This is a genomic window from Microbacterium sp. MPR-TSA4 (genome assembly GCF_058792815.1).
Genome location: NZ_JBXAFF010000001.1, coordinates 114053 through 169238, shown reverse-complemented (window position 1 = coordinate 169238; position 55186 = coordinate 114053). Strand labels below are relative to the sequence as shown.

Annotated in this window: 59 protein-coding genes (2 of these 59 cut by a window edge); 35 read left to right on the top strand and 24 right to left on the bottom strand. The window is 70.9% G+C overall.

Translation table 11 applies throughout. The features are described 5' to 3' along the window. The 9 genes from uvrC to AC1Q49_RS00805 form a co-directional block, all read left to right on the top strand. A protein-coding gene (uvrC, locus tag AC1Q49_RS00845; protein WP_492490670.1) for an excinuclease ABC subunit UvrC crosses the window boundary here: on the top strand, positions 1–287 show its 3' portion. The gene continues 1633 nt to the left of window position 1, outside the view; the window shows 287 of its 1920 coding nt (coding positions 1634–1920); its start codon lies beyond the left edge, outside the window; its stop codon occupies positions 285–287. Between the two features lie 46 nt (positions 288–333). After that, positions 334–1209 carry an RNase adapter RapZ gene (gene rapZ, locus AC1Q49_RS00840; RefSeq protein ID WP_060958858.1) on the top strand — a complete coding sequence of 292 codons (876 nt, stop codon included), beginning with the start codon at positions 334–336 and terminating at the stop codon, positions 1207–1209. A gap of 39 nt (positions 1210–1248) precedes the next feature. Further along, positions 1249–2226: a DNA-binding protein WhiA gene (gene whiA, locus AC1Q49_RS00835; protein ID WP_060958709.1), complete on the top strand. Its 978-nt coding sequence runs from the start codon at positions 1249–1251 to the stop codon at positions 2224–2226. A gap of 144 nt (positions 2227–2370) precedes the next feature. Beyond that, positions 2371–3000 carry a superoxide dismutase gene (locus AC1Q49_RS00830; protein WP_492490669.1) on the top strand — a complete coding sequence of 210 codons (630 nt, stop codon included), beginning with the start codon at positions 2371–2373 and terminating at the stop codon, positions 2998–3000. Positions 3001–3139: 139 nt separating this feature from the next. Next, complete coding sequence (gap, locus tag AC1Q49_RS00825; protein ID WP_060958707.1) at positions 3140–4150, top strand: type I glyceraldehyde-3-phosphate dehydrogenase; 1011 nt, start codon at positions 3140–3142, stop codon at positions 4148–4150. A gap of 9 nt (positions 4151–4159) precedes the next feature. Then, on the top strand, positions 4160–5377 hold the full coding sequence (locus AC1Q49_RS00820) for a phosphoglycerate kinase (RefSeq protein WP_060958706.1): 1218 nt from the start codon (positions 4160–4162) through the stop codon (positions 5375–5377). Next, positions 5377–6159: a triose-phosphate isomerase gene (gene tpiA, locus AC1Q49_RS00815; RefSeq protein ID WP_223848940.1), complete on the top strand. Its 783-nt coding sequence runs from the start codon at positions 5377–5379 to the stop codon at positions 6157–6159. Before AC1Q49_RS00820 ends, tpiA begins: the two co-directional genes overlap by 1 nt. A 192-nt stretch (positions 6160–6351) precedes the next feature. Then, positions 6352–6600 (top strand): preprotein translocase subunit SecG, encoded by a 249-nt coding sequence (secG, locus tag AC1Q49_RS00810; RefSeq protein WP_060958704.1) that lies wholly within the window; start codon positions 6352–6354, stop codon positions 6598–6600. Next, on the top strand, positions 6600–6956 hold the full coding sequence (locus AC1Q49_RS00805) for an RNA polymerase-binding protein RbpA (RefSeq protein ID WP_060958703.1): 357 nt from the start codon (positions 6600–6602) through the stop codon (positions 6954–6956). The genes secG and AC1Q49_RS00805 overlap by 1 nt, the downstream gene beginning before the upstream one ends. A 46-nt stretch (positions 6957–7002) precedes the next feature. Here AC1Q49_RS00805 and pgl read toward each other — a convergent pair whose 3' ends face one another. Genes pgl through tkt form a run of 6 tightly spaced genes read right to left on the bottom strand, consistent with a single transcriptional unit; the run spans position 7003 to position 15128 of the window. Next, positions 7003–7782 carry a 6-phosphogluconolactonase gene (pgl, locus tag AC1Q49_RS00800; protein WP_492490668.1) on the bottom strand — a complete coding sequence of 260 codons (780 nt, stop codon included), beginning with the start codon at positions 7780–7782 and terminating at the stop codon, positions 7003–7005. Between the two features lie 8 nt (positions 7783–7790). Further along, positions 7791–8732 carry a glucose-6-phosphate dehydrogenase assembly protein OpcA gene (locus tag AC1Q49_RS00795; RefSeq protein ID WP_060958701.1) on the bottom strand — a complete coding sequence of 314 codons (942 nt, stop codon included), beginning with the start codon at positions 8730–8732 and terminating at the stop codon, positions 7791–7793. After that, the gene (zwf, locus tag AC1Q49_RS00790) at positions 8729–10279 is read right to left on the bottom strand and encodes a glucose-6-phosphate dehydrogenase (protein WP_060958700.1); all 1551 of its coding nucleotides are present in this window, start codon (positions 10277–10279) and stop codon (positions 8729–8731) included. Before zwf ends, AC1Q49_RS00795 begins: the two co-directional genes overlap by 4 nt. Positions 10280–10306: 27 nt before the next feature. Next, entirely contained in the window at positions 10307–11926 is a 1620-nt protein-coding gene (locus tag AC1Q49_RS00785) for a phosphoglucose isomerase-related protein (protein ID WP_492490667.1), read from the bottom strand. Beyond that, a complete protein-coding gene (tal, locus tag AC1Q49_RS00780) occupies positions 11923–13053 on the bottom strand; it encodes a transaldolase (RefSeq protein ID WP_492490666.1) in 1131 nt (376 codons plus the stop codon). The genes AC1Q49_RS00785 and tal overlap by 4 nt, the downstream gene beginning before the upstream one ends. Then, positions 13050–15128 carry a transketolase gene (gene tkt, locus AC1Q49_RS00775; RefSeq protein WP_061781721.1) on the bottom strand — a complete coding sequence of 693 codons (2079 nt, stop codon included), beginning with the start codon at positions 15126–15128 and terminating at the stop codon, positions 13050–13052. The genes tal and tkt overlap by 4 nt, the downstream gene beginning before the upstream one ends. A gap of 261 nt (positions 15129–15389) precedes the next feature. Here tkt and AC1Q49_RS00770 point away from each other — a divergent pair, with 261 nt between their 5' ends. Then, a complete protein-coding gene (locus AC1Q49_RS00770; protein ID WP_060958696.1) occupies positions 15390–16316 on the top strand; it encodes a heme o synthase in 927 nt (308 codons plus the stop codon). 103 nt (positions 16317–16419) lie between these two features. Here the strand turns inward: AC1Q49_RS00770 and AC1Q49_RS00765 are convergent, their stop codons facing one another. Both AC1Q49_RS00765 and AC1Q49_RS00760 read right to left on the bottom strand, forming a co-directional pair. Continuing rightward, positions 16420–16818 (bottom strand): dinucleotide-utilizing enzyme, encoded by a 399-nt coding sequence (locus AC1Q49_RS00765; RefSeq protein WP_492490665.1) that lies wholly within the window; start codon positions 16816–16818, stop codon positions 16420–16422. 84 nt (positions 16819–16902) lie between these two features. After that, positions 16903–17898: a COX15/CtaA family protein gene (locus tag AC1Q49_RS00760; RefSeq protein WP_492490664.1), complete on the bottom strand. Its 996-nt coding sequence runs from the start codon at positions 17896–17898 to the stop codon at positions 16903–16905. A 291-nt stretch (positions 17899–18189) separates the two neighbouring features. Here AC1Q49_RS00760 and sufB point away from each other — a divergent pair, with 291 nt between their 5' ends. The 11 genes from sufB to AC1Q49_RS00705 are packed head-to-tail and all read left to right on the top strand — an operon-like array spanning position 18190 to position 28393. Continuing rightward, entirely contained in the window at positions 18190–19608 is a 1419-nt protein-coding gene (sufB, locus tag AC1Q49_RS00755; protein ID WP_060958694.1) for a Fe-S cluster assembly protein SufB, read from the top strand. Then, positions 19608–20828 (top strand): Fe-S cluster assembly protein SufD, encoded by a 1221-nt coding sequence (gene sufD / locus AC1Q49_RS00750; protein WP_101306451.1) that lies wholly within the window; start codon positions 19608–19610, stop codon positions 20826–20828. Before sufB ends, sufD begins: the two co-directional genes overlap by 1 nt. Beyond that, positions 20825–21154 (top strand): non-heme iron oxygenase ferredoxin subunit, encoded by a 330-nt coding sequence (locus AC1Q49_RS00745; RefSeq protein ID WP_060958692.1) that lies wholly within the window; start codon positions 20825–20827, stop codon positions 21152–21154. Before sufD ends, AC1Q49_RS00745 begins: the two co-directional genes overlap by 4 nt. A gap of 14 nt (positions 21155–21168) precedes the next feature. After that, a complete protein-coding gene (gene sufC / locus AC1Q49_RS00740; RefSeq protein ID WP_101306450.1) occupies positions 21169–21939 on the top strand; it encodes a Fe-S cluster assembly ATPase SufC in 771 nt (256 codons plus the stop codon). A gap of 10 nt (positions 21940–21949) precedes the next feature. Further along, positions 21950–22279, top strand: a complete 330-nt coding sequence (locus AC1Q49_RS00735; protein ID WP_060958690.1) for a metal-sulfur cluster assembly factor — start codon at positions 21950–21952, stop codon at positions 22277–22279. Between the two features lie 58 nt (positions 22280–22337). Continuing rightward, entirely contained in the window at positions 22338–23498 is a 1161-nt protein-coding gene (locus tag AC1Q49_RS00730) for a MalY/PatB family protein (RefSeq protein WP_101306449.1), read from the top strand. Positions 23499–23544: 46 nt separating this feature from the next. Further along, positions 23545–24486 (top strand): siderophore-interacting protein, encoded by a 942-nt coding sequence (locus AC1Q49_RS00725; RefSeq protein ID WP_101306448.1) that lies wholly within the window; start codon positions 23545–23547, stop codon positions 24484–24486. Beyond that, entirely contained in the window at positions 24483–25496 is a 1014-nt protein-coding gene (locus tag AC1Q49_RS00720; protein WP_191008668.1) for a FecCD family ABC transporter permease, read from the top strand. The genes AC1Q49_RS00725 and AC1Q49_RS00720 overlap by 4 nt, the downstream gene beginning before the upstream one ends. Next, positions 25493–26509 carry a FecCD family ABC transporter permease gene (locus AC1Q49_RS00715; RefSeq protein WP_492490663.1) on the top strand — a complete coding sequence of 339 codons (1017 nt, stop codon included), beginning with the start codon at positions 25493–25495 and terminating at the stop codon, positions 26507–26509. Before AC1Q49_RS00720 ends, AC1Q49_RS00715 begins: the two co-directional genes overlap by 4 nt. Then, a complete protein-coding gene (locus AC1Q49_RS00710) occupies positions 26506–27351 on the top strand; it encodes an ABC transporter ATP-binding protein (RefSeq protein WP_101306446.1) in 846 nt (281 codons plus the stop codon). Before AC1Q49_RS00715 ends, AC1Q49_RS00710 begins: the two co-directional genes overlap by 4 nt. Positions 27352–27364: 13 nt before the next feature. Then, on the top strand, positions 27365–28393 hold the full coding sequence (locus tag AC1Q49_RS00705; RefSeq protein ID WP_492490662.1) for an ABC transporter substrate-binding protein: 1029 nt from the start codon (positions 27365–27367) through the stop codon (positions 28391–28393). 67 nt (positions 28394–28460) lie between these two features. Here AC1Q49_RS00705 and AC1Q49_RS00700 read toward each other — a convergent pair whose 3' ends face one another. Together AC1Q49_RS00700 and AC1Q49_RS00695 are read right to left on the bottom strand one after the other, a co-directional pair. Continuing rightward, positions 28461–29093 (bottom strand): biotin transporter BioY, encoded by a 633-nt coding sequence (locus tag AC1Q49_RS00700; protein ID WP_191009702.1) that lies wholly within the window; start codon positions 29091–29093, stop codon positions 28461–28463. Between the two features lie 128 nt (positions 29094–29221). Continuing rightward, the gene (locus AC1Q49_RS00695) at positions 29222–29710 is read right to left on the bottom strand and encodes a hypothetical protein (protein WP_492490661.1); all 489 of its coding nucleotides are present in this window, start codon (positions 29708–29710) and stop codon (positions 29222–29224) included. Positions 29711–29850: 140 nt separating this feature from the next. Here AC1Q49_RS00695 and AC1Q49_RS00690 point away from each other — a divergent pair, with 140 nt between their 5' ends. Next, the gene (locus AC1Q49_RS00690) at positions 29851–31449 is read left to right on the top strand and encodes an ABC-F family ATP-binding cassette domain-containing protein (RefSeq protein ID WP_060958682.1); all 1599 of its coding nucleotides are present in this window, start codon (positions 29851–29853) and stop codon (positions 31447–31449) included. A gap of 22 nt (positions 31450–31471) precedes the next feature. On the opposite strand, the gene AC1Q49_RS00685 is transcribed toward AC1Q49_RS00690, so the two are convergent. Genes AC1Q49_RS00685 through AC1Q49_RS00670 form a run of 4 tightly spaced genes read right to left on the bottom strand, consistent with a single transcriptional unit; the run spans position 31472 to position 33583 of the window. Beyond that, positions 31472–32431, bottom strand: coding sequence for an SURF1 family cytochrome oxidase biogenesis protein (locus tag AC1Q49_RS00685; RefSeq protein ID WP_492490660.1), 960 nt, complete (start codon positions 32429–32431; stop codon positions 31472–31474). Beyond that, the gene (locus AC1Q49_RS00680) at positions 32428–32631 is read right to left on the bottom strand and encodes a hypothetical protein (protein ID WP_492490659.1); all 204 of its coding nucleotides are present in this window, start codon (positions 32629–32631) and stop codon (positions 32428–32430) included. Before AC1Q49_RS00680 ends, AC1Q49_RS00685 begins: the two co-directional genes overlap by 4 nt. Next, positions 32628–32999, bottom strand: a complete 372-nt coding sequence (locus tag AC1Q49_RS00675) for a DUF3099 domain-containing protein (protein ID WP_101306441.1) — start codon at positions 32997–32999, stop codon at positions 32628–32630. Before AC1Q49_RS00675 ends, AC1Q49_RS00680 begins: the two co-directional genes overlap by 4 nt. A 41-nt stretch (positions 33000–33040) precedes the next feature. Next, positions 33041–33583: a DUF4190 domain-containing protein gene (locus tag AC1Q49_RS00670; RefSeq protein ID WP_492490658.1), complete on the bottom strand. Its 543-nt coding sequence runs from the start codon at positions 33581–33583 to the stop codon at positions 33041–33043. Positions 33584–33693: 110 nt separating this feature from the next. On the opposite strand from AC1Q49_RS00670, the gene fabG reads away from it, so the two are divergent. Beyond that, positions 33694–34404: a 3-oxoacyl-ACP reductase FabG gene (fabG, locus tag AC1Q49_RS00665; RefSeq protein ID WP_492490657.1), complete on the top strand. Its 711-nt coding sequence runs from the start codon at positions 33694–33696 to the stop codon at positions 34402–34404. A gap of 55 nt (positions 34405–34459) precedes the next feature. Here the strand turns inward: fabG and AC1Q49_RS00660 are convergent, their stop codons facing one another. From AC1Q49_RS00660 to glgC, 3 genes are read right to left on the bottom strand one after another with little or no spacing between them, the layout of a single operon-like run. Then, positions 34460–35155, bottom strand: a complete 696-nt coding sequence (locus AC1Q49_RS00660) for an alpha/beta fold hydrolase (protein ID WP_061781725.1) — start codon at positions 35153–35155, stop codon at positions 34460–34462. A 59-nt stretch (positions 35156–35214) separates the two neighbouring features. Then, complete coding sequence (serB, locus tag AC1Q49_RS00655; RefSeq protein WP_492490656.1) at positions 35215–35850, bottom strand: phosphoserine phosphatase SerB; 636 nt, start codon at positions 35848–35850, stop codon at positions 35215–35217. Positions 35851–35870: 20 nt separating this feature from the next. Further along, the gene (gene glgC / locus AC1Q49_RS00650; RefSeq protein ID WP_060958675.1) at positions 35871–37115 is read right to left on the bottom strand and encodes a glucose-1-phosphate adenylyltransferase; all 1245 of its coding nucleotides are present in this window, start codon (positions 37113–37115) and stop codon (positions 35871–35873) included. Between the two features lie 46 nt (positions 37116–37161). Between glgC and glgA the strand changes: the two genes are divergently transcribed. The 3 genes from glgA to AC1Q49_RS00635 all read left to right on the top strand — a co-directional run bounded on the left by glgA (position 37162) and on the right by AC1Q49_RS00635 (position 39574). Further along, positions 37162–38355: a glycogen synthase gene (glgA, locus tag AC1Q49_RS00645; RefSeq protein ID WP_060958674.1), complete on the top strand. Its 1194-nt coding sequence runs from the start codon at positions 37162–37164 to the stop codon at positions 38353–38355. 57 nt (positions 38356–38412) lie between these two features. Next, positions 38413–39204, top strand: coding sequence for an ABC transporter ATP-binding protein (locus tag AC1Q49_RS00640; protein ID WP_060958673.1), 792 nt, complete (start codon positions 38413–38415; stop codon positions 39202–39204). A gap of 112 nt (positions 39205–39316) precedes the next feature. Further along, positions 39317–39574: a type B 50S ribosomal protein L31 gene (locus tag AC1Q49_RS00635; RefSeq protein WP_060958672.1), complete on the top strand. Its 258-nt coding sequence runs from the start codon at positions 39317–39319 to the stop codon at positions 39572–39574. A gap of 69 nt (positions 39575–39643) precedes the next feature. Here AC1Q49_RS00635 and AC1Q49_RS00630 read toward each other — a convergent pair whose 3' ends face one another. Then, the gene (locus AC1Q49_RS00630; RefSeq protein WP_167626499.1) at positions 39644–40399 is read right to left on the bottom strand and encodes an exonuclease domain-containing protein; all 756 of its coding nucleotides are present in this window, start codon (positions 40397–40399) and stop codon (positions 39644–39646) included. A 99-nt stretch (positions 40400–40498) separates the two neighbouring features. Between AC1Q49_RS00630 and AC1Q49_RS00625 the strand changes: the two genes are divergently transcribed. Beyond that, positions 40499–41398 (top strand): alpha/beta fold hydrolase, encoded by a 900-nt coding sequence (locus AC1Q49_RS00625; protein WP_492490655.1) that lies wholly within the window; start codon positions 40499–40501, stop codon positions 41396–41398. Here the strand turns inward: AC1Q49_RS00625 and AC1Q49_RS00620 are convergent. Beyond that, positions 41358–41918, bottom strand: a complete 561-nt coding sequence (locus AC1Q49_RS00620; protein ID WP_060958669.1) for a CGNR zinc finger domain-containing protein — start codon at positions 41916–41918, stop codon at positions 41358–41360. The genes AC1Q49_RS00625 and AC1Q49_RS00620 overlap by 41 nt on opposite strands. A 90-nt stretch (positions 41919–42008) precedes the next feature. On the opposite strand from AC1Q49_RS00620, the gene AC1Q49_RS00615 reads away from it, so the two are divergent. Beyond that, the gene (locus AC1Q49_RS00615; RefSeq protein ID WP_492490654.1) at positions 42009–43115 is read left to right on the top strand and encodes a DMT family transporter; all 1107 of its coding nucleotides are present in this window, start codon (positions 42009–42011) and stop codon (positions 43113–43115) included. Here the strand turns inward: AC1Q49_RS00615 and AC1Q49_RS00610 are convergent. Then, entirely contained in the window at positions 43057–43536 is a 480-nt protein-coding gene (locus AC1Q49_RS00610) for an Lrp/AsnC family transcriptional regulator (protein ID WP_060958667.1), read from the bottom strand. The genes AC1Q49_RS00615 and AC1Q49_RS00610 overlap by 59 nt on opposite strands. Positions 43537–43713: 177 nt before the next feature. Between AC1Q49_RS00610 and pdhA the strand changes: the two genes are divergently transcribed. From pdhA to AC1Q49_RS00595, 3 genes are read left to right on the top strand one after another with little or no spacing between them, the layout of a single operon-like run. Further along, positions 43714–44838: a pyruvate dehydrogenase (acetyl-transferring) E1 component subunit alpha gene (gene pdhA / locus AC1Q49_RS00605; protein ID WP_082734086.1), complete on the top strand. Its 1125-nt coding sequence runs from the start codon at positions 43714–43716 to the stop codon at positions 44836–44838. Beyond that, positions 44835–45845 (top strand): alpha-ketoacid dehydrogenase subunit beta, encoded by a 1011-nt coding sequence (locus tag AC1Q49_RS00600; RefSeq protein WP_060958665.1) that lies wholly within the window; start codon positions 44835–44837, stop codon positions 45843–45845. The genes pdhA and AC1Q49_RS00600 overlap by 4 nt, the downstream gene beginning before the upstream one ends. Further along, positions 45842–47275 carry a dihydrolipoamide acetyltransferase family protein gene (locus tag AC1Q49_RS00595; protein WP_492490653.1) on the top strand — a complete coding sequence of 478 codons (1434 nt, stop codon included), beginning with the start codon at positions 45842–45844 and terminating at the stop codon, positions 47273–47275. Before AC1Q49_RS00600 ends, AC1Q49_RS00595 begins: the two co-directional genes overlap by 4 nt. Before the next feature lie 13 nt (positions 47276–47288). On the opposite strand, the gene AC1Q49_RS00590 is transcribed toward AC1Q49_RS00595, so the two are convergent. Next, complete coding sequence (locus AC1Q49_RS00590; protein ID WP_101306433.1) at positions 47289–47912, bottom strand: TetR/AcrR family transcriptional regulator; 624 nt, start codon at positions 47910–47912, stop codon at positions 47289–47291. A 117-nt stretch (positions 47913–48029) separates the two neighbouring features. Between AC1Q49_RS00590 and AC1Q49_RS00585 the strand changes: the two genes are divergently transcribed. Then, positions 48030–49229, top strand: coding sequence for an acyl-CoA dehydrogenase family protein (locus AC1Q49_RS00585; RefSeq protein ID WP_198553620.1), 1200 nt, complete (start codon positions 48030–48032; stop codon positions 49227–49229). A 4-nt stretch (positions 49230–49233) separates the two neighbouring features. Continuing rightward, complete coding sequence (locus tag AC1Q49_RS00580) at positions 49234–50046, top strand: HpcH/HpaI aldolase/citrate lyase family protein (RefSeq protein ID WP_492490652.1); 813 nt, start codon at positions 49234–49236, stop codon at positions 50044–50046. A gap of 15 nt (positions 50047–50061) precedes the next feature. On the opposite strand, the gene AC1Q49_RS00575 is transcribed toward AC1Q49_RS00580, so the two are convergent. Then, positions 50062–50670 (bottom strand): histidine phosphatase family protein, encoded by a 609-nt coding sequence (locus tag AC1Q49_RS00575; RefSeq protein ID WP_061781730.1) that lies wholly within the window; start codon positions 50668–50670, stop codon positions 50062–50064. A gap of 28 nt (positions 50671–50698) precedes the next feature. After that, positions 50699–51574 carry a Sir2 family NAD-dependent protein deacetylase gene (locus tag AC1Q49_RS00570; protein ID WP_191008655.1) on the bottom strand — a complete coding sequence of 292 codons (876 nt, stop codon included), beginning with the start codon at positions 51572–51574 and terminating at the stop codon, positions 50699–50701. 113 nt (positions 51575–51687) lie between these two features. Between AC1Q49_RS00570 and AC1Q49_RS00565 the strand changes: the two genes are divergently transcribed. Further along, positions 51688–52494 (top strand): TrmH family RNA methyltransferase, encoded by an 807-nt coding sequence (locus AC1Q49_RS00565; RefSeq protein WP_492490651.1) that lies wholly within the window; start codon positions 51688–51690, stop codon positions 52492–52494. A gap of 24 nt (positions 52495–52518) precedes the next feature. On the opposite strand, the gene AC1Q49_RS00560 is transcribed toward AC1Q49_RS00565, so the two are convergent. Beyond that, a complete protein-coding gene (locus tag AC1Q49_RS00560; RefSeq protein ID WP_061781732.1) occupies positions 52519–53391 on the bottom strand; it encodes an SGNH/GDSL hydrolase family protein in 873 nt (290 codons plus the stop codon). A 95-nt stretch (positions 53392–53486) separates the two neighbouring features. On the opposite strand from AC1Q49_RS00560, the gene AC1Q49_RS00555 reads away from it, so the two are divergent. After that, on the top strand, positions 53487–55186 hold the 5' portion of the coding sequence (locus AC1Q49_RS00555; RefSeq protein ID WP_492490650.1) for a DEAD/DEAH box helicase. The gene runs 142 nt beyond the window's last position; only the first 1700 of its 1842 coding nucleotides appear in the window; the start codon lies at positions 53487–53489; its stop codon lies beyond the right edge, outside the window.

Genomic DNA, 55186 nt, shown 5'->3' with positions numbered 1-55186 from the left:
ACCCCGTGATCCTGCCGCGCACCTCCGAGGCGCTCTACCTCCTGCAGCGCCTGCGAGACGAGGCCCATCGCTTCGCGATCACGCACCAGCGCAAGCGTCGCAAGCGCGACATCTCGACCGTGCTCGGTGAGGTGCCGGGACTCGGTGACGCGCGCATCAAGGCCCTGCTGCGTCACTTCGGCTCCGTCACCGCGCTGAGCGCCGCGACGGCCGACGAGATGACCGCCCTACCCGGCATCGGGCCGAAGCTCGCGGCGGCGATCGAGCAGCGCCTCGCGAATCGATAGGCTGTTCGTATCCGGATCGGCATGCGATCAGTCCTGGGGAGTGCACGTGGCAGATGACCAGCCCGCCGGCGAGGTGCTGATCGTCACGGGCATGTCCGGTGCCGGTCGCACGACCGCGGCCAACGCCCTCGAAGACCTCGACTGGTACGTCGTCGACAACCTCCCGCCCCAGATGCTGGGGCCGCTGCTCGAACTCACCGAGATGGCCGGCGGGGCGCTGCCGAAGCTCGCGGCGGTCGTCGATGTGCGCGGCCGCGACCTCTTCCAGGCGTTGCCGGCGGTCACCAGCGCCCTGCGCGCGGGTCGTCAGCTGCGCGTGCTGTTCCTCGACGCGGGCGACGACGTGCTCGTGCGCCGATTCGAGTCGGTCCGGCGCCCGCATCCGCTGCAGGGCGACGGCACGATCCTCGACGGCATCCAGCGCGAGCGCGAGCGGCTGGCGGTCATCCGCGAGAGCGCCGACGTCATCATCGACACGAGCGCGATGAACATCCACCAGCTGGCGAACCGCGTCGTCGACCTCTTCAGCGAGGAGGGCGCGGCGCGGCACACGATCACCGTCATGAGCTTCGGTTTCAAGTACGGCCTCCCCACCGACGTCGACCTCGTCGCCGACATGCGTTTTCTGCCGAACCCGTTCTGGATCCCGGAGCTGAAGGGGCACACCGGCGAGGAGGAGCCCGTGCGCGACTACGTGCTCGCGCAGGAGGGCGCGCGCGAGTTCATCGACGCGTACGCGACGGCCCTGCGCCCCGTCCTCGCGGGCTACCAGCGCGAGAACAAGCGCCACTCCGTTCTCGCCGTCGGGTGCACGGGCGGCAAGCACCGCTCGGTCGTGACGGCGATCGAGCTGGCCGACCGCCTGTCGCAGGTGCCGGGTGTGGCCGTACGGGTGAAGCATCGCGACCTCGGTCGCGAGTAGGCTGGATGTTTGTCCCCGCCCCCCGAACGAAGGATCGCCGTGTCGCCGACCGTTGACGTGAAGTCCGAGCTGGCCGCGGTCCGCGACCCTCGTCCCACGGCGCGGGTGGCCGAACTCACCGCGATCCTGCGCTTCTCCGGCGGCCTGCACTCGATCGCGGGACGCGTGGCCGTGGAGGCCGAGCTCGAGACGGATCCGCTCGCCCGTCGCGTCGCGCGCGACATCATGGAGCTGTACGGCGTGCGCCCCGAGCTGCACCGCGTGCAGGCCTCGGGCGGCCGCGCCGGCGGGCACTTCGCCGTGCGCGTCATCGAGGGCGGCGAGACCCTCGCCCGACAGACGGGACTGCTCGACGCGCGCCGTCGCCCGGTGCGCGGCCTGCCCAACAAGCTCACCACGGGGGCGCGCCACGACCTCGCGGCGGTCTGGCGCGGCGCGTTCCTGGCCAGCGGCACCCTCTCCGACCCCGGACGCTCGGCGGCGCTCGAGATCGCCTGCCCCTCGGGCGAGGCGGCCATGGCGCTCGTCGGCGCCGGCCATCGCATCGGGATCGCGGCGAAGGCCCGTGAGGTCCGCGGCGTTCCCCGGGTTGTCGTCCGCGACGGCGAGGCGATCCGTATCGCCCTGGCCGAGATGGGTGCCGTGCGCACCGCCCAGGCCTGGGAGGAGATGCGTCAGCGCCGCGAGGTGCGCGCCGGCGTCAACCGTCTGGTCAACTTCGACGATGCCAACCTGCGTCGGTCCGCGCAGGCGGCCGTCGCCGCCTGTGCCCGCGTCGAGCGCGCACTGGAGATCCTGGGAGACGACGTCCCCGAGCATCTGCGCGAGGCGGGGGAGTTGCGGCTGTCCCACCGCGACGCGAGCCTCGACGAGCTCGGCCACCACGCCGACCCCCCGCTGACGAAGGATGCCGTCGCCGGCCGGATCCGGCGTCTGCTCGCGATGGCCGACAAGAAGGCCGTGAGCACCGGCATCCCCGGTACGGACTCCGCCGTGCCCGAGGGCCTCGAGGACTGACCCCCGCGTCACGGGGCGCGTGCGCGGCGGTACACGTCGGTCGCGGTGGGAACAACCCCCTGCCGGCAGCGTTGCACCTCAATAGGATGGCAATGTCCCATCGCCGCAGCGCAGTTGCGGCGCCGACGACAGGAAGAAGAGAACATGGCGATCTACACGCTGCCCGACCTCCCCTACGACTTCGCAGCCCTCGAACCGCACATCAGCGGCAAGATCATGCAGCTCCACCACGACAAGCACCACCAGGCGTACGTCACGGGAGCCAACACGGCGCTCGAGCAGCTGGCGGAGGCCCGCGAGAGCGGCAACCTGGCCAACGTGAACAAGCTCGAGAAGGACCTCGCGTTCAACCTCGGAGGCCACGTCAACCACTCGATCTTCTGGACCAACCTGGCTCCCGCGAACGACGGCGGCGGCGGACAGCCGGAGGGCGAGCTGAAGGCCGCGATCGAGGAGTTCTTCGGCGGCTTAGAAAAGTTCCAGGCGCACTTCACGGCCGCCGCGACCGGCATCCAGGGCTCCGGCTGGGCGGTGCTGAGCTGGGACCCGATCGGCGAGCAGCTGATCATCCAGCAGCTCTTCGACCAGCAGTCCAACACGGCGCAGGGCACCGTCCCGATCTTCCAGCTCGACATGTGGGAGCACGCCTTCTACCTCGACTACCTCAACGTCAAGGCGGACTACGTCAAGGCCGTGTGGAACATCGCGAACTGGGGCAACGTCGCAGAGCGCTTTTCGACGGCGCGCGAGAAGACGGCCGGACTGCTCAAGTAGTAGTCTCATGACCAGGTGAGGATGCCGGGTCCCTCCCGGCGACGGGCAGGTGACCCGGCATCCTTTTTCCTTCACACACCAAGTTCGCGACTGGCGCGTCGAAACGCCGTCGCCGTCGCGACATGAACCGGGAGACAACGTGTCTGTCAAGATCGGAATCAACGGCTTCGGCCGTATCGGCCGCAACTTCCTCCGTGCCGCGCTCGAGCAGGGGGCTGACCTCGACATCGTGGCGGTGAACGACCTCACCGACAACAAGACCCTCGCCCACCTGCTGAAGTACGACTCCGTCGGCGGCCGCCTCGACGCGGAGGTCTCGTACGACGCCGACTCCATCACCGTCAACGGCAAGGCCATCAAGGTCTTCGAAGAGCGCGACCCGGCGAACCTCCCCTGGGGCGAGCTCGGTGTCGACATCGTCATCGAGTCGACCGGCCGCTTCACCAAGGCCGCCGACGCCAAGAAGCACCTCGACGGCGGCGCCAAGAAGGTCATCATCTCGGCTCCCGGCACAGATGTCGACGGCACCTTCGTCATGGGCGTCAACGACGGCGAGTACGACTCGGCGACGATGAACATCATCTCCAACGCGTCGTGCACCACGAACTGCCTCGCGCCGCTGGCCAAGGTCTTCAACGACAACTTCGGCATCGAGCGCGGCTTCATGATGACCGCGCACGCCTACACGGCCGACCAGAACCTGCAGGACGGCCCGCACAGCGACCTGCACCGTGCGCGCGCCGCCGCGATCAACATCGTCCCGGCCTCGACGGGTGCCGCCAAGGCCATCGGCCTCGTGCTGCCCGAGCTCAACGGCAAGCTGAGCGGCTCGTCGTACCGCGTGCCGGTTCCCACCGGCTCGATCGTCGACCTCACGATCATCACGCCCACCGAGGGCCTGACCGCCGAGGTCATCAACGCGGCCTACAAGAAGGCTGCCGCGGAGGGCGAGCTCGTCGGCTACCTCAAGTACAACGAGGACGCCATCGTCTCCAGTGACATCCAGCTCGACCCGCACTCGTCGGTGTTCGACGCGGGCCAGACGAACGTCTCGGGCAACCTCGTCAAGGTCTCGTCGTGGTACGACAACGAGTGGGGCTACTCGAACCGCCTCGTCGACCTCACCGAGCTCGTCGCCGACAAGCTCTGAGGCTTCGCCATGGCTTTGCGCACCCTTGCATCCCTCGGGTCGCTGGCCGGTAAGCGCGTCATCGTCCGTGTTGACTTCAACGTCCCTCTGAAGGACGGCGTCATCACGGACGATGGCCGTATCCGGGCGGCTCTTCCGACCCTCAACGAGCTCATCAACCAGGGGGCGCGGGTCATCGCGTGCTCCCACCTCGGACGCCCCGACGGCGCGCCCGACGCCAAGTACAGCCTCGAGCCGGTCGCCCAGCGGCTGTCGGAGCTGCTCGGAAAGCCGGTCGTGTTCGCGCGCGACACGGTGGGCACCTCCGCACAGGAGGCCGTCGCGGCCCTCGAGGACGGCGATGTCACCGTCATCGAGAACCTGCGGTTCAACCCGGGGGAGACGGCGAAGGACGACGCCGAGCGTCGTGCGTTCGCGGAGGAGCTCGCCGCTCTGGGCGACGCCCTCGTCTCCGACGGCTTCGGAGTCGTCCACCGCAAGCAGGCGTCGGTCTACGACCTCGCCGAGCTGCTGCCCTCCGCGGCCGGGTACCTCATCGAGAAGGAGGTCGACGTCCTCGACCGCCTGACCGAGAACCCCGAGCGTCCCTACGCCGTCGTGCTCGGCGGCTCCAAGGTGAGCGACAAGCTGGGTGTCATCGCGCACCTCCTCCCGCGCGCGGACAAGATCCTCGTCGGCGGCGGCATGCTCTTCACCTTCCTCGCGGCCCAGGGCCACAAGGTCGGCAAGAGCCTGCTCGAGACCGACCAGATCGAGACCGTGAAGGGCTACATCGCGGATGCCGCCGCGCGCGGCGTGGAGCTGATCCTCCCGGTCGACGCGGTCATGGCCTCGGGCTTCGCGGCCGACGCCGACCACGTGGTCGCTGCCGCCGACGCGCTGGAGGACACCCCCTTCGGCGCCGACGGCATGGGCCTGGACATCGGTCCGCGCACGGCGGAGATCTTCGCCGACGCGATCCGCAGCGCGAAGACCGTGTTCTGGAACGGCCCCATGGGCGTGTTCGAGATGCCGGCGTTCGCTGCCGGTACCAAGACGGTCGCCCAGGCGCTCACCGAGGTCGACGGCCTGTCCGTCGTCGGCGGTGGCGACTCGGCCGCGGCCGTGCGTCAGCTCGGTTTCGCGGACGACCAGTTCGGTCACATCTCGACCGGCGGCGGCGCGAGCCTGGAGTTCCTGGAGGGCAAGAAGCTCCCCGGGCTGGAGATCCTCGGATGGGAGAGCTGATGGCGCGCACACCGCTCATCGCCGGCAACTGGAAGATGAACCTCGACCACCTGCAGGCGGTCGCGTTCGTGCAGAAGCTGCACTGGACGTTGAAGGACGCCGGACACGAGGACGGCTCGGTGGAGGTCGCGGTCTTCCCGCCCTTCACCGACATCCGCACCGTGCAGACGCTGCTGGACGCCGACAAGATCCCCTTCGCGCTCGGCGCGCAGGACCTGTCGACGCACGACTCCGGCGCCTACACCGGAGAGGTGTCCGGCGCGTTCCTGAGCAAGCTGGCCTGCCGCTACGTCATCATCGGGCACTCCGAGCGTCGCGAGTACCACCACGAGAGCGACGCCATCGTCGCCGCCAAGGTGCAGGCTGCGCTCAAGCACGGTCTGGTCCCCGTCATCTGCGTGGGCGAGACGCTCGAGCAGCGCGAGGAGTCGGGGCCGACGGCCGTGTCCGTCGCTCAGCTGCGGGCCGCGCTGGAAGGCGTGCCGGCCGATGCCGACATCGTCGTGGCGTACGAGCCCGTGTGGGCCATCGGCACCGGACAGGTGGCGTCTCCCGAGCAGGCTCAGGAGGTGTGCGTCGCGCTGCGCGGCGTGCTCGCCGAGGTGCTCGGCGCGGATGCCGCCGCTCGCACGCGCGTGCTGTACGGCGGGTCGGTGAAGTCGGGCAACATCGCCAGCTTCATGCGCGAGCCCGACGTCGACGGCGCGCTGGTGGGTGGTGCGAGCCTCGTCGCGGACGAGTTCGCGGCCATCATCCGCTACCAGAAGCACGTCGGCGTCTGACGCCGTCCGACGCGCTTCGCTCTGCGTTTCGACTCGCTTCGCTCTGCGTTTCGACTCGCTTCGCTCGCTCAACGACCGGTGGGGGCGACCCCCCGGTCGTTGGGCGGGTACCGCGGGGTGCGAGCCGAAACGCAGGTATACTCGACCCTTGTGCGCCCGACGACGCGGGCGCCGCGAAAGGCTTCATCGACTGTGGACATCCTCGAGTTCGTGCTGCAGGTGCTGCTGGGCATCACCAGCCTCCTGCTGACCCTCCTGATCCTGCTGCACAAGGGACGCGGCGGCGGTCTGTCGGACATGTTCGGCGGCGGCATGAGCTCTGCTCTCGGGTCGTCCGGTCTCGCTGAGCGCAACCTGAACCGCTTCACGGTCGTGCTCGCACTCGTCTGGTTCGTCGCGATCGTCGCGCTCGGACTCATCACCAAGTTCCAGGGGCTCTGATGGCAACGGGCGGAAACGCTATTCGCGGCACTCGTGTGGGTGCCGGTCCGATGGGTGAGCAGGACCACGGTCACCACGCCGACCGTATCGCCGTGTCGTATTGGGACGCGCTCGGCAACGAGACCGTGCGCTATTTCGCCGCGGGCATCGCCGAGGAGGAGATCCCCGAGGTCATCGACTCCCCGCACTCCGGGCTTCCCGCGGGCCGCGACAAGGAGAATCCTCCGGCGCTCGCGAAGACCGAGCCCTACAAGACGCATCTCGCGTACGTGAAGGAGCGTCGCACCGAGGAAGAGGCCGACGCCCTCCTCGACGACGCCCTCCAGCAGCTGCGCGAGCGCCGCGGCCAGGCCTGATCGCGGCGGCAGCCGCCGCCGACGCGTCCGCGAGGACGGCGTCCGCTCAGAAGTCCTGGTCGATCAGTTCGGCGGGCACGTTCGCGGCGGCGGCGTCGTCGACGAAGAACACCGTCTTCTTGCGCCCCTTCGCCCCGGCGGCGGGCACCGTCTCGTAGCTGGCGCCGGCGAGGGCGAGGCCCAGGGCCGCCGCCTTGTCGGTGCCCGAAACGACCAGCCACACGCAGCGTGCCGAGTTGATCACCGGTCGCGTCATCGTGACACGCACCGCCGGCGGCTTCGGCGCGTCGCGTACGGCGACCGCGGTGCGGTCGGTCACCTGGATCTCGCCGCGGTCGGGGAACAGCGAGGCGATGTGACCGTCGGAGCCGACCCCGAGGAAGCACACATAGAACTCGGGCCACGCGTGCTCGTCGGTGCCGAAGCGCGCGAGCTCGTCGGCGTACGCGGATGCCGCGGTATCCGCGTCGGGAGCGTCGCCGCTCGCCGCGATCGCGTGGACGTTCGCCGCGGGGACGTCGATGCACGCGAGGAGCGCCTCGCGCGCGGCGCGCTCGTGGCGCTCGGGATCGTCGGCCGCCGCGAAGACCTCATCGCCCCACCAGACGTGCACGTGCGACCAGTCCACGTCCGCCCGTCGGGGGCTCGCGCCGGCCGCGCGCAGCACGGCGGTGCCGATCTGACCGCCGGCGAGGGCGATGTGGGTGGTCTTGCCGGCCGCCGAGCGGCGCGCCAGGCGCGCCAGCAGGCGGTCGGCGACGGCGGCGGCGAGCGTCGGAGCGTCCGGACTGATCACGACCCGTTTCTCGGTCCACATCTGCGCCATCGGAACTCCTAGGACTCGGTCGTGGTCGGGGGCCCCAGCAGCTCCCAGCCCTCCGTGATCACTCGACCATACAGGAGGTCGGGATCGAGCCGACGCAGCTCCTCGGCGAGGCATTCGCGGAGCGTGCGGCGCGGCAGGACGATGTCGTGCGAGGGCTGTCCGGGTTGCGTCAGCGTCGCGTCGATGTCGTTCGTCCGCTCGAGGACGATGTCTCCCGTCGCGCGCACGAGACGCACCTTCTGGATGCCGTGCTCCCACTCCTCGGGGGCCGAATAGCGCCACTGCACGGGGACGTCGAGCTTCAGCCGCAGCCACGCGGCGAGCAGCCCCGTCGAGGGCGAGCTGCCGGCGCCGACGACCTCCACGGCCGTCACCGGCTCGTAGGGCGGCTGGTCGAGCACGGCGGCGAGCTGCTCGCGCCAGTGCGTGAGCCGGGTCCAGGCGAGGTCCGTGTCTCCGGGGGCGTACGAGGGCCCGAGACGCGAGAGACGATCCTTCGCGTAGGGCTTGGTCGACGCATCCGTGATGCGCCGCTGCGCCATCCGGCCGATGTCGGACGCCGCAGGCTCGGCGGGCGGGAAGTCGGGCCACCAGGCGACGACCGGGGCGTCGGGCAGCAGCAGACCCGTGACGAGTCCCTCCTGGTTGGTCGCGACGTCGCCGCGGGCGCGCAGCACGACCACCTCGCTGGCCCCGGCATCCCCGCCGACGCGGATCTGCGCGTCGAGCTTGGCGTCGCCCTCGGGGTCGGCGATGAGCACGATGACGCGCATCGGGTGCTCACGGGAGGCGTCGTTCGCGGCCTCGATGGCCTCCTCGTGCAGGCCGTGGGTCGTCACGATCACGAGCGTCAGCACGCGGCCGAGCGCGACCGCGCCACCCTCCTCCCGCACGCTCACGAGCGAGCGGGCGATCTTCGACACGGTGGTGTCGGGCAGGTCGACGATCACGGGCGCCTCCAGACGCGGCCATCACGGGCCAGGAGTTCATCGGCGGACGGGGGCCCCCACGAACCGGGGGAGTACTGCTCGAGAGGTCCGCCCTGCTGGGTCCAGTACTCCTCGACCGGGTCGAGGATCTTCCAGGAGAGCTCGACCTCCTCGTGGCGCGGGAACAGCGGCGGGTCGCCGAGCAGGACGTCGAGGATGAGGCGCTCGTACGCCTCCGGGCTCGACTCGGTGAACGCGTGGCCGTAGCCGAAGTCCATCGTGACGTCGCGAACCTCGTTGCCCGCGCCCGGCACCTTCGATCCGAACCGGATCGTCACGCCCTCGTCGGGCTGCACCCGGATGACGAGCGCGTTCTGGCCGAGCTCGAGCGTCTGGTTGCGCTGGAAGAGCAGCTGCGGGGCGCGCTTGAAGACGACGGCGATCTCCGTGACGCGGCGCCCGAGGCGCTTGCCCGTGCGCAGGTAGAACGGCACTCCCGCCCAGCGGCGCGTGCCGATCTCGAGCTTGATGGCGGCGTACGTCTCGGTGGTCGAGGCGGGGTTCATGCCGTCCTCCTCGAGGAAGGCGGTGACCTTCTCGCCGCCCTGCCAGCCGCCGCCGTACTGCCCGCGGGCGGTGGCGGTCGACAGGTCCTCCGGCAGCCGGACGGCGGCCAGCACCTTCTCCTTCTCGGCGCGCAGGTCCTTCGCGTCCATGGAGATCGGCTCCTCCATGGCGGTCAGCGCCAGCAGCTGCAGGAGGTGGTTCTGGATGACGTCGCGTGCCGCGCCGATGCCGTCGTAGTAGCCCGCGCGGCCGCCGACGCCGATGTCCTCGGCCATCGTGATCTGCACGTGGTCGACGTAGTTGGCGTTCCAGATCGGCTCGTACAGCTCGTTGGCGAAGCGCAGCGCGAGGATGTTCTGCACCGTCTCCTTGCCGAGGTAGTGGTCGATGCGGAAGATCGAGTCGGCCGGGAAGGCGACCTCGAGCGCGGCGTTCAGCTCACGCGCCGTCTGCAGGTCACTGCCGAACGGCTTCTCGATGACGACGCGACGCCACGCGTCGGGGTTGTTGGACCGGTCGTCGACCAGTCCGGAGTCCTTCAGCTGCTTCGCGACGATGGGGAAGTCGCGCGGCGGGATCGAGAGGTAGAACGCGTGGTTGCCCATGGTGCCGCGTTCGACGTCGAGCTTCTCGACCGTCTCGCGCAGCCGGCGGAACGCGTCGTCGTCGCCGAACTCGCCGGAGACGAAGCGGATGCCCTGCAGCAGCTGCTTCCACGTCTCCTCACGGAACGGCGTGCGCGCGTGCTGGCGGACGGCGTCGTGGACGACGTTCGCGAAGTCCTGGTCCTCCCAGTCGCGACGCGCGAAGCCGACGAGGGCGAACCCCGGCGGCAGGAGCCCGCGATTGGCGAGGTCGTAGACGGCGGGCATGAGCTTCTTGCGCGACAGGTCGCCCGTCACGCCGAAGATCACGAGCGCGCTCGGTCCGGCGATGCGATTCAGGCGTCGGTCATCGGGGTCGCGGAGCGGGTTGTGCTCGCGCGAGATCTCGGCAGTCATCGGGAAAAGACTCCTCCTGGGCCGCGGCTACTGCGCGGCCTCGAACAGCGAAAGCACCTCGACCTGCGGGTCGGTCAGGGTGAGGGTGACCACCGGTCGTCCGTGCGCGACGAGCACGTCGGCGTCGCCGGCCGCCTGAGCGGCGATCAACTGACCGAACGTGAAGGGGCGGCCCGGTATTTCCAGATCCACCTCTCCGGCGCCGATGATCTGCAGGAACACGCCGTTCGCCGGCCCGCCCTTGTGATACTGACCCGTGGAGTGCAGGAACCGGGGACCCCAGCCGAAGGTCGTCGGACGCCCGCTGTCGGCGGCGATGAGCTCGCGGATGCCGGCGAGCTGCGGAACCGCGGTGCGGTCCGCGTACGCCTGGATCGCGACATAGCCGTCGGCGCCGAGCCGCGCCCACAGCGCGTCGAGGACGCCGGCGAGCGTGCCGGAGGCGGCGAGGGCGGGGTCGGACACGCGCACCTCGACGCCGTCGACGGTGAACGCGGGTGCGCCGATGTCGGGCCGCGTCTCGAGCATACCGCGCGCGGCCGCCTTCGCCGACTCGACATCGGGCTGATCGAACGGATCGATGCCCAGCATGCGGCCCGCGATCGCGGTCGCGTACTCCCAGACGACGAACTGCGCGCCGAGCGAACCGCTGACGAGCACCTCGTCGGGGTGCTGCTCGATGAGGCGGAAGTGCACCGCGTCGTCGACGAGGCGCACGATCTGCAGATCGGCGGGCGTGCGGTCGACCTCGGGCGACACCGGCAGCAGGACGACCGGCAGGATGCCGGTTCCGTTCTTGCCGGTGGACTCGGCGACGAGCTGCTCGATCCAGTCGGGCAGACCCACGATGTGCGTGCCGTCGCTGACGAGCCCCATCTTGTCGCGGCGCGGATCGCCGCCGGCGATCGCCGCGGCGAGGGTGAGCGCCGGGTTGCGCGGGTCGTCGATGGCGACCTCGAGCAGGGTGGCCTCGGCCTCGTCGAGCAGTTCGGCGATGTCGGCGCCGGCCAGTCCCGACGGCACGAGGCCGAACGCGGTGAGGGCGGAGTACCGCCCGCCCACGTTCGGGTCGGCCGTGAACACGCGGTAGCCCGATGTGCGCGCGGACTGCTCGAGCGGGGAACCGGGGTCGGTGACGACGACGATCCGCTCGGCGGGGTCGATCCCGAGATCGGACCAGGCGGCCTCGAACGCGCGTCGCGCCGAGTCCGTCTCGATCGTGGAACCGGACTTGGAGGCCACGACCAGCACGGTCCGCTCCAGGCCGCCGCTCTCGGCGTCGCCGTCGATCGCGGCGAGCACCTGGGCGGGATCGGTCGAATCGAGGATCACGAGGGGCACACCGGCCGTCCGCGTGATGACCTCGGGGGCCAGCGAGGATCCGCCCATCCCGGCGAGGACGATGCGCGTGAGCCCGCGGGCGACGAAGTCCTCCCGCAGGGCGGCGATCTCGGGCAGCAGCGGTCGCGAGACGCTCACGGCCTCGACCCAGCCGAGACGCACGGCGGCTTCGGCTGCGGCATCCGGACCCCAGAGATCGGGGTCCCCCGCGGTGATCCCGCTCGCGACCAGGCTGTCGACCAGACCCGGCAGCGTCTGCGCGACGACGTCCTTGACGTGTCCCGAGACGTGGATCTCGAAACTCACCGGCTGGTCTCCGGGGCCTCGGCCAGCGCCTCGGCGACCGTCTTCTTCAGGTCCTGCCACGAGGCGATGAACTTGGCGACGCCCTCGTCCTCGAGCGTCTGGGTGACATCGGCGATGTCGACGCCGAGGTCGGCCAGCTGCGCGAAGACGAGATGCGCGTCCTCGTAGGCGCCCGTGACGGTGTCGCCCGTGACGACGCCGTGGTCGAAGGTCGCCTCGAGGGTCTTCTCCGGCATCGTGTTGACGGTGCCCGGGGCCACGAGCTCCGTGACGTAGAGCGTGTCGGGCAGCGCCGGGTCCTTGACGCCCGTCGAGGCCCACAGCGGGCGCTGGACGGTGGCGCCGGCGGAGACCAGCTCCTGCGCTCGCGAAGCCGAGAACTTCTTCTCGAACAGCTCGTAGGCGAGGCGGGCGTTGGCCAGGCCGGCGCGGCTCTTGAGCGCCTCGGCGTCTTCGCTCTCGAACGCCGACAGACGCTTGTCGACCTCGGTGTCCACGCGGGACACGAAGAAGGAGGCGACCGAGTGGATGCCGGACAGGTCGTGACCGTTCGCCGCGGCCTGCTCCAGGCCGGCCAGGTAGGCGTCGATGACCTCTTCGTACCGTTCGAGCGAGAAGATCAGCGTCACGTTGACGGAGATGCCCTCGGCGATCACCGCGGTGATGGCGGGCAGGCCCGCCTTCGTCGCGGGGATCTTGATGAGCGCGTTGGGCCGATCGACCTTGGCCCAGAGCTTCTTGGCCTCGGCGATCGTGCCGTCGGTGTCGTGGGCGAGATCGGGGGAGACCTCGATCGACACGCGCCCGTCGACGCCGCCCGTGGCGTCGTAGACACCGCGGAAGATGTCGGCCGCGTCGCGGACGTCGGTCGTGGTCAGCTCGAAGATCGCGGTGTCCACGTCGGCGCCCGAGGAAGCGAGCGCGGCCAGCGGGGCGTCGTACGAGTCGTCGTCCTGGTTGCCGATGGCCGCCTGGAAGATCGAGGGGTTCGTCGTCACGCCGGAGACGTTGCGCGTGTCGATCAGCTGGGCGAGGTTGCCCGAGTCGATGCGCGTGCGGGAGAGGTCGTCGAGCCAGATGCTGACGCCGGCGTCGACGAGCTGCTGGGTCGGGGTCGGGGTGCTCATGCGTTCTCCTTGACGGTTGCGCGGGCCGCTTCCACGACCGCGTCGGCGGTGATGCCGAACTTCTCGAACAGGGTCTTGTAGTCGGCGGAGGCGCCGAAGTGGTCGATGCCGACCGTGCGGCCGGTGTCGCCGACGATGCTGCGCCACAGCGGCGTGGATCCGGCCTCGACGGAGACGCGCGCCTTCACGGCGCTCGGCAGCACGGACTCGCGGTAGGCGGCATCCTGCTCGGCGAACCACTCCAGCGACGGAGCCGAGACGACGCGGGCGCGGATGCCGTCGGCGGCGAGCGTCTCGCGCGCCGCGACGGCCAGCTGCACCTCGGAACCGGTCGCGATGAGGATCACGTCGGGCTCGCCGCCCTCGGCGTCGATCAGCACGTAGGCGCCCTTGGCGACGCCGTCGGTCGTGGCGAAGCCCGCCTCGCCGCGCGGGAACACCGGGATGTTCTGTCGCGTCAGGGCGATGCCCACCGGACCGCCGCTGGTGCGGCGCACGATCTCGTGCCAGGCCGCGGACGTCTCATTGGCGTCGGCGGGGCGCACCACCGTGAAGTTCGGGATGAGGCGCAGCGTCGACAGCTGCTCGATCGGCTGGTGCGTCGGGCCGTCCTCGCCGAGGGCGACGGAGTCGTGGGTCCAGACGAAGATCGACGGGATGTCCATCAGCGCGGCCAGGCGCACCGGGGGGCGCATGTAGTCGCTGAAGATCAGGAACGTGCCGCCGAAGGGACGCGTGGGTCCGTGCAGCTTGATGCCGTTGACGATCGCGCCCATCGCGTGCTCGCGGATGCCGAAGTGCAGCACGCGGCCGTAGGGGTCGCCCGACCACTCGTGCGTGGACCACTCGGCGGGGATGAACGACTTCGCGTCCTTGATGGTCGTGAGGTTCGACTCTGCGAGGTCGGCGGAACCGCCCCACAGCTCGGGCAGCTGCGCCGCGAGGGCGTTGATGACCTGACCCGACGCCGCGCGGGTGGACACCTCCTTGCCCGACTCGAAGCTCGGCACCGAGAGGTCGGCGGGCAGCTCGCCCGCCTCGAGGCGGTCCAGCAGCGCCTTGCGCTCGGGGTTGGCGGCGGCCCAGGCGTCGAAGTCGGCCTGCCAGGCGGCGCGCGCCTCGGCGGCGCGGTCGCGCAGGGCGCGGGTGTGCGCGATGACGTCGTCGGCGACGACGAAGGACTTCTCGGGGTCGAAGCCCAGCACCTTCTTCGTCGCGGCGAGCTCGTCGGCGCCGAGGGCGGAGCCGTGGATCTTGCCCGTGTTCTGCTTGCCGGGCGACGGCCAGCCGATGATGGTCTTCAGGATGACGAGCGACGGCTTGTCGGTCTCGCCCTTGGCCGCCTCGATGGCGGCGTACAGCTCGGCGACGTCCTCGACGTACTCGCCGGTCTTCTTCCAGTCGACGGTCTGCACGTGCCAGCCGTAGGCCTCGTAGCGCGCCGCGACGTCCTCGGTGAAGGCGACGTTGGTGTCGTCCTCGATCGAGATCTGGTTGGAGTCGTAGATCGCGATCAGGTTGCCGAGGTTCTGGTGGCCGGCGAGGCTCGAGGCCTCGCTGGTCACGCCCTCCTGCAGGTCGCCGTCGCCGGCGATCACGTACACGAAGTGGTCGAAGGGGCTCGTGCCCGCTGCGGCCTCGGGGTCGAACAGGCCGCGCTCGTAGCGAGCCGCGTAGGCGAAGCCGACGGCGGAGGACAGGCCCTGCCCGAGCGGGCCGGTCGTGATCTCCACGCCCTTCGTGTGTCCGTACTCGGGGTGGCCCGGGGTCAGCGATCCCCACGTGCGCAGCGCCTCGAGGTCGGAGAGCTCGAGGCCGAAGCCGCCGAGGTAGAGCTGCACGTACTGCGTGAGCGAGGAGTGACCGGCGGAGAGGATGAAGCGGTCCCTGCCCAGCCAGTGGGTGTCGGAGGGATCGTGGCGCAGGACGCGCTGATAGAGCAGGTACGCGGCCGGCGCAAGGCTCATCGCCGTGCCGGGGTGGCCGTTGCCCACCTTCTCGACCGCATCCGCGGCCAGCACGCGAGCGGTGTCCACCGCGCGCCGATCGATCTCATCCCAAGCCAGTTCCGACACGTGGTGCCCTTTCGAAAAGAGGGGGAGTGCGTCCGACACTCGAACCGGCCTCGGCGACGTCGGTCGCACCCTGCCGGCGCTCGGCGACGCCTGTGATTTCAGCTTAGCGAAGAGGCATGGGCCCGAAGCCCCGTATGTCATCCGTGACAATCCCGACCTGACCTCATTGTTCAACATAGTGAATCATATCCAGTGGAGTGGATGCAAGGGTGGGGAGAGCGTGACCTAGACTGGGTTCTACCGAGAAAGGGGATCCGGGGCATGGTGCAGTCGAGCGTGTCCGCCGTGAGCGACCCCATCGCGCGGCAGGCCGTCGGTCGGAAGATCCGCGCCTACGTCACCCTCACGAAGCCTCGCGTGCTCGAGCTGCTGCTCGTGACGACCGTGCCGGTCATGATCCTCGCCCAGGGCGGGATGCCGGACCTCTGGCTCGTCCTCGCCACCGTCGTCGGCGGCGCGATGAGCGCGGGGTCGGCGGCGACCTTCAACATGTACCTGGATCGCGACATCGACGCCCACATGCGACGCACCGAGAACCGGCCGCTCGTCACCGGCGAGGTGTCTCCGCGCGGAGCGCTGATCTTCGCCTGGACGCTGGCCGTCGCCTCCACGGTGTGGCTGCTGGTCACGACGAACGCGCTCGCGGCCGCGCTCAGCGCCGTCGCCATCTTCTTCTACGTGGTCATCTACACGATCCTGCTCAAGCGGCGCACCGAGCAGAACATCGTCTGGGGCGGGATCGCGGGCTGCTTCCCCGTGCTCATCGGATGGTCGGCCGTCACGGGCTCGCTGACCTGGACGCCCTTCATCCTCTTCCTGCTGGTGTTCCTGTGGACGCCTCCGCACTACTGGCCGCTCTCGATGAAGTACAAGGGCGACTACCAGGAGGCGGACGTGCCGATGCTGGGCGCGACCCGCGACGGCCTCCAGGTGGGCCTGCAGGTCATCCTCTATGCCTGGGCGACGGTGGCCTCCTCGCTGCTGCTCATCCCCGTCGCGGGGATGGGACTCGTCTACACGGCGTCCGCGCTCGTGTTCGGCGGCTGGTTCATCGTCGAGTCCCACGTGCTGTACAACCGCGCCGTCCGGGGCGAGCAGATCCGTCCGATGCGCGTCTTCCACGCGTCGATCACGTATCTCACGCTGCTGTTCGTCGCGATCGCGATCGATCCGCTGCTGCCGTTCTGATCCCCGACGGCGCGGGCGGCGCCGGCACGTGTGCGAGCACACGCGAGAAGGCGCCGGCCCCCGTGGGGTGCCGGCGCCTTCTCGATGACGCGGTGCGGGCGGATCAGACCGCGGGGCGGTCGGTACCGGCGTCGACGGTCTCGGCGGGCGCGGAGGCGACCGTCTCCGTCGCGGGGACGGACTCGACGACCTCGACGACCTCGATCTCTTCGGCGGCGACGACGGGCTCGATCTCGGTGCGACGCACGAGAGCGCCCAGCGTGCCGAGCGTGAGGGCCAGCGCGAGTCCGATGAGTCCGGCGCCGATGAGGATCGCGCCGAGCACGGCCCAGATCTGACCGGCGTAGACCTCGACGCCGGTGGCGGTGCCGTCGGTGAGGGTGTTCGCCATGATCGTGAGCTTGTCGACGAGCAGGTACACGCCGCCGCCGATGGCGACGACCGAACCGCCCACGAGCACCCAGAACGGGATGCTGCGGTTCACACGGGCGGTGTTGGGCATGGGAAAGCTCCTTCTGTCACGTCACCGCACGCGCGGCGACAGATCGACTATCTGCGAACCACCAGGGGAGGAGTGATGCGCGGGCTATGAGGTCGCTGTGGACCGCACGCCGTCAGCCAGCATGGCACGGGGAGCCTTCAGGTGCAGCACCACGGCCGTCATCGCCGCCACGAGGCAGACGGCGAGCACCATGTGGATGTTGACCAGCACGATCGGCAGACCCGTGCGGGCCTGCCAGAGCCCGATCGCGATCTGCACGAGCTCCACACCCAGCAGCAGCCCCGTCCACAGCGGCAGCCGCAGGACGCCCGGCATCCGGAAGGACCAGGCGAAGAGCACGATCGTCAGCGCGAACAGGGTGTAGGCGGGCCAGCTGTGCACGTGCTGCCAGAAGATCGGGTCCAGACCGTTGCGGGCGGCCGCGTCGTCGCCCGCGTGCGGTCCCGAGCCGGTCAAGAGGATGCCGATCACGACCGTGATCAGCACGACCGCGCTGGTGACGTGGGTGAGGATCGCGTAGCCCCGGGGGACCGCGCGCTCCCGCGGCCCGGGTGTCGCGTACACGCGGACCACGTACGCGGCCGCGATCGCCACCAGGGCCGCCGACAGCAGGTAGTGCAGGCCCACGATGCTCGGGTGCAGGTGCAGCCACACGGTGATGCCGCCGATGACGGCCTGCAGGATGATGCCGATGCCGATGGCGAGCGTGAGGCGGGGCAGCTCGGGACGGGTGCGCCAGAGGCGCACGACGGAGAGGAAGGCGAGGAGGGCCACGATCACCAGCACGCCGGTGAGGGTGCGGTTGCCGAACTCGATGAGGCCGTGGATGCCGAGCTCCTGCGTCGGCACCAGCGACTCGGGGGTGCAGTACGGCCACGTCTCGCATCCCATCCCCGAGCCGGTGAGCCGCACGAGGCCACCGGTGCCGACGATGACGACGTTGCTGACGAGGACGAGCCAAGCCAGGACACGGGTGCTGCGTCCGACACGCGCGGGAAGGCGCGAGGCCAGCGAGCGGCCGGAGCCCGAACCGCTCGCGGTCGTCGGGGCGTCAGGAGCGGAGGTCTGCGGTGCGGACATGGTGGGGTCGCCTCCCGGATGCGTGCCCGAACGGGCGCCGGCCACGCCCGTGTCGGGGTGTTGCCTGTAGACTGAAGGGGTGGGAACAGCGGCGCGCGAAGCGCGTCACGCCCCCTACAGTCTAGGCGCGCGAGGTGCGGGCCCCGACGCAGACCACGTCGGAGAAAACGACACGAAAACGGCCCTGAAAGCGGCATCCGACCTTCGCCCACGACACTCCGATCGTGAGACAGGCGCAGGCGCAGGAATGCCGGAGCGGATGACACCGCCGGGCACGAAGGAGGCAAACCCATGTCGGATGTGCTCATCGACCGCCCCGAACTCGAGGGGCTCGGCGTCTACGAGTTCGGCTGGCACGACACCGACGCCGCGGGCGCCGTCGCGCAGCGCGGCATCAACGAGGACGTGGTCCGGGGGATCTCGGCCCTCAAGGACGAGCCGGAGTGGATGCTGAAGACCCGTCTGAAGGGGTATCAGCTCTTCGGCCGCAAACCGATGCCCACCTGGGGCGCCGACCTGTCGGACATCGACTTCGACAACATCAAGTACTTCGTGCGCTCCACCGAGAAGCAGGCGCAGTCCTGGGAAGACCTCCCCGCGGAGATCCGTGAGACGTACGAGAAGCTCGGCATCCCCGAGGCGGAGCGCCAGCGACTGGTCGCCGGCGTCGCCGCGCAGTACGAGTCCGAGGTCGTGTACCACCAGATCCGTGAGGACCTCGAGGCCCAGGGCGTCATCTTCATGGACACCGACACGGCCCTGCGCGAGCACCCGGAGTTCTTCCAGGAGTACTTCGGCACCGTGATCCCCGCCGGCGACAACAAGTTCGCCGCCCTCAACACGGCCGTGTGGTCGGGGGGATCGTTCGTGTACGTGCCGAAGGGCGTGCACGTGGAGATCCCGCTGCAGGCGTACTTCCGCATCAACACCGAGAACATGGGCCAGTTCGAGCGGACGCTCATCATCGCCGACGAGGACAGCTACGTCCACTACATCGAAGGCTGCACCGCGCCGATCTACAAGAGCGACTCGCTGCACTCGGCGGTCGTCGAGATCATCGTGAAGAAGAATGCGCGCGTTCGCTACACCACGATCCAGAACTGGTCGAACAACGTCTACAACCTCGTCACCAAGCGGGCCATCGCCCACGAGGGCGCGACGATGGAGTGGATCGACGGCAACATCGGCTCCAAGGTGACGATGAAGTACCCGTCGATCTACCTCATGGGCGAGCACGCCAAGGGCGAGACCCTGTCGGTCGCCTTCGCGGGCCCCGGTCAGCACCAGGACGCCGGCGCCAAGATGATCCACATGGCGCCGTACACGCAGTCTTCGATCGTCTCGAAGTCGATCGCGCGCGGCGGCGGCCGCGCCGGCTACCGCGGCGAGGTGCGGGTGTCGCCGGAGGCGCACCACTCCGCCAACACCGTGCGCTGCGACGCGCTCCTGGTCGACACGATCTCCCGCTCCGACACGTACCCCGCCATCGACATCCGCGTGGACGACGTCCAGCTCGGTCACGAGGCGACCGTGTCGAAGGTGAGCGAGGAGCAGCTGTTCTACCTGATGAGCCGCGGCATGCCCGAGGACGAGGCGATGGCGATGATCGTGCGCGGGTTCATCGAGCCGATCGCGCGTGAGCTGCCCATGGAGTACGCCCTCGAGCTGAACAAGCTCATCGAGATGGGCATGGAAGGATCCGTCGGCTGATGACGACAGTGACGCAGACCCCCGCCGATGCGAGCACCCGGGCGGAGGGTCACATCGACCCTGCGGCCTCGCTGGTCTCCAAGGTGGTGCCGGTGCAGACCCGGTCGGAGCGACCGACCTCGTTCGACCCCGCCGACTTCGGCATGCCGACGGGACGCGAGGTGAACTGGAAGCACACACCGGTGGCCCTCCTGGGCGACCTGCTGCGCGACGAGCCCGCCCCGCACGACGTCATCGGCGTCGAGGTGAGCGCGCCCGACGCCGTCCACCAGTCGCGTCTCGCGATCGGTGAGGCTCCGCGCGGCGAGGTGTTCCGTCCCGAGGATCGCGTGAGCGCGATCGCCTGGACGCAGGAGGCCGACGCGCCCCTCATCCGCATCCCCGCGGGCGTCGAGCTCGACGAGCCGGTGCTCGTGCGACTCACCGGCCGCGGCGGCGTCGCCCACGCGCACGTCGTCATCGAAGCGCAGGCCCAGTCGCGCGCCACCGTCGTGCTGCGTCACGAGGGCAGCGCCCAGCAGGCCCAGAACGTCGAGATCATCGTCCGCGACGGCGCCGCGCTGACCGTCGTGTCCGTGCAGCGCTGGGACGACGATGCGATCCATCTCGCGTCGCACCAGGCGCGCGTCGACCGCGACGCCACGCTCACGCACGTCGTGGTGAGCCTCGGCGGACGCGTGGTCCGCGTGAACCCCTCGGTCGAGCTCGCGGGTGCGGGCGCCGAGGGCAAGCTGTACGGCCTCGCGTTCTCCGACGCGGGCCAGCACCTCGAGAGCCAGGTCTACCTGCACCACAAGGGCCCGCAGACCGTCGGTGACGTGCTGTACAAGGGCGCGCTGCAGGGCGAGTCCGCGCGCAGCGTCTGGATCGGCGACGTGCTCATCGGGCCGGATGCCGTGGGCACCGACTCCTACGAGGCGAACCGCAACCTCGTGCTCACCGACGGGGCGCGGGCCGACTCGATCCCGAACCTCGAGATCGAGACGGGCGACATCCGCGGCGCCGGTCACGCGAGCGCCACCGGGCGGTTCGACGACGAGCAGCTGTTCTACCTGCAGGCCCGCGGCATCGCCGAGGAGGAGGCGCGGCGTCTGGTCGTGCTCGGCTTCCTCGCCGAGATCGTCCAGAAGATCGACGTCGCCGACCTCCAGGACGAGCTGATCGCCGCCATCGAGGACGAGCTCGCCCTCGCGTCGGACGCCGAGGGAGCGGCCGAGTGACCGCGCAGAAAGTGCTGAACCTGAGCGACCTCGAGCAGGACACGGCCGTGCGCGTCGAGATCGACGGTGTGCCGATGGCGGTCGTCCTCGACTCCAACGGCGAGGTGCACGCCATCGGCGACACCTGCACGCACGGCGACATCTCGCTGTCGGACGGCTTCGTCGAGGGCGACACGCTCGAGTGCTGGGCCCACGGCTCGGCGTTCTCGCTGCGCACCGGCCGGCCCCTGAACCTCCCGGCCTACGAGCCGGTGCCCGTCTATGCGGTCACGATCGACGGGGACGACGTCCTCATCGATCCCACCGTCCTCAAAGAAGTGAACTGAAGAAGGTAATTGACATGGCTGTTCTCGAGATCCGCGACCTCCACGTGACGGTCGAGACCGACGCGGGCCAGACCCCGATCCTCAACGGCGTCGACCTCACCGTCCGCACCGGCGAGACCCACGCGATCATGGGCCCCAACGGCTCGGGCAAGTCGACGCTGGCGTACACGATCGCCGGGCACCCGAAGTACACCGTCACGCAGGGCACGATCACCCTCGACGGCGAAGACGTCCTCGCGATGTCGGTCGACGAGCGCGCGCGTGCCGGCCTCTTCCTGGCGATGCAGTACCCGGTCGAGATCCCGGGCGTCACCGTCACGAACTTCCTGCGCACCGCCAAGACGGCGATCGACGGCGAGGCCCCGGCGATCCGCACGTGGACCAAGGACGTCAAGGCGGCCATGAAGAACCTCCGCATGGACCCGAAGTTCGCGGCGCGCAACGTCAACGAGGGCTTCTCGGGCGGCGAGAAGAAGCGTCACGAGATCCTCCAGCTCGAGCTGCTCAAGCCCGCCATCGCGGTGCTCGACGAGACCGACTCGGGCCTCGACGTCGACGCGCTCAAGATCGTCTCGGAGGGCGTGAACCGCGCCAAGGAGGCGACCGACCTGGGCGTTCTGCTGATCACGCACTACACCCGCATCCTCCGCTACATCACGCCGGACTACGTGCACGTGCTCGTCAAGGGCCGCGTCGCGGAGGAGGGCGGCCCCGAGCTCGCCGAGCGTCTCGAGGACGAGGGCTACGACCGCTACCTCGAGCCCTCCGACGTCGTCGAGGCCTAGGATCGAAGGCATGACCGCGACGCTCAACCCCGAGAAGTACGACGAGGTCACCGAGGCCCTCAAGGACGTGATGGATCCCGAGCTCGGGATCAACGTCGTCGACCTCGGACTCATCTACGACCTCAGCTGGGACGAGGAGAACGACGCGCTCGTCATCCACATGACGCTGACCTCGGCCGGCTGTCCGCTCACCGACGTGCTCGAGGAGCAGACCGCGCAGGCCCTGGACGAGGTCGTCGAACGGTTCCGCATCAACTGGGTGTGGATGCCGCCGTGGGGCCCCGAGCGGATCACGGACGACGGCCGCGACATGATGCGGGCCCTCGGCTTCGCGATCTGAGCGTCATGTCGTGACGTCGGGCACCGGCCGCGGCGCCGCGCCTCGATAGGCTCGACGGGTGAGCACCCTTCCCCTCGAGGCCCTGCCGTTGGAGACGTTGCGACGCCGGTCCAGCACGAAATGGCGCACCTTCGGCGCCGATGTGCTGCCGCTCTTCGTCGCGGAGACGGACTTCCCGCTCGCCGCCCCGATCACGCGGGCCCTGGCGACGGCCGTGGAACTCGGCGACACCGGGTACACGCCGCCCGACCTCGGTCTGCGGGATGCGTTCGCGGCGTTCGCGCGGCGGCGGTTCGGCTGGGACGTGGACCCCGCCCGCGTGCGCTCCACCGGCGACGTCATGATGGGCGTGGTCGAGATCATCCGCGCCGTCACGTCTCCGGGCGATGCGGTGGTGATCACGCCGCCGGTCTACCCGCCGTTCGCGATGTGCGTCGAAGAGGCGGGATGCCGCGTCGAGGCGGTGCCGCTGACCGACACGGGGGCCGGGTGGGAGCTCGACCTCGACGGGATCGAGGCGGCCCTCGCCGCCGGTGCCCGCGCCGTGCTGCTGTGCAACCCGCACAATCCGACGGGGACCGTTCACCGCGCCGCCGACCTCGCAGCGCTCGCGGAGGTCGTCGCCCGTCACGATGCCGTGGTGATCAGCGACGAGATCCACGCGCCGCTGACCTACGACGAGGTGCCCTACACGCCGTTCCTCGCCGCGTCGGAGACGGCGGCGGCGGTCGGCTACACGGTCACGAGCTCGTCCAAGGCGTTCAACCTCGCCGGCCTCAAGTGCGCACTGATGATCACGGCGGACGCGCGGACCGCGGCCGTGGTCGCCGGCCTGCCCGCCGAGGTCGAGTGGCGCACGGGCCTGTTCGGCGCGATCGCGAGCATCGCCGCGTTCGACGCGGCATCCGACGGCTGGCTGGACGGCCTGCGCACGCGGCTGGACCTCAACCGCCGCCTTCTCGCCGACCTGCTGGCCCAGCAGCTGCCGGCCGCGCGCTACCGGGTGCCGGAGGCGGGATACCTCGCGTGGGTCGATCTCGGCGCCTACGGGTGGGGCGAGGATCCCGCGGCGCGCATCTTGGCGGAGGCGCGAGTCGCGCTCCATCACGGCCCGCAGTTCGGGCGCCAGGGGGACGGGTGGGTGCGCATCAACTTCGGCTGCGCGCCCGAGGTGCTCACCGCCGCCGTCGAGCGGATCGGTGCCCTGACGACGCGCTGACCCGGGCCGGTGTGACAACGCCGGAAGGTAAGGCTACCCTTAGAGGGTGTCTGCCGCCCCGACCGCCGTCCGCCCTGCGTACCGCCCGTATTCCGTCCGCGTGCAGGCCGTCCGCAGACTCGCCCCGCACTACGTGCGCGTGACGTTCACGAGTCCGCAGCTGGAATGGTTCGGCACCGCCGGACTCGACCAGCGCATCAAGATCGTGCTGCCGCTCCCCGGCATCCCGGGTGGCTTCGCCGACCTTGGCCAGGACGAGGAGGCGGGGGACTGGTACGACCGGTGGCGCGCGCTGCCCGCCGATCAGCGCAATCCGTTCCGTACCTACACCGTGCGCCGTGTGGATGCCGCGGCGCGGGAGCTGGACGTCGACTTCGTCATCCACCACGATGCCGGCCCGGCCGGGGCCTGGGCGGACGGTGCTCGCATCGGCGACGAGCTGATCATCGTCGGTCCGGACGAGCGCAGTCCCCAGTCACGGGTCGGCATCGACTGGCACCCCGGATCGGCGCGCCGGCTCCTTCTCGCCGGCGACGAGACCGCGGCGCCGGCCATCTGCGGCATCCTGGAGTCGCTCGACCCGCGCTGCGAGGTCGACGCGTTCATCGAGGTGCCCACGGCGGAGGACGCCCTGCGCCCCGCGCTGCCGGCGACCTCCGCGACGCGGCTGAGCTGGATCGCCCGCGGCGACCGCGCCCACGGTCTCGCGCTCATCGATGCGATCACGACCTGGACCGCCGCGCACGGCGACGTGCTGGCGCGCGCCGCCTCGCCGCGGCCGCAGGTGCTCGACGACATCGATGTGGATCGCGATCTGCTCTGGGACAGCCCGGAAGACGGCGACGGCGAGTTCTACTCCTGGATCGCGGGCGAGGCGGGCACGGTCAAGACGCTGCGCCGGCTGCTCGTCTCCGGCTGCGGCGTCGACCGCAAGCGGGTCGCCTTCATGGGCTACTGGCGCCTCGGCCAGGCCGAGCGCGTCGAATGACCGCGCCGCGACGACCGCGACGCACCCTCGTCGTCGCGGTGATCGGTGCCGCCCTGCTGGCCGTGCTCGTGATCCTCTCGTTGACGGTGGGCGCCCGTCCGATCGCGCCTGCCGCGGTGTGGCAGGCCCTCGTCGGGGGAGGCACCGCCGACGCCGATCAGGTCGTGGTCCTCACGCAGCGGATCCCGCGCACGATCATCGGCGTCTGCGCCGGCGCCGCGCTGGCGCTCGCGGGCACCGTGATGCAGGGGCTCACCCGCAACCCCTTCGCCGACCCCGGTCTGCTCGGCATCAACGCCGGGGCCTCGGTCGCGGTCCTCGGTGCGATCACGCTGTTCGGGCTGTCGCGTCCGGACGGGTTCGTCTGGTTCGCGTTCGTCGGGGCCGCTCTGGCCGCCCTGGTGGTCACCGCGATCGGCGGCCGCGGGCCGGATGCGTCGAGCCCGGCGAGGCTCGCGCTGACCGGCGCCGCCGTCACGGCCGGACTCACCGCCGTGACCTTCCTCATCCTCAACACGAACGTCTACGCGCTCGACGTCTACCGCTACTGGTCGGTGGGTGGTCTGACCGCCCGCGGGCTCGACGCCGTGCTCCTGGTCCTCCCGGCGATCCTGGTCGGGGCCGTCCTCGCCCTCGCTGCGGCGCGCGGCCTCGACCTCATCGCTCTCGGCCCGGAAGCGGCGGCGGGCCTCGGACACGACGTCACCCGCAGCCGTGCCCTCGGCATCCTGGCGACCGTGCTGCTGTGCGGGGGAGCGACCGCCATCGCCGGACCGATCGTGTTCCTCGGGCTGCTCGTCCCGCATGCGCTGCGCCCGCTCGTCGGCGGCAGCTACGGCCGCCTGCTCGCCCTCGCGATCCCGTACGGCGCGGCCATCCTGCTCCTGGCCGACATCGTCGGACGCGTCGTCGCGCTGCCGGGCGAGGTGCAAGCCGGCATCGTGGTGGCCGTCATCGGCGCTCCGCTGCTCATCGCACTCGTCCTCCAGCCCCGCCGGAGCGCCCTGTGAGCGCGTCGCTCGCCGTGCGCCGCACCGCCGCCCGACGGCGGATGCGGGTCGTCGGTGTCCTCGCGCTCGTCGCGGTCGTCGTCATCGCCATCGCCCTGTCGGTGGGCGACTACCCGCTGGCCCCCGACCGGCTGTGGCAGACGCTGACCGGCTCCGGAACGCGCATCGAGCAGTACGTCGTGTTCCAGGTGCGCGCGCCGCGCGCCGCCATGGCGGTCGTCGCCGGCGCGGCGCTCGGGGTCGCGGGGGCCCTCCTGCAGACCTACCTCGGCAATCCGCTCGCCAGCCCTGACCTGCTCGGCATCTCCGGCGGCAGCGGCGTGGCCGCGGTCACCGCGATCCTCGTCTTCGGCACCACCGGTCCCGTGCTGGTCGCCTTCGCGTTCGCGGGCGGGATCGCGGTCGCCGCGCTCCTCCTCGTCGCGGGACGCACCCTGCGCGACGGAGGATTCCGCCTGATCCTGGCCGGTATCGGCATCTCGTTCCTCTCGGCCGCCCTCATCAACCTGATGATGGTGCGCGCGAAGGTCGAGGAGGCGCGGCTCGCCCTGCTGTGGCTGACCGGCAGCCTGGCCTCCACGCCCTGGTGGCAGGTGGCGACGGTGGGCGCCATCCTGATCCTGCTCGTCCCCGCGCTCGTGGTCGCGGGCCGGTGGCTTCCGATCACGCAGCTCGGACACGAGACCGCGAACGGCCTCGGCGTCGCCAGCGGGGCCGTCCGCATCGTCGTGGTGGCTGCAGCGGTGCTGCTGACGGCCGCGACCTCCGCCTTCGTCGGTCCGATCTCGTTCATCGCGCTGTGCGCCCCGGCGATCGCGCGCGCCCTGTTGCGTCACGGCGCGGTCGGCGTGGTCACCAGCGGTGTGGTCGGCGCCGTGCTGCTGCTGGCGGCGGACCTCGTCGCGCAGTTCGCGATCCCCGGCATGTCGCTCCCCGTCGGCATCGTGACCGGTGCGGTCGGCGCCCTCTTCCTCCTCTGGCTCCTCGCCACCTCGAAAGGACGGCAGCTGTGATCCCGGCATCCGCCTCTCCCCGCCTCGCCGCTCGCGGCCTCGCCGCCGGATACCCCGGTCGGCGCGTGATCGACGGCCTCGACCTCGAGATCGCTCCCGGTCGGATCACGATGATCATCGGGGCGAACGCGTCGGGCAAGTCGACCCTCCTGGGAACCCTGGCCCGTCTCCACACGCCGCTCGCCGGTCGGGTCGAGGTGGACGACGTCGACGTGCGCTCCGTGCCTCGTCGCCGGTTCGCGCAGACGGTCGGACTCCTTCCGCAGCATCCGACCGCTCCGGACGGTGTGACGGTGTCGGAGCTCGTCGGTCGCGGACGCCACCCGCATCGCGGACTGCTCGCGCGGTGGAGCGCCGAGGACTCCGCCCGCGTCGATGAGGCGATGGCGTGGACGGGGGTGACCGACCTCGCGGCGCGACCGGTCGGAGACCTCTCCGGCGGTCAGCGCCAGCGTGTGTGGATCGCGATGGCGCTCGCGCAGGACCCCCGCATCCTCCTCCTGGACGAGCCGACCACGTTCCTCGACCTCAGCCACCAGCTCGACGTGCTCGACCTGCTCCGGGAGCTCAACCGCAGCCGCGGCACGACCGTCGTGGCCGTCCTGCACGATCTCAACCTCGCCGCACGCTACGCCGACGAGCTCGTCGTGATGCACGACGGCGCGGTGGTCGCGCACGGCACCCCCGCGGACGTGCTGACCGCGGAGGTCGTGCAGACCGCCTTCGGCCTGCGCGCGCTCGTGATGCCCGACCCGCTCACCGCCACCCCGCTCATCATCCCCGTCCCCGCGGCCTCCGGCGCACCCGTCGCCGCGGATGCCGCACCGTCAGAACGTCCCTGAGAGAGGAACCCCCATGAGAAGACTCTGCACGGCCCTCGGCCTTGCCACGATCGTCACCGCGACAGCGCTCCTGCTGTCGGGCTGCGCCGCCGGAACGGCGAGCGCTCCGACAGACTCCGCCGCCGCCGCGAGCGACGGATTCCCCGTCACCATCGACTCCGCGCTGGGATCCACGACGATCGAGAAGAAGCCGGAACGCATCGCGACGTGGGGATGGGGTGCCACCGACGCGGTGCTCGCCCTCGGCATCCAGCCGGTCGCGATCCCGGCGGACACCTACTCCGGCGGCGACGACAAGATGCCGCCGTGGATCGCCGAGGCCGTCGACAAGCTCGGCGGCACCAAGCCCGAGATCCTCGACGCGAGCGCGAACGAGATCCCGGTCGAGGCGCTCCTGAAGACGAACCCCGACGTCCTGCTCGCCCCGTACTCCGGGCTCACGCAGAAGGAGTACGACGCCGTGACGGCCGCCGGCATCCCCGTCGTCGCCTATCCGGACGCGCCGTGGACCACCCCCTGGCGCGATGTCGTCACGATCACGGGCAAGGCCCTCGGGATGAGCACCGAGGCGAGCGCGCTGCTGGCGAGCCTCGATGCCCAGGTCGCGGATGCCGCGGCGGCCCACCCCGAGTTCGCGGGCACGACCATCGCCTACGTGGACGATGACGTCGACACGTTCTACCTCTATCTGCCCTCCGATCCGCGGGTGGAGATCCTCGAGGACCTGGGCTTCGTCTCGCCGCCCAGCGTGTCGGCTCTCGACACGGGCGAGGGCACGTTCTACACGACCGTGAGCCAGGAGAACCTCGACAAGATCGACTCCCAGGTGCTGTTCACCCAGGCCGAGGACCAGGCCACTCTCGACGAGTTCCTCGGCTCGTCGCGGGCGTCGCTCATTCCGGCGGTGCAGAAGGGCGCCGTCGCGGCGATGGTGGGCGCGGAGAACGTCGCAGCTGTGTCGCCGACCGCGCTGACCCTGCCCTGGGCGCTGCCGACGCTGACCGAGAAGCTCGCCGCGGCCGTCGCCACGGCCAAGGGCTGAGCTCGTCGCCTGAAAGAGAGGAAGGCCCCGACCGGCATGGTCGGGGCCTTCCTCGTTCGCGCGGGTGTCAGCGTCGCGCGTTGCGCTCGATCGCTCGCACGCCGGCCCAGGCGGCGGGGATCAGGAGGGCCGCGAGCGCGGCTTTGACGATGCCGCCGACGATGAACGGCGTGACGCCGGCCGCAAGGATCTCCTGCACGCCGAGGTCCATCCCGAGCACCGTGTTCAGGATGAACGCCATGTACGGCACGCCGAACAGGAAGGGGACGATGCTGGCGGCGACGAAGCCGACGAAAGCGAGCACGGGCTTGCGGTCCCACGCGCGCTCGGCGAACCAGCCCGCGACGTAGGCGGCGAACACGAAGCCGATGATGAAGCCGAAGCTCGGCTTGGCGACGGCGGCGATCGTTCCCGTGAAGCCGGCGAAGACGGGGAGGCCGGCCAGTCCCGCCACCAGGTAGGTCGCGAGGGCGGCGGCGCCGCGGCGCGCGCCCAGTGCCGCGCCGACGACGACCACGGCGAGGGTCTGACCGGTGATCGGCACGGGCCAGAGCGGAACCTCGACCTGCGCCAGGATCGCGACGAAGGCCGCGCCGGCGAGCACGAGGGCGGCGTCGAGGGCGACGGCCCGCGCGCGATCGGTCGGGCGGGCGATGAGGTCGGCGAGGACGGGGCGGCGGCCGGCGGCGGCGAGGGACATGCGGTCTCCTTCGAGAGGCGGACGGGTCACGGCTCAGCCTAGGGCGTCACCATTCCCGGCACCTGGCCGACATCGATGGAAGAGGCGCGGTTTCGTTGTCGCTGAGGGACAACAGCAGGCGAGCCGAGTCAGCCACCACCGCCTGCGGGAGGAATCTCCACCAACCGGAACCATCGTCCGGCCGGAGCGAGCCGGGCCCACACGGGGAGGAAGTGCGGGTCGGTGACGTGTCCGTCGAACGTGACGAGATCGATGCCGCGACCCGCGAGGACGTCCAGCGAGCGTCGGACGCTCGCTTCGACCAGCCTCTCGCCGTCCGACGCGGCCCGGGACGTCGTCTCCGCGGTGAGGATCGGGGGAGTGGAGTCGCGATACACGAGCGAGAGGGCGACGATGTCGCCGTCGACGATGGCGGCGCTGCTGGCCTCGAGGTCGAGCTCGTCCTCGAGGTCTTCCGAGAGCGCTGTGGCGATGTCCGACGCGACCGGTGACCACTCGGCGTGGGTCCACGCGTAGGTCGCCGTTCCGTAGCCGCGGCGTCTCGATGCCGGATCGACGACGATCGTCACCCAGAAGGGCAGCGACAGGTCGTCATCGGCGAACGGGCGCACACGCATGCGATCGAGTCTGGCACCGTCCCGGGTCGTCGGAGACGGGATGGAGACACCGCCGGGCGGAGCGTACCCGTCGCGACGGTAGACTGGGAGGCTGGCCCGCCTCCGGGTCGCTCTCCCTCACTGAAGAATGGACGTCTGCTGTGCTGGCCGTGCACGATCTCGAGATCCGCGTGGGCGCTCGAACGCTCATGTCGGAGGTGTCGTTCCGCGTGTCGGACGGCGACAAGATCGGTCTGGTCGGTCGCAACGGCGCCGGCAAGACGACGCTGACGAAGGTGCTCGCGGGCGACCTCCTCCCGGCCGACGGCAGCGTCGAACGCTCCGGCGAGCTCGGCTACCTGCCTCAGGACCCGCGCTCCGGCGACCCCGAGATGCTCGCGCGAACCCGCATTCTGGACGCCCGCGGTCTCGGGACGCTCGCCCTGCAGATGCAGGAGTCGTCCCTGCAGATGGGGGATGCCGATGAGAAGGTGGCCGCCAAGGCGATGCGTCGCTACGGCAACCTCATGGAGCGCTTCGAAGCTCTGGGTGGCTACGCGGCCGAGTCCGAGGCGGCATCCATCGCCCACAACCTGTCGCTTCCCGACCGCATCCTCGACCAGCCGCTCAAGACGCTGTCCGGCGGTCAGCGCCGTCGCATCGAGCTCGCCCGCATCCTGTTCTCCGACGCGCAGACGATGATCCTCGACGAGCCCACCAACCACCTCGACGCCGACAGCGTCGTGTGGCTGCGCGAGTTCCTCAAGAACTACAAGGGCGGCCTGATCGTCATCAGCCACGACGTCGAGCTCGTGGGGGAGACGGTCAACCGCGTCTTCTACCTCGACGCCATGCGCCAGGTCATCGACGTCTACAACATGAACTGGAAGAACTACCTGCGCCAGCGGGTGGCCGACGAGGAGCGCCGCAAGAAGGAGCGCGCCAACATCGAGAAGAAGGCCACGGCGCTGCAGCTGCAGGCCGCGCGCTTCGGTGCGAAGGCGTCGAAGGCCGCCGCGGCGCACCAGATGGTCGCCCGTGCGGAGAAGATGCTGTCCGGCCTCGAGGAGGCCCGCCAGGAGGACCGCGTCGCGAAGCTGCGCTTCCCGAAGCCCGCGCCCTGCGGCAAGACGCCGCTCATGGCGAAGAACCTGTCGAAGTCGTACGGCTCGCTGGAGATCTTCACTGATGTCGACCTCGCGATCGACCGCGGATCCAAGGTGGTGGTGCTGGGGCTGAACGGTGCCGGCAAGACCACCCTGCTGCGCATCCTCGCCGGCGTCGACAAGGCGGACACGGGTGTCATCGAACCGGGCCACGGCTTGAAGATCGGGTACTACGCGCAGGAGCACGAGAACCTCGACGTCGACCGCTCCGTGCTGGACAACATGATGTCCGCCGCGCCCGACATCAACGCGACCGAGGCCCGCAAGGTGCTGGGATCGTTCCTGTTCACGGGAGATGACGTGCTCAAGCCCGCCGGAGTCCTCTCCGGTGGAGAGAAGACGCGGCTGTCGCTGGCGACGCTCGTGGTCTCCTCCGCGAACATGCTGCTGCTCGACGAGCCGACGAACAACCTCGATCCCGCCTCACGCGAGGAGATCCTCGGTGCGCTGGCGCATTACGAGGGCGCCGTGGTGCTGGTCTCGCACGACGAGGGTGCGGTGCAGGCGCTCAACCCCGAGCGCGTCCTCATCCTCCCCGACGGTGTCGAGGACATCTGGGGCCGCGACTACGTCGACCTGATCACCCTCGCCTGACGCCCGCCGCGCGCGGGACGCGTCAGCGGGAGGTGAGCTCGTCGAGGAGGGCGTCCTCTTCCTGCATGTCGCGGTCGCGCGGACGCTGCTCCCGGCGCCGCCGACGGCGTGCCGCAGCGGAATCCGCGGGCGCGGGGGCGCGAGGCGCGTCCGGCCCGTCGGGGCCACCGCTCCCACCGGCCGCACCGCTCCCACCGGCGCCGTTCGCCTCGTCGGCCGCGGCATCCTCGGCGTCCTCACGGCGGTGGCGGATCTCGGTGCGGATCATGTACCAGATGAACACGAAGCCCATCACGGCGAAGAGGATCCACTGGATCGCGTACGACAGGTAGGGTCCGGGATCGTCGGAGGGCGATTCGAGCGCGTTGGGCACGTCGGCGACGGACGGCTCTTCGGACACGAGGAGGCCGTACGCGCTCGTGACCAGTCCCGCCTGCCCCGTCGTCTCGGCCACCAGCGGCAGGTTGATCGTCGGCACCTGGCCGTCCGGGGCCGACCGTCCCGAGTTCGGCAGCGCTTCGCCCGGCTTGAGGCGCACGACCACCTCCACCTGACCGGACGGCGGTGCGGGGATGGCGTCGGGCTCCGGCTGCGCCGATCCCGGGGCCAGCCAGCCGCGATCGACGAGGAAGACATCGCCGTCGACGGTGCGGAAGGGCACGAGCACCTCGAACGCGCTCGTACCGCCGTGCGCCCGGTTGCGGGCCAGCAGCGTCTGGTCGGTGAGGTATTCGCCGGTGAGCGACACCGGATGCCACTGGTCGTCCGGATCGAACGCGCCGTCGGGGCCGATGAGTTCGCGCAACGGCACCGGGGCGGCGTCGTAGTTCGCGGCGACGAGCGCGAGCTGGCGGCTGCGGTCGGCGTTGCGCGTGAACTGCCAGTTCGACAGGAAGGCGCACACGATCGCGAACACCATCGCGATCGCGACGTAGCCTGCCCAGCGCAGCGCGGTGGACTGTCGGGCGGTGCGCGGGCTCATGCGGTGGTCTCCGTCTCCCAGGCGATCACGTCAACGGGGAAGTCGCGGGCGGCGAGGTAGTCGCGCAGGTAGGCGACGTGCTCGTCGCACGCGGCCCACGTCTTGCGCCGGTCGGCGGTGTGGATGCGGGGATTGCGCCACACCACCTGCCAGCGGGCGTCGGAGCGGCAGCCCGCGCGCGAGCAGATCGCGGCGCTCACGTCGGATCCGTCGATGTCGTCGGAGGTGCGGGCGACTCGGTGATGCGGATGACGGTCGGCGCGGCCGGAGATGTCGGCTGCGCCGAGGCGGGCGGCGGGGCGGGCGACTCGATCGCGCGCTCGGGCGGGATCGCCCGCTCGGCGGGACCGGCGGCCACGTTCGCGATCACGACGGCGAAGTAGGGCAGGAACATCGCGCCCGCGCCGAAGAGCCAGGTGTACCACCCGTAGGGGGTGACGGCGACCATCAGCACGAAGCACGCGACACGGATCACCATCATCGTGAAGTACTTCGTCATCCGCGCGCTCGCGTCGTCGCGCGGAGCGCGCGGCAACGAGGTGGCGGACTGGGGACGAGAGCTTTTCACGGTCCCCTCAGCCTACGCCGATCGGCGGCGCGCGGCCCTCGTCAGTACGAGCTGTAGCGCGTGCCCGCGGTCGCCCCGAGGATCACGAAGAAGAGGAAGAAGGCGATGCCGATGACGGCGATCGCCACCCCGATCCACCCCACGATCACGCCGGCCAGGGCCATGCCGCGACCGCCCTCGCCCGTCTTCTTGATCTGGTTGAGGGAGATGTGCCCCATGATGGCGCCGCCGAGGGAGCCGATGAAGGGCAGGATCCAGACGAAGCCGAGGATCGCGGCGATCATCGAGATGATCGCGAGCACGTTGGTCTTCGGTGCGGGGGCGCCGTAGTAGGGCGCGGCGGCGCCGTAGACGGGCGGGGCGCCGGGAGCCGGCTGCATCGGAGCGCCGGTGGTCGCGCCGTAGGCGGGCGGTGCGGCCGGGTAGGTCGGGGGCTGGTAGGCGGGCGGCTGATAGCTCGGCGCCGGAGCCGCCGCGGGCGGAGGCGTGTACGGGGCCGCCGGCTGCGCGGAGGCGGGAGCGGGCGGCGTCACCGGCGGGGTGGCCGCGGCATCCGGGGACTGAGGGTTCGTCGCATCGGTCATGATCTCTCCTGTCTCGCGATGTCAGCCTATCGGGAGCCGTCGCCGCGGGGGAGGAGCGGGCGTGCGCCGACTAGGCTGAGGCGGTCACATCCCCAGCGAACGGAGCCCCCATGTCGCACGACCGCGTCGTCCTCGTCACCGGTGGAAACCGCGGCATCGGCCGCGCGATCGCCGCCCGCTTCGTCGCCGAGGGCTACCGCACGGCGGTCACGGCGCGCTCCGGGGAAGGCCCCGAGGGCACGCTGACGGTGCGCGCCGACGTCACCGACGCCGCCGCCCTCGACGCCGCCTTCGCGGAGGTCGAGCGGGAGCTGGGCCCGGTGGAGATCGTCGTCGCCAACGCGGGCATCACCAAGGACACCCTCCTGCTGCGCATGACCGAGGACGACTTCGACTCGGTCGTCGCGACCAACCTGGGCGGCACCTTCCGCGTCGTCAAGCGCGCCTCCAAGGGGATGCTGCGGGCCAAGTGGGGACGCGTCATCCTCATCTCCAGCGTCGTGGGGCTCTACGGCTCGCCCGGACAGATCAACTACTCGTCGTCGAAGGCGGCGCTGGTCGGCTTCGCGCGCTCGCTGACGCGCGAGCTCGGCGGCCGCGGCATCACGGCCAACGTGGTCGCCCCGGGCTTCATCGAGACCGACATGACCGCCGAACTGCCCGAGGACACGCAGGCCGAGTACAAGCGGAACATCCCCGCGGGCCGGTTCGCGACGCCGGAGGAGGTCGCCGGTGTGGTGACGTGGCTCGCCTCGGAGGATGCCGGCTACATCTCCGGTGCGGTGATCCCCGTCGACGGCGGCCTGGGCATGGGCCACTGACCGGGAGCGCGTTTCGACTCGCGGGAGCGCCGTTCGCTCGAGGGTCGGTGGAACCTCAGCGCGAGATGGCGGCGACGATCGCCTCGCCGAGGTGCTGCGGCTGGGAGAACTGGGGCCAGTGACCACTGCCCAGGCGCACGATCTCGGTGTCGTCGATGGCCGAGAACTCGTCGGCGTACCGGCCCCACTGCGCCAGAAAACCGCGGAACTCCTCGTCGCCGAGTGAACCGGACAGCACGGTGACGGGGACGCGGTAGCGGCGTTCGTCGTGCAGCGCGATGGCGTCGGTGGGAACCCGCGCCGGCACGTCGTGGGTGAGGGGAGCGGTCCGCGCCCGCGTCTGCTCATCGAGATCGGCGACGTCGTCGGCGTCGAAGAAGTCCCAGCCGGGGAACGGCACGACGCCGTCGACGAGGTCGAACTCGGAGATCATGCCCCCGTCGTAGGGCACCGCGGTGTCGACCAGCACGACGCGCGCCACCCGGTCGGGACGTGCGTCGGCCGCGCCCCACGCGACGTTGCCGCCGCCGCTGTGGCCGACCACGACGACGGGCCCCTCGGCCGCGTCGATCGCCTCGACGGTCGCGGCCACCCAGTCGGCGATGCCGATGTCGGCGCTCTCGGCGGCGGGGGCTCCGAGTCCGGGCATGGTCAGGGGTCGTGGGGTCAGCCCCGCGGCGCGCAGCGGCGGCAGCACGTCGTCCCACGACGACGCGTCGAGCCAGAGACCGGGAATCATGATGACGTCCATGCGGTCACGCTACGCCCGGTCCCCGACATCCGTGCGGGCGTGGCCGACGCCGCGGTGCGTCAGGGCAGCAGAGGGATGAGCTCGCGCAGATCGACGGGCCCGACGACGAGGTCGGCCTGGCGCCGCACGGCGGGCTTCGCGTTGAACGCGACGCCGAGGCCCGCCGCCGCCATCATCTGCAGGTCGTTCGCGCCGTCGCCGACGGCGATCGTGAGGTGGAGGGCGACACCGGATGCCGCGGCCCACTCGCGCAGCGCGGACGCCTTGCCGGCGGCATCCACGATCTCGCCGTCGACCAGCCCGGAAAGGGCCCCGCCGTCGACCGCGAGGCGATTGGCGCGCCAGACGTCGATCCCCAACGCCGGGGCGACGCTGTCGAGGATCTCGTGGAATCCGCCGGACACGACCGCGGCCCGCCCGCCGCGCCGGTGGATCGCCGTGACCAGCTCGGCGGCCCCCGCCGTCGGCTCGACCCGGGCCCGCACCCGATCGAAGGCGCTCAGCGGCACGCCGCGCAACGCCTGCACACGCGAGCGCAGGCTCGTCGCGAAGTCGACCTCGCCGCGCATCGCCGCCTCGGTCGCGGCAGCCACCTCGGCGCCGCGGCCCGCCTCGTCGGCGATGAGCTCGATGACCTCGTTGCGCAGCAGGGTGGAATCGGCGTCGAACACGACGAGGAAACGGGCGTCAGGCACCCGTCCAACCTAGCGGTCCGTCAGCGGGCGACGTACGCGTTCTTGCCCACCACCGTGATGCCGCTGTCGGTCACCGTGAAGCCGCGCGAGAGGTCGAACGCACGGTCGACACCGACCGTCGCGCCCGGCTCGAGCACGACGTTCTTGTCGAGGATCGCGCGATGCACGCGCGCCCCCGCCCCGACCTGGACGTGATCGAACAGCACCGAGTCGGTGATGGTCGATCCCCCTCCCGACAGCGTCCACGGACCCACGACGGAGCGTTCCAGGTGCGTCCCCGAGAGCACGGAGCCGAGCGAGACGATCGAGTCGATCGCGTTGCCCATGCGGCCGACGCCGTCGCGGACGAACTTGGCGGGCGGGGAGTTCACCGACTGCGAGTGGATCGGCCAGTCGACGTTGTAGAGGTTGAAGATCGGCAGCGTCGAGATGAGATCCATGTGCGCATCGAAGAACGAGTCGATCGTGCCCACGTCGCGCCAGTAGTCGCGATCGCGATCGGTCGAGCCGGGGACGTCGTTGCGCTTGAAGTCGTACACGGCGGCCTCACCGCGCCCCACGAAGTAGGGGATGATGTCGCCGCCCATGTCGTGGTTCGACCCGGGCAGCTCGCCGTCCGCCTCGACGGCCGCGATGAGCGCGTCGGCGTCGAAGATGTAGTTGCCCATCGACGCGAGCACCTCGTGGGGGGCGTCGGAGAGCCCCGTGGGGTTCTGGGGCTTCTCCAGGAAGTCACGGATCGTGATGTTGTCCGTCGGGTCGAGGTCGATGACGCCGAACTGGTTGGCGAGCCCGATCGGCTGACGGATGCCGGCGACCGTCGCCTTGGCGCCGGACTCGATGTGGGCCGCGAGCATCTGCTCGAAATCCATCCGGTACACGTGGTCGGCGCCGATGACCACGACGATGTCGGGCTTCTCGTCGTGGATGAGGTTCAGCGACTGCAGGATGGCGTCGGCCGAGCCGGAGAACCAGCGCTTGCCGAGGCGCTGCTGGGCCGGCACCGAGGCCACGTACGAGTTGAGCAGCGCCGACATGCGCCAGGTCTGGGAGACGTGGCGGTCGAGGCTGTGCGACTTGTACTGCGTGAGCACGACGATCTGCCGCAGACCCGAGTTGATGAGGTTCGAGATGGCGAAGTCGATCAGGCGGTACTGGCCGCCGAACGGCACCGCGGGTTTGGCTCTGTCCTCCGTGAGAGGCATGAGGCGCTTTCCCTCGCCCCCGGCGAGGATGATTCCGAAGACCTTCGGCGCTGCAGGCATGCCACCACACTAGGCCCCCGTTCGCCCTTGTACTAGCGTTCGTGACATGCGCGTCGACATCGTCACCAAGGAGTACCCGCCGGAGATCTACGGGGGAGCCGGGGTCCACGTCACCGAGCTGGTCAAGGCCCTGCGCGTGGGGGTCGAGGTGCAGGTGCGGGCGTTCGGCGCCGACCGCGACGAAGCGGACACGACGGCCTACGGCGTGCCCGCCGAGCTGGCCGCGGCCAACCCCGCGGTGCAGACGCTCGGAACCGACCTGGAGATCGTCGGCGACGTCGCCGGGGCGGACGTCGTCCACTCCCACACCTGGTACGCCAACTTCGCGGGACACATCGCCTCGCTGCTGCACGGCATCCCGCACGTCATCACGGCGCACTCCCTCGAGCCGCTGCGTCCCTGGAAGGCGGAGCAGCTGGGCGGGGGCTATGCGGTGTCGAGCTACGTCGAGAAGACCGCCTACGAGAACGCCGCCGCCGTGGTCGCCGTCAGCGACGGCATGCGTCGCGACATCCTGCGCAGCTACCCGGCGCTGGACCCCGCCAAGGTGCGCGTCATCTACAACGGCATCGACGTGGAGGCCTGGCATCCGCAGCAGGACGACGCCCTCCTCGAGCGCTACGGCATCGACCCGAATCGGCCCTCGGTCGTGTTCGTCGGCCGCATCACGCGCCAGAAGGGCCTGCCGTACTTCCTGCGCGCCGCCACGCGCCTGCCCGCCGACGTGCAGATCGTCCTCTGCGCGGGAGCACCCGACACCCCCCAGATCATGGCCGAGGTCGAGGGCCTCGTCCGCGAGCTGCAGGCCCAGCGCGACGGCGTCGTGTGGATCGACGAGTTCCTGCAGCGCGATCAGCTCTGCGCGATCCTCACGTCGGCCACGACCTTCGTCTGCCCGAGCGTGTACGAGCCGCTGGGCATCGTCAATCTGGAGGCGATGGCGTGCGGAGCCGCCGTGGTCGGCACCGCGACCGGCGGCATCCCGGAGGTCGTGGTGGACGGTGTCACGGGCCGTCTCGTGCCGATCGAGCAGGTGCAGGACGGGACGGGCACACCGGTGGATCCCGAGCGCTTCGTGGCCGACCTCGCGGACGTGCTCACCGAGGTCGTCTCGGACCCCGAGCGTGCCCGCGCGTACGGGGCGGCCGGGCGTGAGCGTGCCGCGAGCGCCTTCAGCTGGCAGGCGATCGCCGAGGCGACCGAGGCCCTGTACCGGGAGGTGTCGGGGCGCGTCGGCTGAGGCGAAGACCCGGCGCGTGCCGCCGGCGGGCGAGGGCACTCCCGATAGGCTGGGAGCATGCCCCAGGTGCTCGAGTTCCTCGATGTCGTCGTCCGCCGCAACGCCCGCAACATCATCGATCACATCGACTGGGCGGTCTCGGACGACCAGCGCTGGGTGGTGCTCGGGCCCAACGGAGCCGGCAAGACGACCATCCTGCAGCTCGCGGCGACGCTGATCCACCCCACCTCGGGCGAGGTGACCATCCTCGACGAGCGCCTGGGCCGCACCGATGTGTTCGACCTGCGCCCGCGCATCGGCTTCGCCTCGTCGGCGATGGCGCGTCGCGTGCCGCCCGAGGAGACCGTGCTGGATGTCGTGCTGACCGCGGCGTTCTCGGTGCTGGGCCGCTGGAACGAGACGTACGAGACCATCGACGAGCGCCGCGCGCGTCGCGTGCTGGCGGAGTGGAAGCTCGAGCATCTCGCCGAGCGCACGTTCGGCACGCTCTCCGACGGAGAGCAGAAGCGCGTGCAGATCGCCCGCGCGGTCATGACCGATCCGGAGCTGCTGCTGCTCGACGAGCCGACGGCGAGCCTCGATCTCGGGGCCCGGGAGGAGCTGCTCGGGCTGCTCAGCGGCTACGCCCTGGCGCCCACGACGCCCGCGATGGTCATGGTCACCCACCACGTCGAGGAGATCCCCGTCGGGTTCACGCACGTGCTGCTGCTGCGCGAGGGGACCGCGGTCGCCGCCGGCCCGCTGGCGGAGACGCTCACCGAGGAGAACCTGTCGGCGACCTTCGGCATGCCGATCGCCCTGACGTCGGAGGCCGGACGCTTCGCCGCGCGGGCCACCGGCGGCGCCTGAGACATCCCCGTTCCCGCCGGGTGCGGGCTGCTGGTATGATCGACCCTTGGTGCATTCGCACCGCAGACTTCCCTCGCCCTGGCAAAATCCAGGGCACCACGTAAGGAAACCCATGAAGACTGACATCCACCCCGAGTACAAGGCGGTCGTTTTCCGCGACCTCGGCTCCGGCGAGACCTTCCTCACCCGTTCGACGGTGTCGAGCGACAAGACGATCGAGCTCGACGGAGAGACCTATCCCGTCATCGACGTCGAGATCTCCTCCGCCTCGCACCCGTTCTACACGGGCAAGCAGCGCATCATGGACTCGGCCGGTCGCGTCGAGAAGTTCAACCAGCGCTTCAAGAACTTCGGCGGCTCGAGCAAGTAAGCCCGGTCCCGCGAGACAGCCCCGCTTCGGCGGGGCTGTCGTCGTTTCGGGGCGACCTCGCCTCCGCCGTCAGCGGATCGGCCAGCTGCCGTCGACGCGGTCCTCGGGGTCGAGCCGTCCGATGCGGATGAAGTACTCCGTGAGGCTGTCGGCCTGAGCGCGTGCCCACCCGATCTGTCGGGTGTGAAGCTCGTCGAGCGCGGCGTCGATCGCATAGCGCCGCGCGAGCGCCTGAGCGACCCGCCCGGCGGCGATCGCGTCTGCGGACGCGTCGTGGGCGCCGACCAGGGGAACCGCGTAGTGCGCCGCGACGGCCTCGAGCGTGCGCTTGCCCTTGCGGAAGCGATCGTGCGCTTTGTCGAGCACGAGCGGATCGATCACGGGCGAGGGGTCGAGGATGGGCGGGATGCCGTGGCGCAGCGCCTCGTACTTCAGCAGCGAGAAGTCGAACGGCGCGTTGTAGGCCACGACCGGGATGCCCGCGTCCAGCAATTCCCGCAGCGCGGCGACGACCGCGGCGACGACCTGCGCCGCCGGAGCACCGTGCTCCCGGGCGTGCGCGGTCGTGATGCCGTGCACCGCCGTCGCCCCATCGGGGATCGGCACTCCCGGATCGGCCAGCCACGACTGCGCCCGGACCGCCGCGCCGTCGGCGTCGAGCAGGCCGACGTGGGCCGTGACGATGCGGTCGGTCGTGACGTCGATGCCGGTCGTCTCCAGATCGAACACGCCGACGGCATCCACCCATCTCGGCGGTCGCACGGGGGTGGTCTCGACGGTGGAGACGTCGTCCTCCCAGAGCGGGACGGCCTGCCACTGTTCCATGCCTCCGACGGTATGCGCCGGTTCCGACACCGACGCGCAGGCACGCGGAGGAGGACGGTCGCGGCGTCGGTCGCGAGTCGCCCCTCCTAGACTTCAAGGGTGACCGTCGACTCTCCCTACGCCGAGGCTCTCGCCGCCGTGCCCGTGTCGCGGCGCGAGATCGAGATCGACGGCGCCGTGACCGCGTACTGGGAGTACGGGCCCGCCGACGCCCCGGTCACGATGGTGGCCGTCCACGGCTACCGCGGCGACCATCACGGCCTGGAGCCCGTCGTCGCCTTCCTCCCGGGCGTCCGGGTGATCTCTCCCGACCTTCCGGGGTTCGGGGAGAGCGTGCCGGTCCCCGGTGCGGTGCACACCCTCGACACGTATGCCCGGTGGCTGTGCGCGTTCGTCGCCGCGGTGGCGCCCGGGGCCGTGATCCTCGGGCACTCGTTCGGTTCCATCGTCGTGGCCGCCGCCGTGGCGGCAGGGCTCCCGACGCCGCGCGTGATCCTGGTCAACCCGATCGGCGCGCCCGCGCTGGAGGGCCCCCGCGGCATCCTCACCCGCCTGGCGGTGTTCTACTACTGGGCCGGGGCGCGCCTGCCGAAGCGTCTCGGCGACGCACTGCTGCGCAACCGCGTCATCGTGCGGGTCATGAGCGTGTCGATGGCGAAGACGCGTGAGCCCGCGCTGCGCCGCTTCATCCACGACCAGCACGACACGTACTTCTCGCTCTTCCACGACCGCGACGTGCTGCACGACGGCTTCGTCGCGTCAGTGTCCGACGACGTGCGTCGTTTCGCGCCGGCCATCGCGCAACCCACGCTCCTGATCGCGGCGGAGAAGGACGACATCACGCCCATCGAGGCGGAACGCCACCTGCAGACGCTCTTCCCGGACGCCCGGCTCGTGGAGATCCCCGCCGTCGGCCACCTCATCCACTACGAGACGCCGCGCGAGGCGGCGGCGGCGATCATGCGCTTTCTCGGGCCTTCCGGCGACGGTACGCGTTGACGTTCATGCGGTTCCCGCAGTTGCCGGTGTCGCAGTAGAGCTTGGAGCCGTTCTTCGAGAAATCGACGTAGACCGAGTCGCAGTCGTCCGCCGCGCACACCCGCACCCGCTTCCACTCGTCCGAGCGGATGACGTCGACGAACGCCATCGCCGACTCGACCAGCATGCGCATCGCCAGGGGGGCGTCGGGCTCGGTGGCATGGATGTGCCAGTCGAACTCGTCGTGGATCACGAGCTGCGGAAGCGCCCGCCCGTCGCGGAGCATCGCGTTGACGAGGGGCACCGCGCCGTCGCGGTCGGTGGCCCAGAGCGCGCGCAGACGCCGCCGGTTCGCGCGCACGGCGTCGAGCTCGGCGTCGTCGCGTCGGAAGCTGCCCGTGTAGGAGAACTCCGACAGGTAGGCGTCGAGATCCTCCTGCGTCCGCAGGCGGTCGAGGCCTGCACCGTCGGTTTCGGGGAGGGTGTTGACCAGGGCCGCCGCGGCGCGCAGCGACATCTCGGTGTCATGGATGAAGACCACGTTGACTCCTGACCTCGGCGGGCGCTAGTGTCACCAGTGTAATTGCTGTTGAGTCCTGACAGTCCTCCTGCTCGATCCGAAGGAACGCCGGTGTCACGCACCGCTCCACCCGCCCGCACCGCGGGCATCGTCATGGCCGTCTTCTCCGCGCTGGCCTTCTCGTCGAGCGGCCCTCTGGTCAAGCCGCTCCTCGAGGCGGGCTGGTCGCTGTCGGCGGCGCTCGTCGTGCGCATGGGGCTCGCCGGCCTCATCCTGTCTCCCGCGCTCGTGCGCGCGATGCGCCGCGAGCGCGGCTTCGTCCGCCGCCACGGGCTCTCCCTCCTGGCGTTCGGCCTGATCCCGGTGCTGGGCTGCCAGCTGCTGTTCTTCTCGGCGATGCAGCGGATGCCGGTGGCCGTCGCGCTGCTGATCCAATACCTCGCACCCGTTCTGCTCGTCGGCTTCGTGTGGCTGCGCACGCGCCGGGCCCCCTCGCGGCTCGTCATGATCGGTTCGGTCGTCGCGATCGTCGGTCTCGTGCTCGTGGTCGACATCGCCGGCGCGCGTTTCGACCTGCTCGGCACGCTCCTCGCGCTCGGAGCGGCGGTGTGCGTGTGCGTGTACTTCGTCATGAGCGAGCGCACCGGCGACGGCCTGCCGCCGCTGGCCCTCGCCGCCGGAGGGCTGCTCGTCGGCGCCGTGGTGATGGCGCTGTTGGGCGCCACGGGGGCCATGCCGTTCGCCGCGCCACCGGTGTCGGTGACCTTCCGCGGCGTCGAGGTGCCCGGCATCCTGGCCCTGCTGTGGGTCGGGGCGGTGGGGACGACGCTCGGCTACGCGCTGGGCGTCATGGCGGTGCCGCGCGTGGGCTCGCGGCTGGCCTCGTTCATCGGTCTCAGCGAAGTGCTCTTCGCGCTCGGCTTCGCCTGGCTCCTGCTCGGGGAGGCTCCCTCCGCGGTGCAGATCTTCGGCGGTGCGCTGCTGCTGGCGGGAGTCGTCCTGGTGCGGATGGATGCGCGCGAGGCCGATGCCGTCGGCGTCGCCGCCGACGCCGTGCTGCCCGTGCCCGTGGTGCCGCTGCCGGCGGACGCCCTCCGTCCCGACGTCGTGCCGGTGGACGCGTCGCCGGTGGACGCGTCGCCGGTGGACGCGAGCGCGCTCAGCGCGTCGCGTCGTCGCGAGCCGATTCCAGGAGCGGCCGGATCCGATAGCCGATGACCTCGCCCATGACGAGGGAGGTCTCGGTGCGCTCCACCCCGTCGATCTCGAGGATGCGCGCGTCGACGTCGAACAGGTGCTGGGTGTCGCGCGCCGCGACCCGCACGAGCAGATCGACCTGACCGCTCATGCCGTAGGCCTGCACGACCTCCGGGATGCTCGCGATCGCATGGGTGATCCGCGGCAGTTCCGCCTGCCGCACGGTGACGCTCACCATGGCCTCGATGGGCAGGCCCAGGGCGACCGGGGGGATCGCGCGTTCGAAGGACTGGAAGACGCCGCCGCGCTCCAGGCGGGCCAAGCGCGCCTGGACGGTGTTGCGGGACAGACCCAGGCGTTCGGCGAGGGCCACCACGGTGGCGCGATGGTCATCGGCGAGCGCATTCAGGAGGTCGAGGTCGACGCGGTCCAGAGGTCCCATAGTGCCCAACTCTACCAGGGGCCTTCGGGTCGGTCTGCGCAACATGCTCAGGCCACGGGTGAATGCTTGAGCTAGGTGCCAGACGGACGTAGCCTTCCAGGCAACCGGCGACGAGGCCGGCCCGGGCGGCGGTCGCTCTCCAGGAGAGAGCGGCACGGCCAGAGAGGGATGACGACGATGTACACCCTGACCACAGACGAAGCGATGACGGCGCTGGACGACACGGCGCGACTTCTCACCCCCGAGGGGCGACGCGTCGCCGACCCCCGCCTCGACCCGTGGGTGCAAGATCTGGACGCCGCGGCGCTGCGCGCCCTGTACCGCGACATGGCGATCGTCCGTCGGATGGATGCCGAAGGCGTCGCCCTCCAGCGCCAGGGTCATCTGGGACTCTGGGCTCCGGCACAGGGCCAGGAGGCGATCCAGGTCGGCACGGCACGCGCCTGCCGGGAGGACGACTTCCTGTTCCCGAGCTACCGCGAGGTGGGCGTGACGATCGTGCGCGGCGGCGCACCGGCCGATCTCGTGCTCGCGTGGCGCGGTGAGGTGCATTCGACCTACGACCCCTTCGAGCTGAACCTTGCGACGCCGCAGATCATCATCGGCGCGCAGACCCTGCACGCCGTCGGGTACGCCATGGGCGTGCAGCGCGACGGCGGCGACCAGGTCGCCGTGGCCTATTTCGGCGACGGTGCGACCAGCCAGGGCGATGTGAACGAGGCGATGGTCTTCGCATCGTCCTTCGGCGCGCCGGTCGTCTTCGTCTGCTCGAACAACCAGTGGGCGATCTCCGAGCCGGTGACGGTGCAGTCGCGGTTCCCGATCGCCGGTCGCGCACCCGGCTTCGGCATTCCGAGCATGCGGGTCGACGGCAACGACGTGATCGCGTGCACGGCCGCCATGCGGTGGGCCCTCGACCACGCCCGCCGGGGGGAGGGCCCGGTGTTCCTGGAGGCCGTGACCTACCGGATGGGTCCCCACACGACCTCGGACGACCCGACCCGCTACCGCGAACGCGACGAGGTGGAGCGGTGGCGCGCCCGTGATCCGCTGACCCGGTTGGAAGCGCTGCTGCGCAGCACCGGCGACCTCGACGACGCGGCGCTCGCCGCGATCTCGCAGGAGGCGGACGCGCTGACGGGAGCCATGCGGGAGGCCGTGCTGACGGCGGTCACCCGCCCGCCGCTGGCCGTCCTCGACGACGTCTACGCGGAACCGCACAGCGGGCTGTCACGTCAGCGCCAGCGCTTCGCGGCTTACCTCGACTCGTTCGCCGACGGCGATGCGGAGGTGTCCCGATGACGCAGCTGACGATGGGCAAGGCGCTGACCGCGGGGCTGCACCGCGCCATGACGGACGATGACCGTGTGATCGTGATGGGGGAGGACATCGGTCGCCTCGGCGGCGTGTTCCGCATCACCGACGGCCTCCTCGGCGAGTTCGGGCCGAAGCGCGTGATCGACACCCCGCTCGCCGAGTCCGGGATCGTCGGCACCGCCGTCGGCCTGGCCATGCGCGGTTTCCGCCCGGTCGTGGAGATCCAATTCGACGGCTTCGTCTACCCCGCGTTCGACCAGATCGTGTGCCAGGTCGCGAAGCTGCACTACCGCACGCGCGGCCGCGTGAAGATGCCCCTCACGATCCGCATCCCCTGGGCGGGCGGTGTCGGTGCGGCGGAGCACCACTCCGAGTCGCCCGAGGCGTACTTCGTCCACACGGCGGGCCTCCGCGTCGTGGCCGTCTCGAATCCGCAGGACGCGTACACCGTCCTGCAGCAGGCCATCGCGTGCGACGATCCGGTCGTCTTCTTCGAGCCCAAGCGCCTCTACCACTCCAAGGGCGAGGTCGACCTGGACGCCGACGTCGCCGACGCGGCGCCGATGGGGCTGGCCCGCGTCGTCCGCGACGGCACCGACGTCACGATCGTGACCTACGGGGCGCAGGTCGCCACGGCGATGGATGCCGCCGTCGCGGCCGAGGACGAGGGCATCTCGATCGAGGTGATCGATCTGCGGTCGCTGTCGCCGGTCGACTACCGCACGGTGGGAGCGTCGGTGCGCAAGACGGGACGGCTCGTCGTGACCCACGAGGCCGGCGGGGAGGCCGGGGTGGGCGCCGAGATCGTGGCGAGCGTCACGGAGCAGTGCTTCCACTACCTGGAGGCTCCGCCGCAGCGGGTGACGGGTCACGACATCCCGTATCCGCCCGCGAAGCTGGAGAAGCATCACATCCCCGACCTCGACCGCATCCTCGATGCCGTCGACCGCGTCCTCGACCGCCCCCACAGCCTGACGGGGGTGGAGCTGTGATCGCGGAGTTCCGTCTGCCCGACCTCGGGGAAGGGCTTCCCGAGGCGGAGATCGTGCAGTGGCTCGTCGCTCAGGGCGACGAGGTGGCGCTCAACCAGCCGATCGCCGAGGTCGAGACCGCGAAGGCCATCGTCGAGTTGCCGTCGCCGTTCGCGGGCACGGTCAGCACCCTCCACGCCGAAGCGGGAGACGTCGTCGAGGTCGGAGCGCCGCTGATCGCCTTCCAGGTGGCGGGGGCGGAATCCTCGGAGGATGCTGCCGTGAGCGCCGCACCCGCCGCACCTGCCGCACCCGGCGGGACGTCCGCGGCCGCCGGCGCGCAGGACCCGTCCGAGGCGCCGGCCGAGGCCGCCGTGCCGAACCTCGTGGGCTACGGCGCAGCGCCTCGGGGTACCGCGCGCCCGCAACGCCGCCGGCGCATCGGCGGCGGTGCGCCCTCGAGCGCCCGCTCGACCGCCGCGACGGCGGCCGAGCGCGTCCTCACGGATGCCCCGCACGATGTCGTCGCCCCTGCGGCGGAGGAGCTGCGGCCGGAACGACCGCGCTCGACGCCCCCGGTGCGCGCGTATGCGCGAGAGCTCGGCATCGACCTCGCCCTCGTCGAGGCCTCCGGCGTCACCGACATCATCCGCCGCGAGGACGTCGACAGATTCGCCGCGACGCTGGACGATCGCGCGCCCGGTGCGCACGAGGCTCCGGCCGACACCGCCGCGGCGAGCGGCGACGCCCCGCGGGAGACGCGGATCCCCATCCGCGGGGTGCGTAAGCACACGGCGGCCGCGATGGTGCGCAGCGCCTTCACCGCTCCGCACGTGACGACCTTCCTGGAGGTCGACGTCACGGAGACCACCCGGTTCGTGCAGAGCCTCCGGTCCGATCGTCGTCTGGAGGGTCACCGCATCGGGATCATGGCGGTGGCGGCGAAGGCCGTGTGCCTCGCGCTGCGCGCCGAGCCGACGCTCAACTCGTCGTGGGACGAGGCCGCCGGGGAGATCGTCCAGTACGGCTACGTCCACCTGGGGATCGCCGCGGCGACCGAGCGCGGCCTCGTCGTGCCGCACGTGCCCGACGCGGACCGGCTCTCGCTCGTCGACCTCGCGGACGAGATCGGCCGCCTCGCCGAGACCGCGCGCGCCGGCCGGACGACACCGGCCGCACTGAGCGGCGGGACGTTCTCTATCACGAACTTCGGCGTCTTCGGCATCGATGCGGGCACGCCGATCCTCAATCCCGGTGAGGCGGGCATCCTGGGGCTCGGTTCGGTGCGGCGGCGACCGTGGGAGCACGAGGGGGCGATCGTGCTGCGCGACCTCATGACCCTGAGCCTGTCGTTCGATCACCGGTTGGTCGACGGCGAGCAGGCGTCGCGGTTCCTGACGATCGTCGGCGACGTCCTCCGCGAGCCCGCCCGCGCCATGCTGCTGGGCTGACGCGGGGGAGAGGTCACCGGGCGGCGAGTGCGGCGTAGGCCATGTCGGCCAGCACGTCGCGCAGCATCCCGTCGTCGCCGGCATCCACCGCCGCGTCGCGCCGGGTGCGCACGGCGTAGGGCGTCGAGTTGATGAGACCGAACCCCGCGTGCGCGCGGACGCGGAGCTCCGGCTCGGTGAGGTCGGGGTGGACGGCGTGCAGCACGCCGACCCACAGCTCGACGTACTCTCGCTGGAGCCGGCGCACCTCGTGGCGGTCCTCCTCGCTGAGGCGGGCGAGATCGCGGTCGTGCACGCGGATGACGTCGGCGCCGCGGACGGCGAACTGGACATGGAAGTCGACGAGGTCGCGCAGCGACCGGTCGGGTCCGTGTCCGGCGTCGATGACGCGGCGCCCGCCCGTGAGCAGATCGTCGCTGGCGCGCAGGAGGATGGCGCCGAGCAGGGCGCGCTTGCTGTCGAAGTGGCGGTAGACGGCGGGACCGGTGATGCCGACGGCGGTGCCGAGGTCTTCCAGGCTCACACCGTCGAAACCGTGCTCGGCGAAGAGGCGGGCGGCGGCTTGCAGCAGGGAGTCGGCGCGCTGGGCCTTGGCTCGCTCGCGCGAGGTGCGCGATGCCGCAGAACGCGTTGTCATTCCAGTTAATCCTCGCTAACCTGGACCTGTGGGTTAGTGCACACTAACCCACCCGCTCGCCCGCGCGCCACGAGATTGCGGGAGGCGTTATGCGACCGCGACATCGAAGGGGATGCCATGGCGATTCTGGATCCGTACGACCACGGACTGACCGACGAGGAGCGCGAGCTCGCGCGGATGGTGCGCGCCTTCGCCGATGAACGGGTCGCCCCGCAGGCCTACGAGGCCGACCGCACCAAGACCCTCCCGCTCGGGATCGTCGCCGAGATGGGGGAGATGGGACTGTTCGGTCTGCCGTTTCCGGAAGAGGTCGGCGGTCAGGGCGGCACCTACCTCGCGCTGGGGCTCGCGATCGAGGCGCTGGGGCGGGTGGACCAGTCGATCGCCATCACGCTCGAGGCCGGCGTGAGCCTCGGCGCGATGCCGATCCACCGCTTCGGCACCGACGCCCAGCGCGCCGAACTGCTTCCCGACCTGCTCGCCGGTCGCGCGCTGGCGGGGTTCGGCCTGACCGAGCCCGAGGCGGGATCGGATGCCGGGGCCACCCGCACGACGGCGCGGCGCGACGGTGACGAATGGGTCATCGACGGGGCGAAGCAGTTCATCACGAACTCGGGCACCGCGATCACCCGCTTCGTCACGGTCACCGCCGTCACGGGCGTCGAGGACGGGCGCAAGGAGATCTCGACGATCATCGTCCCCTCCGGCACGCCCGGCTTCACCGTGGGTCCCGCCTACGACAAGGTCGGGTGGCATGCCTCCGACACCCACCCGCTCAGCTTCGACGGCGCGCGGGTGCCCGCCGAGAACCTCCTCGGCGAGCGGGGACGCGGGTTCGCGAACTTCCTCAGCATCCTCGACGAGGGCCGGATCGCGATCGCCGCTCTCGCCACCGGAGCCGCGGAAGGATGCCTGGAGGCGGCCCTCGACTACGCCGGCAGTCGCATCGTGTTCGGCGAACGGCTGGGGACGCGCCAGTCGATCCAGTTCACGCTGGCGAGGATGCAGCAGCGCGTGCACCTGTCGCGGCTGGCCTGGCTGCACGCCGCACGGCTGCGCGACGCGGGGCGCCCGTTCGCGTCGGCGGCGGCGCTCGCGAAGCTGACCGCCGGCGACGCGGCGATGGACAATGCGCGCGACGCGACGCAGATCTTCGGCGGCAACGGGTTCATGAACGAGTACCCGGTGGCGCGTCACTACCGCGACGCGAAGATCCTCGAGATCGGGGAGGGGACGACGGAGGTGCAGCTGCTCGTGATCGCCCGCGCGCTGGGACTGACCGCGCTGCCGCCGGTCGCGGCCGGCCCGGTAGCGTGAACGCATGACCGCCGCTTTCGACCTCGGACCTGCGCTGCTGTTCTGCCCGGCCGACAGCCCGGAGCGCCACGCGAAGGCCCTCGAGCGCGCCGACGCGGTGATCCTCGACCTCGAGGACGCCGTGGCTCCGGCGGACAAGGTCGCCGCGCGGGTGGCGCTCATCGACTCGCATCTCGACCCCGACCGCGTCATCGTCCGCGTCAACCCGCTGGACTCGCGCGAGATCGCCTCCGACCTCGCGACGCTGTCGCAGACCGACTACCGGCGCGTGATGGTCGCAAAGGCGGAGTCCGCCCCCGCGATCGCACGTCTGGATCCGCGGTTCGAGGTCATCGCCCTGTGCGAGACGGCCCGTGGTGTCGCCGCCGTCGAGCAGATCGCGGCGCAGGACCGGGTCGTCGCGGTGATGTGGGGCGCGGAGGATCTCGTCGCGTCACTCGGCGGCACGTCCAGTCGCACCCCGAAGGGCAAGTACCGCGACGTCGCCCGCGTCGCTCGGGCACGGGTGCTGCTCGCCGCCGGCGCGGCCGGCATCGCCGCGATCGACGCGGTGCATCTCGACATCGCCGACGAGAAGGGGCTGTCACGCGAGGCGAGGGATGCCGCGGCCAGCGGGTTCGCCGCGACGGCGTGCATCCATCCCGCGCAGGTCGAGACGATCCGGGCGGCCTACCGGCCCGACGACGACGCGCTCGCCTGGGCGCGCGGCGTGCTGGCGGCCGCCGAGGGCGAAGGCGGGGTGTTCCGCTACCGCGGACGCATGATCGATGAGCCCGTGCTCCGCCATGCGCGCACGGTCGTCGCCCGCGGCGCCTGAGCCCGCGGCATCCGCTCAGCCGACCGGGACGGCCGCGTAGGAGCGGACGCTGAGGCGGTCGCGCTCGAGCAGGAATGTGTGCGTCGAGGCGTTGGCCAGACGCTCGCCCTCGTGCGGGAAGGCGCCCGCCGACGCGTGACGGATCACCTCGCGGATGAGGGCGCCGTGCGAGACCATGACGAGCGTCGGTCCGAGCGGCGCGGTCGCCCGGCGGGCGTCGCGGACGGCCCGCTGCAGACCGGCGAGCGCGCGCTGGCGCACCTGGGCCCAACTTTCGGCGTCGGGAACCTCCGCCTGCGCCCACTCGCCCCAACGCTCACGGAACTCGTCGACGCCCGCACCCTCGGCGACGCCGTACGAGCGCTCGCGGAGCTGCCGGTAGGCGCGCGGTGCGGCGACGCCGAGCGTCGAGGCGATGATCTGCGCGGTCTCGGCCGCGCGGGACAGATCGCTGGATGCGACCACGACGGGTCCGACGCCCTCGAGCTCCTCCCGGAGCCGCTCGGCGACCTCGCGCGCCTGGGCGCGTCCCGTGTCGTTGAGCGGGATGTCGGTCGATCCCTGGATGCGGCGCGCCGCGTTCCAGTCGGTCTCGCCGTGGCGCACGAGGATGAGAGTCGTCACCCATCGAGCCTATGCGAGCGGGGAAGCCTCAGCGCACGTCGGGCAGGGCGTGCGCGAGCGCCCGGAGCACCTCGGAGGTGCCGGCGTCGATCTTGACGCTCGCGTGCACGTCGCCGCGCGTCTGTCCGCGATTGACGATCACGACGGGGAGCCGCCGGCGCCGGGCGCGCTCCAGCAGGCGGATGCCGGAGTTGACGACGAGTGACGAACCGGCGACGACGAGTGCCTCGCTGGTCTGGACCAGCTGCTCGGCCTCCGAGAACTTCACGAGCGGGATGTACTCGCCGAAGAAGACGACGTCGGGCTTGAGCATGCCCCCGCAGACGCTGCAGTCGGGGACGACGAAGCCATCGCTCGTGGACGGCAGCACGTCGCCGTCGGGCCCCAGCTCGACCGCGTCGGGAACCGTGATCCACGGGTTGTCCGCCTCGACCCGCGCCGCGAGGTCGCGGCGGTCGAACACCTGACCGCAGTGGGTGCACAGCACGCGTCGCATCGTCCCGTGCAACTCGACGACCCGGCGGCTGCCGGCGCGCACGTGCAGGCCGTCGACGTTCTGCGTGATGACGCCGTTCGCGACGCCGCGCTCCTCCAGATCGGCGAGGGCGCGGTGGCCGGCATTGGGCTGTGCGGCGGCGAATGCGCGCCACCCGAGGTGACTGCCCACCCAGTACCGGCGTCGCGACGCGTCGCTCGAGAGGAACTGCTGGGCGGTCATGGGGGTGCGCGTGGGAGCCCCCTTGCCGCGGTAGTCGGGGATGCCCGAATCGGTGGAGACCCCGGCGCCGGTGAGCACGGCGATGCGACGGCCGGCCAGCGCGTCCACGGCGCGGCGGACCGCCGCGGTGGTCTCGGGGTCGAGCTCGGGAGCAGCCCCGGACGTGCGATCGAGAACCGTCGACATGGCGTCCTCCCTCCCTCAGACCTACCCCGAGCCTACGCGCCCCGCTTTTCGCGGAGGTTACAGCGGGGTGGGGGAGTGCGCGCGGGCGCGGTCGGGCGTGACAGCATGGGCGGATGCCTGTCGTTCGTATCGACGACCCCGCCGATGACCGTCTCGCCGACTACCGCGACCTCACGGACGTCGCACTGCGTCGTGTGCTGGAGCCGGCCGGAGGGCTCTACATCGCCGAGTCGGCGAAGGTGATCGCGCGCGCCGTCGCCGCGGGACATCGTCCGCGGTCCGTCCTCGTGCAGCAGAAGTGGCTCGATGACGCGGTGCCGCTCGCCGGCGAGGCCCCCGTGTATCTGGTCGACGACGACGTGGCGGAGCGGCTGACCGGGTACACGGTGCACCGCGGTGCGCTCGCGGCGATGCACCGGCCCTCGCTGCCGAGCGTGGCCGAGGTGGTCGCCGGCGCGCGCCTCGTGCTGGTGCTGGAGGACATCGTCGATCACACCAACGTCGGCGCCGCGTTCCGCGCGGCGGCGGGGCTCGGCGCGGATGCCGTGCTGGTGACGCCGCGCTGCGCGGATCCGCTCTATCGGCGCAGCGTCCGGGTGAGCATGGGCACGGTGTTCCAGGTGCCGTGGACGCGGCTTCCGGACGAGGCGGACGGCGGGTGGACCGCCGGGCGCGCCCTCCTGCACGACGCCGGACTGCACCTCGCAGCTCTCGCGCTCGCCGACGACGCGGTCGGGCTCGACGCGTTCGTCGCCGCCCGGCCGCCGCAGGTCGCGCTGCTCATGGGCGCCGAAGGAGACGGCCTGTCGCGGCGTGCGCTCGCCGCGGCCGACACCGTCGTCACGATCCCGATGGCCGGCGGCGTCGACTCGCTCAATGTCGCATCCGCCGCCGCCGTCGCCCTGTGGGCGCTGCGGTAGAGCGGCGGCGAGCGGCCGGTCGGATCAGACCTGCTCGCCCGGTGCCGCGGTGCGGTCGCGCCCGGGGGCTTCGACGGTCACCGGCAGGGGCTCGGGGCGCTTGGCCGTGATGTTGTCGCCCGACGACTGGTGGCGCAGGCGCCGCAGCACCCACGGCACGAAGTGCGTGCGCGCCCAGACGAGGTCGTTCGTCCGGGCGGCGCGCCAGGTCAGACGCGGCAGCGGGTCGGGCTGCATGGGCTGCAGGTCGTTGGGCACGTTGAGGGCGCGCAGCACCATCCGGGCGATCTCGTGGTGGCCGAGCGCGTTGTAGTGCAGGCGGTCGTCGTCGAAGAAGCGCATGTCCTGCACCTCTTTGAGCGCCCACTGGTCGGCGACGATGCAGTCGTAGCGGTCGGCGATCGCGCGGATGTTCTCGTTGTAGATCGCCACTCGTCCGCGGATGCCGCGGAACACCGGTGTGAACTCCGTGTCGACCCCCGTGAAGACGACGAGCGTCGCGCCCTGCGAGCTCAGGCGCGCCACGGCGTCCTCGAACTGCTGCGCCACGGCATCCGGATCGCCGCCGGGGCGGATCACATCGTTGCCGCCCGCGGAGAACGTGATCAGGTCGGGGCTGAGCGCGAGCGCCGGCTCGACCTGGTCGGCGATGATCTGGGCGATCAGCTTGCCCCGCACCGCGAGGTTCGCGTACGCGAAATCGTCGACCTGCGCGGCGAGGACCTCCGCGACCCGGTCGGCCCAGCCGCGGTGGCCGTCGACCGTGCCCGGGATGGGGTCGCCGATGCCCTCGGTGAACGAGTCGCCGATCGACACCATCCGGCGCCACGGGTGCGCGCTCTCGTTGGGGACGTACGGTGAGCGGTGGTCGTCGGGGGTGGGCTCGTTCCTGCGCATGACTCTCCTGACTCGTGGTCTTCTCCGAGGCTACCGGGGTCGGAGGTCACTGCCGAGGGCGGGCGTGGGGGAGGCGTCGTTTAGGGTGGTCAGTCGTGGACGGGACGGACGAGCGAGGACAGGAGCACTTCGGCAGCTTTGCCGCAGAGCACCTCTCGCCCGCCTTCCCCCAGCGTGCCCCGTGGGGGACGGCCCAGAACCTGCGCGCCTGGCAGGCCGAGGCCCTCGAGGCCTATTTCGCCCAGGACGGTCCCGACGGCGTGGGCGGCGGCCCGCGCGACTTCCTCGCCGCCGCGACGCCCGGCGCCGGAAAGACGACCTTCGCCCTGCGCCTGGCGAGCGAGCTGCTGCGCCGCGGGATCGTGAACCGCCTGGTCGTCGTCGCGCCCACCGAGCACTTGAAGACGCAGTGGGCGGATGCCGCTGCCCGCGTCGGCATCCGTCTCGATCCCCGCTTCACCAACCGCCAGAGCGCCCCGGCGCGCCACTACCACGGCGTGGCGGTGACCTACGCGCAGGTCGCCGTCAAGGCGTCGGTGCACCAGCGGCTGACGATGGATGCCCGCACCCTCGTGATCCTCGACGAGGTGCACCACGGCGGCGACGCGCTGAGCTGGGGCGACGCGCTTCGTGAGGCGTACGGGCGCGCCACGCGCCGGCTCCTGCTGTCGGGCACCCCCTTCCGCAGTGACACGGCTCCCATCCCGTTCGTGGAGTATCACCCGAACGAGAAGGGCATCCGCCTCTCCCGCACGGACTACAACTACGGCTACGGGCGGGCGCTCGCCGACGGCGTGGTGCGTCCGGTGCTCTTCCACGTCTACGCGGGGCAGATGAAGTGGCGGACGAAGGCGGGCGACGAGTACGAGGCTCACCTCGGTCAGGACAACACGAAGGACATCAACGCGCAGGCCTGGCGGACGGCGCTCAACCCCGAGGGCGAGTGGATCTCCGCCGTCCTGCGCTCCGCCGATCGGCGACTCACCGAGGTGCGACAGGACGTGCCGGATGCCGGGGGTCTGGTCATCGCGACCGACCAGACGGCGGCGCGCGCCTATGCGGCGATCCTCCGCGACATCACGGGAGAGCCGACGACCGTCGTGCTGTCCGACGACAAGGCGGCGTCGGGCCGGATCGAGACCTTCGCGACCTCGACGTCGCGGTGGATGGTGGCCGTCCGCATGGTGTCGGAAGGCGTCGACGTTCCGCGGCTCGCCGTCGGCGTCTACGCGACGAGCGCCTCGACACCGCTCTTCTTCGCCCAGGCGATCGGTCGTTTCGTCCGCGCCCGCCGGCGGGGTGAAGCGGCATCCGTGTTCTTGCCGAACGTGCCGCCGCTGCTCGCCCTGGCGAACGAGATGGAGCGGGAGCGCGACCACGCCCTCGACCGCGAGGAATCGGACGACGACGGTCTCGAGGACACCGTGCTCGAGGAGGCCGAACGAGAGGACAAGGCCTCGGACGCGCTGATCGAGGAGGGCAGCTATCAGGCCCTCGGCTCGGTGGCGCACTTCGACCGGGTGCTCTACGACGGCAAGGAGTTCGGGCAGCTCGCGGTACCGGGCACCCTCGAGGAGGAGGAGTTCCTGGGCCTTCCGGGCCTGCTCGAACCCGAGCACGTCCACGAGCTGCTGATGCAGCGGCAGTCCCGCCAGAGTCGTCACCGTCGCGCCCGTGAGGCGAAGGAGGGCGCGGTCGCCACCGACAGCACGGATGCGGGCGAGGCGTCCCTTCCGCCCGCCCTCCACCGCACGCTGCGCGAACAGCGCCAGCTGCTGAACAGTCTCGTCGGCCT

Bases quoted from the DNA above. Each gene is read 5' to 3' on its own strand.
- AC1Q49_RS00760 (WP_492490664.1), bottom strand. From the start codon at position 17,898: ATGTCCGCACCGCAGACCTCCGCTCCTGACGCCCCGACGACCGCGAGC.
- AC1Q49_RS00820 (WP_060958706.1), top strand. From the start codon at position 4,160: ATGGCTTTGCGCACCCTTGCATCCCTCGGGTCGCTGGCCGGTAAGCGC.
- fabG (WP_492490657.1), top strand. From the start codon at position 33,694: ATGTCGCACGACCGCGTCGTCCTCGTCACCGGTGGAAACCGCGGCATC.
- tpiA (WP_223848940.1), top strand. From the start codon at position 5,377: ATGGCGCGCACACCGCTCATCGCCGGCAACTGGAAGATGAACCTCGAC.
- zwf (WP_060958700.1), bottom strand. From the start codon at position 10,279: ATGACTGCCGAGATCTCGCGCGAGCACAACCCGCTCCGCGACCCCGAT.
- AC1Q49_RS00805 (WP_060958703.1), top strand. From the start codon at position 6,600: ATGGCAACGGGCGGAAACGCTATTCGCGGCACTCGTGTGGGTGCCGGT.
- AC1Q49_RS00585 (WP_198553620.1), top strand. From the start codon at position 48,030: ATGGCGATTCTGGATCCGTACGACCACGGACTGACCGACGAGGAGCGC.
- pdhA (WP_082734086.1), top strand. From the start codon at position 43,714: ATGTACACCCTGACCACAGACGAAGCGATGACGGCGCTGGACGACACG.
- AC1Q49_RS00735 (WP_060958690.1), top strand. From the start codon at position 21,950: ATGACCGCGACGCTCAACCCCGAGAAGTACGACGAGGTCACCGAGGCC.
- AC1Q49_RS00670 (WP_492490658.1), bottom strand. From the start codon at position 33,583: ATGACCGATGCGACGAACCCTCAGTCCCCGGATGCCGCGGCCACCCCG.
- sufB (WP_060958694.1), top strand. From the start codon at position 18,190: ATGTCGGATGTGCTCATCGACCGCCCCGAACTCGAGGGGCTCGGCGTC.
- AC1Q49_RS00570 (WP_191008655.1), bottom strand. From the start codon at position 51,574: ATGTCGACGGTTCTCGATCGCACGTCCGGGGCTGCTCCCGAGCTCGAC.
- AC1Q49_RS00610 (WP_060958667.1), bottom strand. From the start codon at position 43,536: ATGGGACCTCTGGACCGCGTCGACCTCGACCTCCTGAATGCGCTCGCC.
- sufC (WP_101306450.1), top strand. From the start codon at position 21,169: ATGGCTGTTCTCGAGATCCGCGACCTCCACGTGACGGTCGAGACCGAC.
- AC1Q49_RS00580 (WP_492490652.1), top strand. From the start codon at position 49,234: ATGACCGCCGCTTTCGACCTCGGACCTGCGCTGCTGTTCTGCCCGGCC.
- AC1Q49_RS00695 (WP_492490661.1), bottom strand. From the start codon at position 29,710: ATGCGTGTGCGCCCGTTCGCCGATGACGACCTGTCGCTGCCCTTCTGG.
- sufD (WP_101306451.1), top strand. From the start codon at position 19,608: ATGACGACAGTGACGCAGACCCCCGCCGATGCGAGCACCCGGGCGGAG.
- AC1Q49_RS00630 (WP_167626499.1), bottom strand. From the start codon at position 40,399: ATGGAACAGTGGCAGGCCGTCCCGCTCTGGGAGGACGACGTCTCCACC.
- AC1Q49_RS00590 (WP_101306433.1), bottom strand. From the start codon at position 47,912: ATGACAACGCGTTCTGCGGCATCGCGCACCTCGCGCGAGCGAGCCAAG.
- pgl (WP_492490668.1), bottom strand. From the start codon at position 7,782: ATGGCGCAGATGTGGACCGAGAAACGGGTCGTGATCAGTCCGGACGCT.
- AC1Q49_RS00770 (WP_060958696.1), top strand. From the start codon at position 15,390: ATGGTGCAGTCGAGCGTGTCCGCCGTGAGCGACCCCATCGCGCGGCAG.
- AC1Q49_RS00700 (WP_191009702.1), bottom strand. From the start codon at position 29,093: ATGTCCCTCGCCGCCGCCGGCCGCCGCCCCGTCCTCGCCGACCTCATC.
- AC1Q49_RS00565 (WP_492490651.1), top strand. From the start codon at position 51,688: ATGCCTGTCGTTCGTATCGACGACCCCGCCGATGACCGTCTCGCCGAC.
- AC1Q49_RS00720 (WP_191008668.1), top strand. From the start codon at position 24,483: ATGACCGCGCCGCGACGACCGCGACGCACCCTCGTCGTCGCGGTGATC.
- AC1Q49_RS00705 (WP_492490662.1), top strand. From the start codon at position 27,365: ATGAGAAGACTCTGCACGGCCCTCGGCCTTGCCACGATCGTCACCGCG.
- AC1Q49_RS00685 (WP_492490660.1), bottom strand. From the start codon at position 32,431: ATGAGCCCGCGCACCGCCCGACAGTCCACCGCGCTGCGCTGGGCAGGC.
- AC1Q49_RS00830 (WP_492490669.1), top strand. From the start codon at position 2,371: ATGGCGATCTACACGCTGCCCGACCTCCCCTACGACTTCGCAGCCCTC.
- AC1Q49_RS00635 (WP_060958672.1), top strand. From the start codon at position 39,317: ATGAAGACTGACATCCACCCCGAGTACAAGGCGGTCGTTTTCCGCGAC.
- glgA (WP_060958674.1), top strand. From the start codon at position 37,162: ATGCGCGTCGACATCGTCACCAAGGAGTACCCGCCGGAGATCTACGGG.
- AC1Q49_RS00640 (WP_060958673.1), top strand. From the start codon at position 38,413: ATGCCCCAGGTGCTCGAGTTCCTCGATGTCGTCGTCCGCCGCAACGCC.
- tal (WP_492490666.1), bottom strand. From the start codon at position 13,053: ATGAGCACCCCGACCCCGACCCAGCAGCTCGTCGACGCCGGCGTCAGC.
- glgC (WP_060958675.1), bottom strand. From the start codon at position 37,115: ATGCCTGCAGCGCCGAAGGTCTTCGGAATCATCCTCGCCGGGGGCGAG.
- AC1Q49_RS00765 (WP_492490665.1), bottom strand. From the start codon at position 16,818: ATGCCCAACACCGCCCGTGTGAACCGCAGCATCCCGTTCTGGGTGCTC.
- AC1Q49_RS00600 (WP_060958665.1), top strand. From the start codon at position 44,835: ATGACGCAGCTGACGATGGGCAAGGCGCTGACCGCGGGGCTGCACCGC.
- AC1Q49_RS00560 (WP_061781732.1), bottom strand. From the start codon at position 53,391: ATGCGCAGGAACGAGCCCACCCCCGACGACCACCGCTCACCGTACGTC.
- AC1Q49_RS00660 (WP_061781725.1), bottom strand. From the start codon at position 35,155: ATGGACGTCATCATGATTCCCGGTCTCTGGCTCGACGCGTCGTCGTGG.